Source organism: Pseudomonas sp. MRSN 12121, from assembly GCF_000931465.1.
Taxonomy (GTDB): domain Bacteria; phylum Pseudomonadota; class Gammaproteobacteria; order Pseudomonadales; family Pseudomonadaceae; genus Aquipseudomonas.
Window position 1 is genome coordinate 1131995 of the sequence record NZ_CP010892.1, and the last position, 56563, is coordinate 1188557.

The following is a 56563-nucleotide window of genomic DNA, read 5'->3' on the forward strand; positions in this document are numbered from 1 at the left end:
GAAGGAAATCAGCACCCCGGCTTCACGACCGAACTGGTTCAGCGCGTTTTCCAGGGCAGAGGGCGCGATGTGGTAGCTGCGCGCCGGGGCGTCGGCGGCCATGGCCGGCGGCAGGGCGGCCAGGCCCAGGCTGGCACCCAGGAACAATGGGCGCAGGGCGCGGGCAAGGGGCGTGAGGCGGGTGGGGTGCTGGGGCATGGGCGTCGATCCTGAGAAGGGGGCGGTCAAGGGGGGCTTTCCTTCTCTGTCACGCGAGGGCGGCAAAACAGCTCACACAAAACGAAAAATAAAACCGTAGGAGCGAAGCTTGCTCGCGATGAGGCCCGGTCAGTCGAGAAAGATGGCGACTGCTAGATCGCTATCGCGAGCAAGCTTCGCTCCTGCAGGTCGCGGGTTCAGGCGCGGGCCTGGACGGTGACCCAATAACGGGTGAAGCGCCGCACTTTCACCGGCAGGCTGATTTCCAGCAGGTCGAGGATCCGCTCGCTGTCGTCCAGTGGATAACTGCCGGAAATCAGCAGGTCGGCTACCCGCGGGTCACAGTTGAGCTGGCCGCGACGATAGCGGCCCAGTTCGTCGAGGAAATCCGCCAGGCGCATATGGGCAGCCACCAGCATGCCTTCGCTCCAGGCGCCGCTGCCGGCATCCAGCGGGCGTGGGGGGGCCCAGGCGTTACTGGTGAAATCCACTTGCCGCACCTTTTCCACCTGCAGTGGCAGCCCGACATAGTCCCAGGGGGTCAGGCTGACACTGCCCTCGAACACAGCCAGTTGGCTGCGCTGCTTGAACTGGCGCAGGTTCAGCCGTGCGCCCTGGGCCCGCAGCACGCCTTCGGCGGTGTGGACCCACAGCGCCTGCTGGCGATTGGCGCCGGTCAGCAGGATCTCCCCGGCCAGCAGGCGGATCAGCCGCTGCTGGCCGTCGAAACGCACATCCACCGCGCTGTCGGTATTGAGCTGCAACTGGCTGCCGTCCTCCAGTTGCAGGGTGCGCCGCTGGCCCACCGGGCTGCGGTAGTCGGCCATCAGCGGCGGCAGGGGATTGTGTTCGCGCAGGCCCCAGGCCGCGGCGGAACCGGCGCCGAGGATCAGCAGCAGCTTCAGCGCCTGGCGCCGGCCGGAGGACTTCGGCGCATTGAGCGCGGCGTGGGCCAGCGGCGAAGACAGGCCGCGCAGGCGCTGGTTGACCCGCTGGATATGCTCCCAGGCCCGTTGATGTTCGCTGTGGGCGTCGTGCCATTGTTGCCAGGCCCGTTGCTGGCGCGGGCTGAGCGGGCCGGCCTGCATTTCGAGCAGCCAGTGCACCGCCTGGTCGGCCACCTGGGCGCCGATTTCCGGCGGACCGGGGAGGTTGGGCTGCATAGCGGGGCTCACCGGGCGAAATAGCAGCGCAGGGCTGCCTTGTGCAGGTGGCGCTTGACCGTGGCCAGGGAGATGCCCAGTTCGCGGGCGATCTCGGCCTGCTTCAAACCGTCGACCTGGGCCAGCAGGAACGCGCGCTTCACCTGGGGCGGCAGACCGTCGAGCAGTTGGTCGAGCTCCAGCAGGGTCTGCAGGATGATTGCCTTTTCCTCTTCGGACGGCGCCAGCATTTCCGGCATCTGCGCCAGCGTTTCGAGGTAGGCCCGCTCCAGGTCCTGGCGCCGGTAGTGGTTGCACAGCAGCCGCTTGGCGATGGTGGTGAGGAACGCTCGGGGCTCGACGATCGGCGACGTTTGCCGTGCGCCGAGCACGCGGATGAAGGTGTCCTGGGCCAGGTCGGCGGCGCTGTCGGGGCAGCCGAGCCGACGCCGCAGCCAGGCGTTCAGCCAACCGTGATGGTCGTGGTAGAGGACTTCGACGGTAGAGGAGTGGGCCAAGCCGAACGCTCCGGCAACGTGCAGCGGTTTAAGAGAACAAGAATTGTTCGCATTGTAGTGGCGAGACGAGGGATTCGGCAATCGGCTCGAATCGACGCAAGATTGCGACCCGACGTCTGGCCCGAAGCGCCGGCGTCGATTGTTCGTTGACACGGCCCCCCGGCCAATCGTTATCTAGGCGCCCCGCCGCGGCAGCAAGAGGCTGGCCGGCGGGTTCGAGGTCATCAAGGAAAAGTGTTTTTCATGGGTTCAGCACATCGTTTCTACACCCGCGGGCTGGGATTGTTCCTGGCCCTGTCGCTGGCGGCTTGCGCCAGTCATCCCGGTGCCCGCTACGCCGCCGAGCTGGAGCAGGTCCTGGCCGACCCGGCGCTCCAGGGCGCCACGGTGTCGCTGACGGTGCGCGATGTCGAGAGCGGCGCGGCCTTGTATCAGCATAACCCCGACAGCCGGCTGATCCCGGCGTCCAGCCTGAAACTGTTGACCACCGCCGCCGCGCTGGACGTCCTCGGCCCCGACTATCGGTTCGCCACCGAGGTGCTGGGCGATGGCGTGCAAGAGGGCGAACGCCTGCACGGCAACCTTTATCTGCGTGGCTCCGGCGATCCGAGCATGCAGGCCGCGGATTACCGCGAACTGGCGGCGGCGCTGGCGCGCAGTGGCATCCGCCAGGTCAGCGGCGACCTGGTGCTCGACGACACCGCCTTCGACGACCAGCGGCTGGGCGTCGACTGGGCCAGCGACGATGAAAGCCTGTATTACGCCGCGCAGATCTCCGCCCTCAATATCGCCCCCAACGCTGACTTCGATGCCGGCAGCGTGCTGGTGTCGGTCAGCGCGCCGGCGCTGCCGGGAGCGCCGCTGGCGGTCAGCGTCAGCCCGGCGAACCGGCTGATGAGCCTGCGCAATCTGGGCCGCGTCGGGACGCAGGACAGCCTGCAGGTCGGTCGCGAGCACGGCAGCAACCTGCTGCTGGTCAGCGGTGCCTTGCCGCCCGGGCAGTCGCGGCGCAACTGGGTCAGCGTGTGGGAGCCGACGCGCCTGGTGGCGGACGTGTTCCAGCAAGCGCTGGCCGAGCAGGGCGTGACGCTGCAGGGCCAGGTGCGGATCGGCCAGCCCACGGCGCCGGCGGCGCGGGTCCTGGCCAGCCATGCATCGATGCCGTTGGCGGGCTTGATCACGCCGCTGCTCAAGCTGTCGAACAACAACATGTCCGAAGTGCTGCTCAAGGCCATGGGGCGCCAGACCGCCAAGGCCGGCACCGCGGCGGCCGGGGTGGCGGCCATCGACGGCTTCCTGCGGCGTCAGGGCCTGGACCCGCAAGGCTGGGTGCAGGTGGACGGCTCGGGGTTGTCGCGGCGCAACCAGATTTCCAGCCAGAGCCTCAGCGACCTGTTGCTGGTGGCGCGCAAGCAGCCCTGGTTCGCCACCTGGTACGCGGCGCTGCCGGTGGCCGGCGATGCCGCGCGCATGACCGGCGGCACCCTGCGTTATCGCCTGCTGGGCACCGCGGCGGTGGACAACCTGCATGCCAAGACCGGGTCGATGCAGGGCGTGTCGTCGCTGTCGGGCTACCTGAACGCGGCCGACGGCCGGCGGCTGGTGCTGGTGATGCTGTCGAACAACTACCGGGTCGAGGGCGCGCGGATCAAGGCCCTGGAGGATCGGGTGGCGCAGGCCTTGATGCAGTAGGGCTGGGGATCGGGGTTGCCTGATAGACCGCTATCGCGAGCAAGCTTCGCTCCTACAGGTGGCGCGACGCGGTGTATCAGCCGAGAAATGCCTGGCGATAGTCCCCGGGCGTGCCGCCCACGGCCTGGCGGAAGCGGTTGGTGAAATGGCTGGCGCTGGAGAAACCGCAGGCCAGGGCGATGTCGCCCAGGGGCAGGCGGCTGTTGCGCAGCAGGTCGCGGGCATGGCCCAGGCGGCGGGCCAGCAGGTATTGGTGGGGCGGCAGGCCGAAACTTTCGCGGAACATCCGCGCGAAGTGGTATTCCGACAGGGCGCAGCGCGCGGCCAGTTGCCCGAGGGTGATCGGCTCGGCCAGCCGGCTGTCGATGTACTCCACCAGTTGCCGGCGCTGATGCGCCGCCAATCCGCCCTTGAGGCGCAGGCCCTGGCGCTGGCCGACCTGGGTCAGCAGGGCATGGCCGAGCATTTCGTGGGCCAGGCTGCTGGTCAGCAGGCGCTCGCCGGGCTCGTCCCAGTTCAGCTGGATCAGCTGGCGAAAGCGCCGGGCCTGCTGCGGGTCGTCGAGGAAGGTGGTTTCCTGCAATTGCAGCGTGCGGGGTTCGCGGTCCAGCAGGGTCACGCAGCCCAGGGCGAACTGTTGTGGGCTGAAATACAGGTGGGCCAGGCGGATCTCGCCATTGATCACCCAGGCCGAGCGGTGCTCGGCGGGTAGCACGCACAGCTTGTCCGGGCCGCCCTTGGTCCCCGGCTGGCCACGGCGAAAGGTACCGGTGCCGCCGGCGATGTAGCACGACAGGGTGTGATGGCTCGGCGCTTCGTAGTCCTGGGCGTCGTGATGATTGCTCCACAAGGCCGCGGCCAGGCCGTCACCGAGCTCGGCACTGTGCTCCAGGCGAGCATTGGGCGAGCGGTTCAGGGCTTGAAAGACTTGCAGGGTTTCCAGTGCGGGCATGGGCTTGCTTCGATCGGGGCGGCACGGAGCGGGCGACGGCGCCCATGTTGCGCATCCTACTCCGTAGCGCTTCGGCTGCCAGCCCGGCAGCCGACAAAAGCGCAAGTTTATGCAAGCGCCCAAGGGCGTCATGGCCTGAGACTGGGTTGCCCTGCACAGGAGTCCCGCGCCATGAACCTCTCGCTTTATCTGCTCACCGTCCTGATCTGGGGCACCACCTGGATCGCCCTCAAGTGGCAACTGGGGGTGGTGGCGATTCCGGTGTCCATCGTCTATCGCTTCGCCCTGGCGGCCCTGGTGCTGTTCGTCATCCTGCTGCTCAGCCGCCGGCTGCAAGCGATGAACCGGCGCGGCCACCTGATCTGCCTGGCCCAGGGGTTGTGCCTGTTCTGTGTCAACTTCCTGTGTTTCCTGCACGCCAGCCAGTGGGTGGCCAGCGGCCTGGTGGCGGTGGTGTTCTCTACGGCGACGCTGTGGAACGCGCTGAATGCGCGGCTGTTCTTCGCCCAGAAAATCGCCCGCAACGTGGTGCTGGGCGGCGCCTTGGGCCTGGTGGGGCTGGGCCTGCTGTTCTGGCCGGAGCTGGTGGGGCATGGCGCCAGCCCGCAAACCCTGCTCGGCCTGGGGCTGGCGCTGCTGGGCACGCTGTGTTTCTCGGCGGGCAACATGCTCTCCAGCCTGCAGCAGAAAGCCGGCCTCAAGCCGCTGACCACCAACGCCTGGGGCATGGCCTATGGCGCGGCGATGCTTGCCGGGTACTGCCTGGTCAAGGGCATCCCGTTCGATATGGAGTGGAACGCGCGGTACATCGGCTCGTTGCTGTACCTGGTGATTCCGGGGTCGGTGATCGGCTTCACCGCCTACCTGACCCTGGTCGGGCGCATGGGGCCGGAGCGCGCGGCGTATTGCACGGTGCTGTTCCCGGTGGTGGCGCTGAACGTCTCGGCGTTCGCCGAAGGCTACCAATGGACCGCGCCGGCTTTGGCCGGGCTGGTGCTGGTGATGCTGGGCAATGTGCTGGTGTTCCGTAAACCCAAGCCGGTGGCGGTGCGCGATCCCCGGCTGGCCTGAGGGGGCGGCGTCGCCGGGGTTACGACGGCTGCGCCGCCGATCGCAGCCTCGCTGGCGCTCGGCAGCGGCTACAGGTGGCGCGCTTCTGTAGGAGCGAGGCTTGCCCGCGATGGCGTCCGGCCTGATTCACTGCGGGCAAGTCGGATCGCCGCCCGCTCGCTCCTACCGTCAGTGGGTTTAGCCTTTCCACACCTGCGGGTTGACCAGGTCCTGCGGGCGTTGGCCGAGCAGGGCGCTGCGCAGGTTGTCCAGGGCGCGGTTGGCCATGGCGTCGCGGGTTTCATGGGTGGCCGAGCCGATATGCGGCAGGGTCACGGCGTTTTTCAGCTGGAACAGCGGCGACTCGGCTAGGGGTTCCTTCTCGTAGACATCCAGCCCGGCGCCGAGAATCGTGCCGTTTTGCAGGGCCTCGATCAGCGCCGGTTCGTCCACCACCGGGCCACGGGAAATATTCACCAGGATCGCGCCCGGTTTCATCAGCTGCAGCTCGCGCTGGCTGATCAGGTGGCGGGTCTTGTCGCTGAGCGGCACCACCAGGCAGACGAAATCCGCTTCGGCCAGCAACTGGTCGAGGCTGCGGTATTGCGCGCCCAGCTCCTGTTCCAGCGCCGGCTTGCGGCTGTTGCCGCTGTAGATCACCGGCATGTTGAACCCCAGGCGGCCCCGGCGGGCAATGGCCGCGCCGATGTTGCCCATGCCGACTATCCCCAGGGTCTTGCCATGCACGTCGCAACCGAACAGCGCCGGGCCGACGCTGGCCTGCCATTGCCCGGCCTTGGTCCAGGCGTCCAGTTCGGCGACGCGCCGGGCGCTGCTCATCAGCAGGGCGAACGCCAGGTCGGCGGTGCTTTCGGTGAGCACGTCCGGGGTGTTGGTGAGCATGATCCCGCGTTCGTTGAAATAGCCCAGGTCGTAGTTGTCGTAGCCCACCGAGACGCTGGACACCACCTCCAGCCGGCTGGCGTTCTCCAGTTGCGCACGTCCCAGCTTGCGGCCGACGCCGATCAGGCCGTGGGCCTGGGGCAGGGCTTCGTTGAACTGCGCGGCAATGTCGCCCTGCTTGGGATTGGGCACTATCACCTCGAAGTCCTGGCGCAGGCGCTCGATCATCGGCGGGGTGATGCGGCTGAAGGCAAGTACGGTCTTTTTCATCGCGGGAAGGCTCGTCGGGCGGAAAGAATGCCAAGCAAGCTAACATTCCCGCCGGGCTTTTTGTAGCCGCCGCCACAGGCTGCGATCGGCCGATATCGCCGCAGCAGAAGGCCCTTGGGACCTTCGCGGACGGCGGCAGGGGTGTTGTGGGCAGGAGCTCAGTTGGTCAGGCGCAGGCCATTGAAGCCGCCGCTCAACTCGTAGGCGGTCAGTTCCGCCTGATGGGCGGCGAGAATTTCCGGCAGGGTGCTGCGCAGGTACTCGACCCAGGTCTTGATCTTGGCATCCAGGTACTGGCGCGACGGGTAGATGGCGTACAGGTTCAGCTCCTGGGAGCGGTACTTGGGCATCACCCGCACCAGGGTGCCGTTGCGCAGGCCTTCAATGGCCGCGTACACCGGCAGCACGCCCAGGCCCATGCCGCTGGTGATCGCGGTTTTCAGCGCGTCGGCGGAGTTCACCAGCAGCGGCGCGCCGTGGATCGTGACGCCCTCCTGGCCTTCCGGACCGTCGAACAGCCACTTGTCCAGGGCGATGACCGGGCTCACCAGGCGCAGGCAGGCATGGTTCGGCAGGTCGGCGGGCTTGCTCGGGCAGCCGTTGGCTTTCACATAGGCCGGCGAAGCGCAGACGATGCTGTAGGTGATGCCCAGGCGCTGGGACACGAACCCCGAGTCCGGCAGCTCGCTGGCCAGCACGATGGACACGTCGTAGCCCTCGTCCAGCAGGTCCGGCACGCGGTTGGCCAGGGTCAGGTCGAAGGTCACGTCCGGGTGCGACTTGCGGTAGCGGGCGATGGCATCGATCACGTAGTGCTGGCCGATCCCGGTCATGGTGTGCACTTTCAGCTGCCCGGCGGGGCGGGCGTGGGCGTCGCTGGCCTCGGCCTCGGCTTCCTCGACGTAGGCCAGGATCTGCTCGCAACGCAGCAGGTAGCGCTTGCCGGCTTCGGTCAGCGCGATGCGGCGGGTGGTGCGGTTGAGCAAGCGGGTTTGCAGATGGGCCTCCAGGTTGGAGACCGCGCGCGAAACGTTGGCCGTGGTGGTGTCGAGCTGGACAGCGGCGGCGGTGAAGCTGCCGGCTTCGGCGACACAGCTGAAGGCACGCATGTTTTGCAGAGTGTCCATGAGGTGCTCTCTGGGGAGGTGGCAAATTGTGACATGAAGTAACAGATTGTTGGCTATTCCACCAAGGGATTATCGCGCTAACGGTAATAAAGATTCACAGGAATCCCAGCTTATCGCCGTCAAGGCCGCCGCCTAGAATTGCGCCGATCCTGCAGGAACCTGCTTTCTGGCGATCCGCGCAATGCGGTGTGCCAGTGACGCCGCTTCGCGAGCGAGCTCGCTCCTGCAGGGACCCGCCTTCTCCCTTTTTCAGGAATTCGCAGCAGTGCCGCGTCGCATCAGCAGAGAGCTGAAGACTCTCAGTGTTTGGGCTTTATCGTTAGCTATCAGCGGCTGCATCGGAACCGGGGGCATTGCCCCGCAAGGCAAGGCATTACCGGCCAACACCCTGGCCACCGACGAGGCTATCCAGAGCGCCGCGCGCGAGGCCCGCTGGCCTGCCGCCCAATGGTGGCGGGCCTATGGCGATGCCCAGCTGGACCGGTGGGTCGAGTCGGCCGTGCAGGGCAGCCCGAGCATGGCCATGGCCGCCGCCCGGGTGCGCCAGGCGCGGGCCATGGCCGGGATCGCCGAGTCGGCGGAGTCGTTGCAGATCAAGGGCGATGCCACCCTCAAGCGGCACAACTGGCCCACCGATCAGTTCTATGGCCCGGGCGAGCTGGCCAACAGCACCACCTGGGACAACAACGCCGCGCTCGGCTTCAGCTACGCCCTCGACCTCTGGGGCCGGGAAAGCAACGCCACTGAGCGCGCCGTGGACCTGGCGCACATGAGCGCCGCCGAGGCGCGCCAGGCCCAGCTGGAACTGCAGAACAACGTGGTGCGTGCCTATATCCAGTTGTCGTTGCAATACGCCCAGCGCGACATAGTCCTCGCGACCCTGAAGCAACAGGAACAGATCCTCGAACTGGCGCAAAAGCGCCTGGCCGGCGGCATCGGCACCCATTTCGAGGTCAGCCAGGCGCAGACCCCGCTGCCGGAAACCCATCGCCAGCTGGACGCCCTGGACGAAGAGATCGCCCTGGGCCGCAACCAGCTCGCCGCCCTGGCCGGTAAAGGCCCGGGGGCGGGCGCGCAATTGCAGCGCCCGAGCCTGTCTCTGGCCGCGCCGCTGAAACTGCCGTCGGCGCTGCCCGCCGAGCTGCTCGGCCAGCGCCCGGACGTGGTCGCCAGCCGCTGGCAGGTGGCGGCGCAGGCGCGCGGCATCGACGTCGCCCACGCCGGCTTCTACCCCAACGTCGACCTGGTGGGCAGCCTCGGTTACATGGCCACCGGCGGCGGGGCGCTGGAGTTCCTCACCGGCAAGAAGCTCAACTACAACGTCGGCCCGGCCATCTCCTTGCCGATCTTCGACGGCGGCCGCCTGCGCGCCGAGCTGGGCGAGGCCGCGGCGGGCTATGACATCGCCGTGGCGCACTACAACCAGACCCTGGTCAATGCCCTGAAGAACATCTCCGACCAGTTGATCCGCCGCGAGTCCATGGACAAGCAGGCCGAGTTCGCCGCCGAGTCGGTGGCCTCGGCGCAGCAGACCTACGACATCGCCATGGTCGCCTTCCAGCGCGGCCTGACCGACTACCTCAATGTGCTCAACGCCCAGGGCATGCTGTTCCGCCAGCAGCAGATCCAGCAGCAGGTCCAGGCCGCGCGCCTGAGCGCCCATGCCGAACTGGTGACGGCCCTGGGCGGTGGCCTGGAGGCGGGAAGCGATGCGCCCGAGGACAGCCGGACCGTGCCGGCCAAGACCCCGGCCGTACTCGCGGTCTTCGATCACTGATTAAAAAACGCTCATCAAGAAGGTTGTCATGACGCCCTTGCCTGCTCCTTTGCGCTGGCTGTACTCCCTTGAATGGCGCCGGGGATTCTTCGACTGGGCACGCAGCGACGGCGTGACCTGGGTCTACATCTTCAAGGTCCTGGCCGCCGCGTTCCTCACCCTGTGGCTGGCCATGCGCCTGGAATTGCCGCAGCCGCGCACGGCGATGATCACCGTGTTCATCGTCATGCAGCCGCAGAGCGGCCAGGTGTTCGCCAAGAGCTTCTATCGCTTTCTCGGCACCCTGGCCGGGTCGGCGGTGATGGTGGCGCTGATCGCCCTGTTCGCCCAGAACACCGAACTGTTCCTCGGTTCGCTGGCGATCTGGGTCGGCATCTGCTCGGCCGGCGCCGCCCGTTATCGCAACTTCCGCGCCTACGGTTTCGTGCTCGCCGGCTACACCGCGGCGATGGTCGGCCTGCCGGCCCTGGCCCATCCGGAGGGGGCGTTCATGGCGGCGGTGTGGCGGGTGCTGGAAATCTCCCTGGGGATTCTCTGCTCGACCCTGGTCAGCGCCGCGATCCTGCCGCAGACCGCCAGCGCGGCGATGCGCAACGCCCTCTACCAGCGCTTCGGGGTGTTCGCCCTGTTCGTCACCGACGGCTTGCGCGGGCGCAGCCAGCGCGAGGCCTTCGAGAGCGGCAACGTGCGCTTCATCGCCGAGGCGGTGGGCCTGGAAGGCCTGCGCAGCGTCACGGTGTTCGAAGACCCACACATGCGCCGGCGCAACGGTCGCCTGAGCCGTCTGAACAGCGAGTTCATGGGCATCACCACGCGCTTCAACGCCCTGCACCAGTTGCTCGAACGCCTGCGCGAAAGCCAGGCCGAGCATGTGCTGACGGCTACCCGACCGGGGCTGAACGACCTCGCCGAGCTGCTCGACGGTTTCTCCGGCCGGGCCCTGACCAGCCCCGACGCGGCGCGCCTGGCCACCCAGCTGGCGAGCTACAAGGCCGAGCTGCCAGCACGGGTGCGCAGCATGCGCGCGCTGTTCCAGGAGCACGAACCGAGCGACGCCGAGCAGTTGGACTTCCACACGGCCTACGAGCTGCTCTATCGCTTCGTCGACGAGCTGCACAGCTATGCCCAGACCCACGCTTCCCTGGCCGAGCACAGCCACGAACGCGAGCGCTGGGACGAGCCCTTCACCCCGCAGACCAACTGGCTGGCCTCGGCCGCCTCGGGGATCCGCGCCTCGTTCATCCTGATCGTGCTCGGCAGCTACTGGGTGGCCACCGCCTGGCCCAGCGGCGCCACCATGACCCTGATCGCCGCGGCCACCGTCGGCCTCTCGGCGGCCACGCCGAACCCGAAACGCATGGCGTTCCAGATGGCCTGCGGCACCTTCATCGGCGCCCTGGTGGGCTTCGTCGAGATGTTCTTCGTGTTCCCCAGGATCGACGGTTTCCCGCTGCTGTGCGTGATGCTGGCGCCGGTGATCGTGCTGGGCTCGTTCCTCGCCTCACGGCCCAGGTACGCCGGGGTCGGCCTGGGGCTGCTGATCTTTTTCAGCACCGGCTCGGTGCCGGACAACCTGACCGTCTACAACCCCTACGCCTTTATCAACGACTACATCGCCATGGTCATGGGCATGCTGGTGTGTGCCGCCGCCGGGGCGATCATCCTGCCGCCCAACAGCCGCTGGCTGTGGCGTCGCCTGGAGCAGGACCTGCGCGGCCAGGTGGTGTACGCCATCAGCGGCAGGCTCAAGGGCCTGGCGTCGAGCTTCGAGAGCCGCACCCGCGACCTGCTGCACCAGGCCTACGGCCTGGCGGCGGGGCAACCGCAGGTGCAGCGCGAGCTGCTGCGCTGGATGTTCGTGGTGCTGGAGGTGGGGCACGCGATCATCGAGCTGCGCAAGGAGCAGGCGATCCTCCCGGTGCATCCGGCCTACGCCGAGTCCCAGCCGTGGCGCCAGGCGATCCGGGTGATGGGCCGTTCGCTGGTGCGGCTGTTCCTGCAACCGAGCCAGAGCAACCTGGAACGCGCCCTGGTCGCGGTCGACCATGCGATCGGCCGGGTCCAGGCCAGCGACGAACCCTTCGCTCCGCACTTCGACACCTCGGTGCTGCGGCGGGTGAAGAGCTACCTGCATTTCATCCGCACTTCATTGCTCGATCCGCAATCGCCGCTGGCGGCCTATGCCCAGGCCAGGCCGGTAGCACCTGTACTCCAAGGACTTGAACATGCCTCGTGAAATCGCCTTCCACGGCGTGTACATGCCGACCATGACCCTGATGTTCTTCATCGCCGCGGCCCTGGCCTGGGCCCTGGACCGGTTCATCTCGGGTTATGACCTGTATCGCTTCTTCTGGCACCCGGCGCTGCTGCGCCTGAGCCTGTTCTGCTGTCTGTTCGGCGCCATGGCGCTCACTGTCTACCGTTGAGAGTCCTTTGATGAAAAAGTTTTTCAGCCTGCTCGCGACCTTGCTGGTGCTGGCCCTGGCCCTGTGGATCGGCCGCACCCTGTGGGAGCACTATATGAACACGCCGTGGACCCGCGACGGCCGGGTGCGGGCCGACATCGTCAACGTCGCCGCCGATGTCACCGGGGAAGTGGTGGACGTGCCGGTGAAGGACAACCAGCTGGTGAAAAAGGGCGACCTGCTGATGCAGATCGACCCCGAGCATTATCAGATCGCGGTCAAGCAGGCGCAGTCGCTGGTGGCCTCGAAAAAAGCCACCTGGGAGATGCGCAAGGTCAACGCCCATCGTCGCGCCGACCTGGACAACCTGGTGATCTCCAAGGAAAACCGCGACGACGCCAGCAACATCGCCGACGCGGCCCTGGCCGACTACCAGCATGCCCAGGCGCAACTGGACGCGGCCCAGCTGAACCTGGCGCGGACCCAGGTGCGGGCGGCGGTGGACGGCTACGTGACCAACCTCAACGTGCACCGCGGCGACTATGCGCGCATCGGCGAACCGAAGATGGCGGTGGTCGACATGCATTCGTTCTGGGTCTACGGCTTCTTCGAGGAAACCAAGCTGCCCCATGTGCGCGTCGGCGATCAGGCCGAGATGCAACTGATGAGCGGCGAAGTGCTCAAGGGCCATGTGGAGAGCATTTCCCGCGGCATCTACGACCGCGACAACCCGGAAAGCCGCGAGCTGGTCGCCGACGTCAACCCGACCTTCAACTGGGTACGCCTTGCCCAGCGGGTGCCGGTGCGCATCCATATCGACGAAGTGCCGGAGGGGGTGCTGCTGGCGGCCGGCATCACCTGCACCGTAGTGGTCAACCCCGAACCCCGATAGAAGCTGGCTTGTGTAGGAGCTGGCTTGCCAGCGAAGGCGCCGGCATGGGCGATGCAAGGCTGGCGGGCCTCTTCGCCGGCAAGCCGGCTTCTACGGGGGGCGGTTATTTGTAGCTTTTCTGCATGATCGCCAGGGACTTCTTCGCGGTGGCTTCCAGGCCGTCGTTGACGTTATTGATGGCGGCCACCAGCTTCGGGTTCTGCAGGACGTCGACACCGGGGTAACGCTGCTGGGCCAGGCGCGAGACGATGATGTATTGGGTCACCGCGTAATGCAGATCGAACTTGCCGCTGTCCCGGGCCTTGGCGATGGCCGCCTTGACAAAGGCCTGGCGCTCGGCCGTCGTCATGCCCTTGAACAGGTCGGGGAGATCGAAATGGATCTCGGCCGAGAAAATGGCCACTTCCTCATCCCGTGCCTCGTCGTACATCACCTGCTTGCTGGTCACCCGCGCCTTCAGCTCGTTGAAGCGTTGCTCGCCCGCGGCCAGTTGCTCGGGGCTCATCTTGCCTTTCAAGGCATCCAGCTGGCTGGTGTCTTCGGTGTTGTCGATGATCTTCAGCCAGGCGTAGGCCTTCACCAGGTCGCCAGACTCTTCGGCGGCATCGGCCAGGCTCTGCTGCGGTTCCGGGTTGCCGTGCAGGGCCGAGCGCTCCAGCCAGCGCACGGCCAGGTGCTTGTCCTGGGCGATGCCCTTGTCGCCGAACCAGTAGGTGGCGTACATGCCGTACTCGGCGCACCAGTCGTTCTGCGACGCCGAGTAGGCGATGTAGTTGAAGGACTCGCGGTCGCGCTCGGCCTTGGGCCTGTCCTGTTCCTGATCGGTGCTGGTGGACAGGTAGCAGAAGGCCCGGGTGTAGTGCGGCGCGGCCATGGCGAAGCAGCTCTTGGCGTCCTTGAATTCCTCGGCTTCGTACAGTTTGTAACCGGCGCCGTACAGCACATCGGCGTCCATGGCCGGGTTGCAGTATTCGTTGGGCGTAACCTTGGGCAAGACACTGTCCAGCGTCAGCTTGGGCAGGGTGTCATTCAGTTCGGGGACTTTCGGCCCGTTCTTTTCGGGGGCCGTGGAGGCGCAAGCCGCCAGCAAGACAGCCAATGCCAGTGGCAGTGCGTTGAACGATTTCAATGGATATTCCCTGATCGGCGATTGAAGTGAAGGCGCGCGTGGAACCGGGCAGGGACAGGACGGGAGAGGGTGGAGCGTTAGCCATTCCGTGCTTGGGTGTCGACGCCAGCGATTCCATGCTGCATGAGCACAAGGGCTCAAGGTCGCGCATTCTACTGGGATTGAGAGGGCGTACAACCGAAACCGCAGCACCTGTTGGCCGCGGCTGAAAACCCAGGAGCGGCTGCCGCTCCGGTTATCGCTTGCGCTTGGCCAGGATGATTTTCGCCTTGGCCACGGCGTCTTCCACCTCCAGGTCATCGTCGACCAGCAAGGCATGCAGCGCCGGGTCCTGCCACAGGTCCACGGCGGGTCCGGTGCTTTGTACAAGGCGGGAAATCAAGGCGTAGATCATCAATTGGCCACGCGTGTGGAACTTCGGGTAGACGTCCTGCATGTCCACCAGCTGGGCCACGAACGCATGCCGTTGCGCAGGGGACATGCCTGCGAACACCTCCGGGTAGCTGTAGTACAGGTCCCCTGTGCCCAGGGCGATGAGGTCCTTGCGCAGCGCCTGCTCGATGTCCTTTTGGGGGGTGAGTTGGCTGAGCAGCCGAGTGTGGTATCGCTCGCCTTCGGCTAATTGTTGCGGGCTCATTTTGCGCTGCACCGCCTCGATTGTTTGGGCATCGTCCAGGATCCTGGCCCAGGCATAGGCCAGCGGGAAATTGTCCTGTTCGCTGGCCCGACGCACCATGTCCTGTTGTGAGTCCTGGTCGCCGTGCCGAGCGGCGCGCTCGAGCCAGCCCATGGCCAGTTTCTTGTTCGGTGGATGGTCCAGCTTGCCAGCGTTGTAGATGCTGTACAGGGCTGCCTCCGCGCAGGATTCATTCTTCCTGGCGGCGTAGGCGATGTAGTTGAAGGCTTCGCTTTTGGCATAGTCGTTTTGCCTGGTGCCGACAATACCGCCCAGGATGCACAGGCTCCCGGTGTCGTGGGGGGCAGCCATGATCAGGCAACTGCGGGCCATTTTTATTTCCTTGCTCGCCAGCAAGGTACGGCCTGCGCCATACAGCACCTCATCCTCATTCATCAGGCGGATGCCGAGGCCGATCAGCAATTCGCTGTCCATGTCCGGCGTGCAGTACGGGTTGGCCTCGACCTTGGGCAGGATTTGCTCGAGGCTCAGGTCCGGCAGGGAATCATTGAGTTTTTCGTCCGGTGACGAGGCATTGCAGCCCAGCAGCAGCGTGAAGATGGCCAAGGGCAGCAGGCTACGACATTTCAATGGAGAGTCCCTGAGGTGCAATCGTAAAAGGCAGGACGCCAAGAGGGCATGAGCAGGGGCGGGGTGCAGCCGTTCCGTGCTTGAGGTGCCGCTTCCGTGCGGTTCGAGTGGGGGCATTCTACGGGCATCGGCGCGGCAGACAACGGTGTCGTGCGCGCGATGGCCGGCGTTGCAGGCTCAGAGCCTGGCGCTTAAGCCGAAACGCTTCATCAGCACCTTTTCCAGCAGCCCCTTGGGCAACAGGGTGGCCAGCAGTGGCAGGGCGCGGCTGCCATTGCCGAGGCGCACCAGGCGCGGTGGCGAGTCCTGCCGCACGGCCTTGAGCAGGTGGGCGGCGAATTCGCTGGCCGGGGTCGGTTTGTCCTGGGAGGCCCTGGCCCGGGCTCGGATGCCTTCGCGCAGCGGCCACCAGGGCGATTGTTCGGTGAGCAGCTGTTCGGCTTCATGCCCGGCGTTCTTGGCGAAGCTCGAGGCGATGGCGCCGGGCTGGACCTCCATCACACGGACGCCGAACGGCGCCAGCTCCATGCGCAGCGCATCGCTCAAGGCATGCACCGCGGCTTTCGAGGCGCAGTAGGCGCCGGCAAAAGGCGTCACCAATACCCCGGACACGCTGCCGATATTCACCACCAGGCCGCGGCTGCGACGCAGTACCGGGAACAGCGCCCGGGTCACCCCGACGATGGCGAACACATTGGTTTCGAACTGGCGCTGCATGGCCTCCACACCACCGTCCAGCAATGGGCCCATGGCGCCGTAGCCGGCGTTGTTGATCAACAGATCGAGGCCGCCATGTTGCTGGTTGATCTGCTCGCCCAGAGCCGCGAGGGCCGGGCCGTCGTTGACGTCCAGTTGCACCGCGTCGAAGCCGGCGGCTTGCAGCGCTGCCACGTCCTCGGCCTTGCGGGCGGTGGGCAGGACGGTGAAGCCGGCGGCCTTGAAGGCCTCCGCCAGGGCGCGGCCGATGCCGCTGGAACAACCGGTGATCAGCGCAACGGGCATGGCGCGGTCCTTGTGCAAAAAAGAGGGTGGGGAGTCAGTCGGAGAAACTGCCCTGCAAGCGCTCGGCACGAAACTCCAGGGTTTGCGGGCGATAGCCAGGGCGCAGCGGCGGCAGCGGCAGGCAGTCTTCCCAATTGGCGCCGGCCTGCAACTCGCCGGGGCCACGGTAGCGCGGGGCGGTGTATTGGTTGTCGGCCAGGTTCACGGTGTCGCCCGGCGCGTAGGCGGCCACGCGCCAGCGCAGTTCGGTCAGTGGCACATCGTTGCCGTTGTTCATCTTCAGCAGCAGCGGACGATCCGCCGGGCAATGTTCGAGGGCGTAGCTGATGCGCAGTTCCAGGCGCGCCAGCTGCTGGGCCTCGCGATTGTCCAGCCAGACCACCCACACCGCCACCAGCCCCAGCCCGAACGCCGCCGCCAGTGAAACCGGCAAGGCCTTGGCGGGGTAGCGGACCAGCAGGATCAGCCAGGTGATGACCAGCAGAACGCCGATGAACATGGGGAAACCTCGGGAAAGAGAGCATTCATCCTACCTAAGCGTAGGCGCGCTTGGCTAACCCGGATCCCTGGGGACCACGCCGAGACGGTCCCGGAAAGATTTTGCAAAGGATTGAGGATTGTCTGTTTTTTGTACATTCGGCAGAGTCGGCCGTCTAGCCAGTTCGATAGGGAAGTTGAAATGTCTGGAAAGCCTGCCGCGCGAGTTGGAGATCCCACCGCCTGTCCTTTGCCTGGCCACGGTAGCAATCCGATTACCAGTGGTTCGTCCGATGTCCTGTTCGATTACCTGCCCGCTGCCCGGGAGGGTGACCCGACCGCTTGCGGTTCGACCTTGAGCGCCAACGTCATCCCCAATGTGCTGATCAATGGCAAGCCCGTCGCGGTACTGGGCTCGCTGGGCAGCCACGGCAATGTCGTGGTGGGCGGTTCGGGGACAATCATCATTGGCCACAGCGGCGGTGGCGCCGCTGTGGCCAGCCCGCTGCCCGCCGTGCCCGGGCTGTGCCTGAAATGCCTGTTGCTGGCCGCCCAGCGCAACCAGACCTTCGTGCCGCTGGAAACACTGGGGAGCCGCGCATGAAGCGTGTCGGCTCGCTGTTCTGGCGGCTCTCCGGGCTCGGCGAAACCTCATCCCGGCTGTTGGCGCTGATCGATGGCGCCCGCTACCTGACCTTGAACAAACGCCTGGAAGAGGCGGGTGACAGCATCCGTTTCCACTGGCTCCTGAGCGCCGGGGCGCTGGATGAAATCCGTCATGCCGGGCCGGTGCTGGTCGAGTTTCCCGGCTCCGGCCAGGGCTTGAACACAGCGTTCGGCAACTGGCTGATCAGCCGGGACCAGCAGGCGCCGATGGTGTCCTGGTTGTGGAGCGACCAGCCTTTCGAAACCTTGCGCGATTATCACCAGGGCCTGTTGTTCAGCCGGATGCCGGACGGGCGCCAGGCCTTGTTCCGTTACTACAGTCCCGAGGTCAGGCGTGCGCTGGACAAGGTGGTCTCACCCGCCCAGGTCCAGCAGCTCATGTGTCATGTCGATGACTGGCTGGTATGGCAGCCCCTGCAGAATTGCTATCTCAGCTACGGTTTTGCCGAGGCGGAGGAGCACCATGTTTGAGCTGAGCCACGAGCAGGTTGCGCAACTGGATGACATTCGCCAGAACGAGGTATTCGAGCGGTTGTTGCTGGACGTGCAGCAGGAGAACCCGCAATGGCTGGCCCGCAAGGGGCTGATGCCGGCGCTGCAGATGCTCAAGGACCTGCGTGAGCGGGCATGGGGTTTCGGCATCAGGGAGGAGGCGGTCGTCGAGCGCTTCATCCGGCATGGACTGACCTTTACCGACTTCGACCGGCAGCCGGCCTTTGTCGCCTTCATGAACAGGCCCGTGGCGGACAGCGCCGAGCGGCGATTCGAGGATTACGAGGATATCGTGGCGTTCAGGATGAACATGCAGCAGTGGCGTGAAGGGCAAGCCGCCGGGGAGGCTCGACCATGAGTGGGCTGGGCATTCTTCCAAGTACGGGGCCCATGTCTTTTCGCATGGGCCCCCGGTTGGGGCCACGTTTACCGTTCGAGCTGCCAGCACCGCCGCCCCGGTTGCCGATGCCGGCGCCGCGGCCCATGCCGATGCCGGCGCCCAGGCCGACCCAGCCCCTGCCGGCGCCCAGGCCCGTTCCCCAGCCCCTTCCTTTGCCCCAGACGCAGCCCCAGGCAAAACCCAGGGTGGATGCGCCTCCGACCACTGCCGACCGGACGCGCGAAGCCGAGCGCGACTGCCAGGCCAAGCGGGACAAGGACTGTGTGAAGTGCCCCCCCGAGCAGGGCAGCATGACGATCCCCAACAACGGCAAGGGCCACAGCATGTCTGCCCGCGCCGCCCTCTATCAGGCCTGGGTCACCGCGTTCCCGACTCCCTACGAGTGGTGGTGGAACAACACCTGGTGGGACGGTTTCGACAAACCGCGCTGCACCTTGCTGGAAGCCAAGGCCAATTACGCCTTCATGTTCATTCCGCTTATCGGCCTGCCGCGCCCCTGGGCCAATGTGGAGAAGACCCTGATCACCCCGGCCGAGAGGCACTCCCTGAAAGCCCGGCCGAGCCCGCCGGTTGCCGTGGAATGGCATTTTCTGCAACGGGTGGTTTATGAATACTGTGCCGAACAGTATGCGGAGAGGGGACTCACCAACCTGACGGCCTACTGGAACCCGATGCCGGGCACCAAGGACCATGACCAGTACATCGAGCAACGTGCAAAAGAACAGAAAGAGTGGGAAGAGTACCGCCGTGAAAACCCCGACCGTGTTTTTGAAGCCTGACTGAGGACGAGCGCTTGTTCAGAAAATTTTCATTCGTACTGCGTTTCGACAAACAGAAGATTGCCACTGTCGCGCATGAGGCGCAGTTGGAAAGAGCCGAGCGTTTTTTCCAGGGCCTGGGCGAAATCCACCCTCTGTTGCGGGACTGGTACCTGCAGGCGGGCTCCAGGGAAGAGTCGATGCGCAAGCGGATCAACGACGACTTCGATTACTTGCGTGAAGAAGCGCGGAGCAACTACGACGCGGACTTCCCCACGAAATTGCAGTTTTCCGTGTGGAATGGCCTGGACGATCCACTCAAGGGTGGCTTGGCGTTTCATTACAACGCCCACGACCTGGATTCCGTCGCCAGCATGCGCTTCGAGGATGGCGGGGCGCTGGTGGCGGCTATTCCTGATGTGAAATCGGTAGCGATCAAGGTTATTCAACTGGCCGTCGATCTGTGGCCCGAGCTCGACTGGTGCGTGCTGGCGCCCAAAGACCAGTATCTGCGTACCAAGGTGTTCAAGGACCGGCAGACCATCGGCTGGATCGGCTTTTGCCCACATGTGTTGCGGGCCGGCGACTTTCCGGGGGCCGACCAGCTTATCGACATTCCAAAACGCGGCACGCTGGTCGTGAGTTGTCCACAGGCGATGGATGAGGGCAAGCGGACCGATGTCCAGCGAGTGGCCGAGATCGATATCAAGCTGGTGGAACTGGGGTACTTGCCACTGTTCGTGAACTAGCCCAGGGACCTCGCCCGGGCACGAAAAATTCCGTCGTTCAGCCGGCTGCGACTAGGAACCATAGCCGGCTGGACGGGACTCCGCTCAGTACATTCCTACCTGCCACGTCAGTGCCTGGTCAGTTTCAATAGCGCATAGATGATCGAGCCCCAGACCAGAAGCACGACATCCATCCAGTTCCTGATGCTCAGCAGGCGTTGCAGGTGGGGAGGGAAGTTGTCGATGTCTTCCGCGGAAAGAAAGCCTCTGCGAACCGCTGGGCCAGGCCAAAGCATCGATCCTCGAACGGCGGCGAGCATTACACGATGCGTGAACCATCCTTCGTGGGGAAGGCTGTCGGTCCAGCGATAAAAGTGCTGGCTCCGCTGTAGGGCCTCCAGCATCTCTCTTAAGTAACGTCGACTCAGGTAGTAGCTGAACGAGAGGTTTATTACGCCCAGTAGAAGTGGGCTGGCGACCAGCATGAGACCTAACCATGAGTACCAAAAACTTTTTCCCATCATGACCGGGTTGTTTCGTAACGTTTTCTGTTCTCTCTCAGCTCTTCACCCGAATAGCTGTTTTGATGCTTGCCTACTAATGAGATAGACAAAGATCCATGGGCAATCAGTTATCCAGTTTCAAAAACGTGTAGATAATCGCCGTCCATACGATCACAACGCCATCTAGGGTGTTTTTGACAGTCAGGAAGCGTTTCAGTCGTGGAGGAAAGTTGTGTACATCCTTGGCACAAAGGAAACCTCTGCGAATTCCTGCATTAGGGAAGAGCATCATTCCTCGAACGCTGACAAACATCAGGAGATGTTCGAACCATCCTTGGTATTGCAACCTCTCAGTCCATCGATGAAAGTAAGAACTCTCCTGTAAGGCCTCCAGCATTTCCCGCAAGTAGCGACGACTTAAGTAATAACTGAATGCAAGGCTTACAAGAGCTAGCAGAATTGGGCAAAGGAGCAGAGCAAGAGCGATCCAGGAATACCAGAACTTCTCATCTACCATGGTTGCGCTCTCTCATAAATAATTTCACCAACCCTCTCTCCAAGCACATCACCGGAGTCTGTTCCTAGTGACGTGCCGACACCTACCAAGGCGGCAACACATAACACTCCACCAATTGCGGTAGAGGCTCCTAGCGCTGCACAAATAAACCTGCTTCCTGCCAATCCGGTTTCAGTACCAAGTATTCCTCCAACGGTTGACCCCGCAAACTTTCCCGTCTCGCTAAACATAACCCTCCTGCAACGCTCATCCCCCGAACCCGCCCGGCACACTTCCTGAACTTTCAGCGCCGACGAAACCCCACCAAGCGCAATGCCAATATACCCGCCCGCCTGCATGTACTTCGCCGCACGGCTGACGGCGTTCACGTGGGTGGCGTAGCCCGGGATCTGTCCGGGGGCGCCGGCTCTGTTCCAGTGGTGCACCAGGCTGCGGCTGGAAATGCCCAGGGCGGTCTTCAGCTTGGGGTGGTCGCCCAGGGTGGTGTAGCCGCGCAGGCGGGTGGAGTTCAGCAGTTGCGCGTCCAGTTGCGCCAGCAGGCGCCGGCGGCGCATGAGGAAATCGGGGGACTTGAGGTGGCCGTGCTGGCGGTAGCTGTCCTGGTGCAGGCGTTCCATGTCTTGCAGGGTCTCCCGCAGTTTGTCCAGGTGTTTGCCCAGCACCGAGGTGCCGATGCCCAGCCAGGTCGAGGCCTGGCTGCTGAAGCCGACGATCTCGGCCTGGTGGCGAACCATGAAGTCGGCGGCTTCGGGCGTCAGGGGTTCGAGGGCGGCCCTGACTTGCTCGGCGGCGAGCATGAGCTGCGCTTCCTCGTAGGTGCAGGCGGGGTTGGCCGGATCGCTGAGCACGATCAGGCTGCCGGCCTTGACCGTCTCGCCAAGGCCCGGATTGAGCGACAGGTATTTGGCCAGGACGCCCGGCGAGGGGCTGTCGAAGAGGCGGCGTTGCAGTTCGGCCAGCGGCAGGCTCTGCGGCACGATATGGAAACCGGGGGCGATCGGCGTCGCGGGTTGGGTCGGGCTTGGTTTCTCCGGCGCGTCGTGGCCTTGAGCTGTGGTCAGGATCGCCCTGTGCTTCGGCCGTGCTCCCGGCAGGGGCGGGTTGGGGTTGGCCGGGTGCAGCACGCGAGGCATCGGCGTCGGTTCGCCACGGGAGTCGGTGGTGTATTTGTTACCGGGCGGGGGCGCGGGCATCGCTGTGTTCGCTGTGTGTCTGGGCCTGGCGAAACACTAAAGAGCGGCATGGGTGAAGTCGTTGGGAGCTATCTGAAACGCCCGCTGGCGCTTTCGAAATGTCGTGTAGGAATGGCTGAACGCAGCTTCTGTAGCCGCTGTCGAGCGTTAGCGAGGCTGCGATCGACCCCGCAGGGGGCGCAGGGATCTCGAAACCGCAGGAGGACCTTCGGTCCTATCGCAGCCTCGCTAACGCTCGGCAGCGGCTACAGGGCGTTTGGAGTGGGGAGAGGAGGTGCGCATAAAAGAAGCCCCCGCCCAACCGGCTGCGGATAGGGGACGCAGTCGGCTGGACGGGGGCTTCTCGTTCCGCGGGTTACTGGGCGATGGTTTTCACCGAGACGCCGCGTTCCACAGGAGTGGAGCGGCCGTAGATGTCTTCGAAGCGTTCGATGTCGTCTTCGCCCAGATAGCTGCCCGATTGCACTTCGATGATCTCCAGCGGGATCTTGCCCGGGTTGCGCAGGCGGTGCACCGAAGCGATCGGGATGTAGGTGGACTGGTTCTCGGTGAGCAGGAACACGTTCTCGTCACAGGTGACTTCGGCGGTGCCGCTGACCACGATCCAGTGTTCGGCGCGGTGGTGGTGCATCTGCAGGGACAGGCACGCGCCCGGCTTGACCGAGATGTGCTTGACCTGGAAGCGCCCGCCCATGTCCACCGAGTCGTAGGAGCCCCACGGGCGGTAGACCTCGCAGTGGTTCTGGGTTTCGCTGCGCCCTTGCTCGTTGAGGGTGTTGACCAGCTGTTTGACGCCTTGGACCTTGTCCTTGTGGGCGATCATCATGGCGTCCTTGGTTTCCACCACGACGATGTTTTCCAGGCCGATCACCGACACCAGCTTGCCGTTGCCATGGATCATGCAGTTGCGGCTGTCCTGGATCACCACGTCGCCCTTGCTGACGTTGCCGTCGGCGTCTTTCTCATGCACGTCCCACAGCGACGACCAGCAGCCCACGTCGCTCCAGCCGGCGCTCAGCGGCACCACGCAGGCGCGCTGGGTCTTTTCCATCACCGCGTAGTCGATGGAGTTGTCCGGGCAGCAGGCGAAGGTGGCGTCGTCGAAGGTCACGGTGTCGGCGTCCTGGGCGCTGCGCTCCAGGGTCAGCAGGCAGGTGTCGTAGATGTCCGGATCGTGCTTCTTCAGTTCTTCGAGGAAGCGGCTGGCGCGGAACAGGAACATGCCGCTGTTCCAGAAGTAACCGCCGGCCTCGACGAACTCGCTGGCACGCTTGACGTCGGGTTTCTCGACGAAGTGCGAGACGCGGCTCACGCCTTCCGGCAGCAGCGCATCGTTGGTCGACTTGATGTAGCCATAACCGGTTTCCGGCTTGGTCGCCGGCACGCCGAACAGCACCATCTCGCCACGTTCGGCGGCCACGGTGGCCAGGGCCAGGGCGCGTTGCAGGGCTTTCTGGTCTTCCAGCACGTGGTCGGCCGGCAGCACCAGCATCAGCTCGTCGCGACCTTCGTTGACCAGCATCATCGCGGTCAGGGCCACGGCCGGCGCGGTGTTGCGTCCGAAAGGCTCCATCAGGATGCGCTGGGCTTCGAGTTTGCGCGCCGCCAGCTGCTCGTTGACGATGAAGCGGTGATCCTTGTTGCAGACCACGATCGGCGTGTCCATGCCTTCGAACACCAGGCGCTCGAGGGTTTGCTGGAACAGCGTGTGTTCGCCGGTCAGGGCGAGGAATTGTTTAGGGAACTGCTTGCGCGAAAGCGGCCAAAGACGTGAGCCGCTACCACCTGACAAGATCACCGGAATCATGTTGTTACTCCTTCAAATATCGTATGGGTCAGAGCTACTGCGTTCTGTCGTTTCACTCTCTTGTTTTTGTTGCGTATCCGGCTTGACCAACCGTTTCTCCGTGGGGGCCAGGCTTGTCGGCGAGGGCGTTCTCAAGGGCCTCATCGCCGGCAAGCCTGGCTCCTACAGGGGAGCGTCAAGCCGGAGAGTTCATGTCAGCGGGTCGACACCGGGCGCTTGACCCAGACGGGCGACAGGCTGCTGCCATTGCCGGTGACGTAGAGCACCGCGGCCTCGCCGCGCTCCAGGGCGACGGGCTTGAGGTCGCTGACTTTCTTCTCGCCCTCGTACAGCGCGAAGCTGACTTTCACCGGGTTGATTTCCCGTTCGCCACGGCCCTTGGCGGCCACCGACTGGACCACATCGGTCTTGCCGTCGGCGGTCTTCAGGGTCAGGGCCTTGTCGCTCAGGTTCTGCACGCGGACCAGGGACTTCTGCTTGTTCTTGAACGGCGGTTCCTCGATCAGTTGCGGCTGGCCGCTGGCGTTGTTGACCAGGGTGTAATAGTGGTCGGCGGCGAGCTTCACCGGCACGCTCTGGCTGCCGACCTTGGCGGTGTAGTCGCCGCCGGGCATGAAGCTGAAGTCGCTGCTGGCCAGCGGCGCGACGTCGTTGAGGTTGGTGCTGCCGACGGTGGCGCTGACTTCCTGGTTGCTGGCGTTGTAGATGCGCACGAAGGACGAGCCTTTCGGCGCGGTGGGGCCGTAGAGGGCGGCGTCGCCGCCGGCGAAGGCGGGCAGGGACAGGACGCTCATGCCGGCAGCCAGTGTGATTGCCTTGGCGAGACGACGCGGAGTGATAGTGAAAGTCATGGTGTACCTCTCTTTCAGTTTTGCGCCCGATCGGGCGTCTCGGATTTGTTGTTGATGGCTAGGTTCTGTTGGCGCGCGCCGGCTTGTTTGAGCTCTGCGACCCACTGCGGGTCGGCGTCGCCGATTTCGTTGTTGACCGGCAGATATCGTTCGGGAAATTCCCAGATCAGCACCTGGGGCGGGCTGTTCTTGAAGGCGTCGCTTTTCAGGTAGCTGAGCATCGGCAGGATCGGGCCGTGGCCGTCCTCGGCATAGCTGACGACATCGCTGTGCAGCGCCTGCTTGAGCGCGCCGACGAAGTTCCAGCTGGGGTTGGCGCTGTAGCTGGTGCCCACCAGGGCCACCGGCACTTCGTTGTCGGCGAACAGCGCGTCGTCGGCGGCCGGCTGGTCGTCGGCGGCGCGGGTCACGCGTTTCTGCAGGGCTTCCTTGGCCGGCATCAGGTTCTCGAATAGCGGGTCCAGGGGCAGGAACAGGCGCAGGTCGCCCTTGTGCACCACGGTCTGCTCGGCTTCGGTGACGAAGCGTTGCGGCTGGCCCATCAGCGGCGCCTTGTCGGCAATCGCCCGGGCCAGCTGATTGGCGGCGATTTCGGCGCCGGCCGGGGTCCAGTGGGTGTCGGTGCGCAGGAATACTTGCTGGCCGTTCTGCTTGGCCTGTTGCAGGGGCCCGAGCAGGTCGGGGGCGAGGATCTTGTCGGCCGCCACGCGGGCATGGAAATCCTGGTAGAGGTTGGCGTGGATACGGGCCGGCTGGACGTCGCCCAGATGTTCCGGGTACAGCCGCACCTTGGCCGGCACGATCGCCATCACCAGTTTCACGCCTCGCTCCTTGAGGGTCTGGCGCACGCCTTCGACCAGCGCGTAGTTGCCTTGCAGGTTGAGTTCTTCGTTGACCACCGGATGGAACTCTTCGTCGCTGTACAGCCACTGGTCGCGGCCGAGCACCACGCCCGGACGGCCTTCGTTGAACAGTTTGAAGTCCAGGGCGGCCCACAGGTTGGTGCCCAGGCGCTTGATCGGGAACTCGTCGTCGTAGTGGGTTTCCACGGCCTTGGCCCAGCGGCCGTTGAGCACGGTGGCGTCGTTGCTGGTGCTGAAGCCGAAGAAGCTGCGCACCGACCACAGGCCCAGGGCCAACAGCAGCACCAGGAACAGGGCGATGTAGAGGATGCGTAATGAGCGGGTCATGGTCAGATCCCTCAGAACTGGAAGTAAAGGAACGGCGAGAAGCTTTGCGCCGAGAGTTTGAGAATCGAGGCGATGAACAGCAGCAGTACCAGGGCGCGCATGGCGTAGCGCGGCCAGTCGGCGACCCAGTAGGCCGGCTGGACCTGGGCTTCGACGCCCACGGTGTAGCCCGGCTGGTGGATGCTGCCCGGGGCATCGCCCGGCACCGCCTTGATCAGGCCGGGTTGGGCGGTCGCCGGGCCGTCGGCCGAGGTCGCGGCCTCAGGCTTGCGCTTGACCGGCGCCGGGTTGCGGTACAGGTCGCGCAGGCCGAAGAACGCCAGGGTGGCGTAGGCCACGACCAGGGTCGCCACTTGCAGGCCGGTGAGGCTGGCGCGGTTGAGTTCCGACAGCGACCAGTCGCCGAAGCTGAACATGGCGCCGTACATGCGCCCGGCCACGTGCAGGTTCTCGGCGCGGAAGATCACCCAGCCCATCACCACCAGCAGGAAGGTCAGCGCCCAGCGGATCGGGTTCAGGCTGCGCGGAGTGGTGTTGATGCCCAGGGCTTTCTCGATCGCCAGCCACATGCCGTGCCACGCGCCCCAGACGATGTAGGTGAAGTTCGCGCCGTGCCACAGGCCGCCCAGCAGCATGGTCAGGAACAGGTTGCGGTAGGTGATCAGGGTGCCTTTGCGGTTGCCGCCCAGGGTGATGTACAGGTAGTCGCGCAGCCAGGTGGAAAGGCTGATGTGCCAGCGCCGCCAGAACTCGGTGATCGACTGGCTGATGTAGGGCTGCTTGAAGTTCTCCATGAAGCGGAAGCCCATCATCAACCCCAGGCCGATGGCCATGTCGCTGTAGCCGGAGAAGTCGAAGTACAGCTGCGCGGTGTAGGCCAGGGCGCCGAGCCAGGCGTCGCCCGTGGTCGGGTTCTGCAGGGCGAAGCAATGGTCGGCGACCACCGCCAGGGTGTCGGCGATGAACACTTTCTTGATGAAGCCCTGCATGAAGCGCGTGCAGCCTTCGGAGAACTTGTCCAGGGTGTGGGTGCGGTTGTTGAACTGGTCGGCCAGGTCGCGAAAGCGCAGCACGGGGCCGGCGATCAGGTGCGGGAAGATCGCCACGAACGCCGCGAAGTCGATCAGGTTGCGGGTCGCCGGGGTGTCGCCGCGGTAGACGTCGATGATGTAGCTGATGGACTCGAAGATGTAGAACGAGATCCCGATCGGCAGCAGCACGTGGGTCAGGATGAAGGGTTCCAGGCCCATGGAGGTCATGATCGCGTTGATGCTGTCCACGCCGAAATTGGCGTACTTGAAGTAGCCGAGGATGCACAGGTCCACTGCCACGCCGAGCAGCAGCCAGCGCTGGGCCGGCTTGGTGCGCACGCCGGCGGCGCCGACTTTCAGGCCGATCCAGTAGTTCCACAGGGTGACGCCGGCGAACAGCGCCAGGAAGTCCACCCGCCACCAGGCGTAGAACACGTAGCTGGCGATCAGCAGCAGCAGGTTGCGGTAGCGTTGCCCGCTCAGGTAGTACAAGCCGAGAAAGATCGGCAAGAACAGGAACAGGAACACATTGGATGAGAAAACCATCCCGATCTCTCCATGTTTGACCAACAGTTAAGGGCCGCAGCCCCCCCAAACCCCCCCGTGAAAAACCGGGGCGGCGTATTGCATTCATCTCCCTGTAGCCGCTGCCGAGCGCTAGCGAGGCTGCGATCGACCCCGAAGGGGGCGGCGCTCTCTAGGGCCTCGGAAGGCTCTTCGAGCCTTGGCGCAGCCTCGCTAAAGCTCGGCAGCGGCTACAGGTATTGCGTCTTCTGTAGGAGCGGCCGGTCGACGCTCGATTGCCCGCGATAGAGGCGCCTCGGTCCAACTGCCTGTCCGCGTCATCGTTCATCGCGGGCAAGCCTCGCTCCTACAGGTTTTGTGTATGGCCTAAGAGCCTTTCTTGCCCTTGTCGAAGGCCGGGTCGTAGACCTTGGTCAGGTCGCCGCCCAGGCGGAAGGTCTTGAACGGCTGCATCTTGTGCTTGCGCTCCAGTACGTCCGGGGCGCAGGTGTAGAGGCTGCAGAAAGGTTCGAGCCAGGCGAATTTCGAGTCGACCTTGAGGTCGGTCATGTCCTGTTCCTTGCCGTTCTTTTCTTCGAACTGCTCGGGGTCCTTCACCCCGGCCAGGACCCGCTCGCCGAGGCGTTTCAGCGCGCCGTTGTTTTCCTGGCGCAGGTCGACGCCGTTGACCTGGGCGAAGCTGGCGATCATCGCCAGCGGCGGCAGGGCGTAGTTGTGATAGGCCAGGGCGCGTTGCTGGCGCTTGAGCTCGTTGGGCAGGAAACCGTCGGCATCGACCTGGTTGGCGCCGACCTTGTATTCCTTCACGGCCCAGTCGAACAGGTCGCGGCGGTTGGTCGCCACGGCGGTGGCCATCACCGACCAGGCGGCCCAGTAGGAATGGTTGTTGGTCTTGTCCAGCGGCAGGTTGTCCCAGTCGCTGACCACCTGGTCGGCCATCTTGCTGAACCAGGTCTCGATCTGTTGCGCTTCCTTCTGGTGGGTGTCCAGCGGGTGCGAGTCGGAGAACTTCAGGCGCAGGTAGGCCGAGGCCATGCTGCCCAAGGCCCATTTGCGCATCGACTTGCCGGTGTGGTTGAAGTCCCGGGACATCAAGGCGTCCGCCTGGGCCCAGGCCGTCAGCCAGCCCAGGGTGCAGTCCAGCTGCTCCGGGCGGCCGTCGCGCATGAACTGCATCACCCGCTTGCTGGTGCCGCGCTCGATCTTGGTGATGTCGGCGGTGCTGTCGCGAAAGGCCTTTTCCGACTGCACGTTGAGGGTGGCGCGGGCCTTGTCCGAACCTTCGTACTTGCTGCGAAACTGCAGCGAGCCGGTATATGGCGCGGGCATGGCGTCGCAGCCTTCGCTGCTGTCGCCGCTCTTGAATTTATCCACCGCCGCGTAATAGCCCTGCGGCGGACGCAGGGGCGCCGCGGCCTGGGTGGCGCCGGCGATCAGTGCCAGGCTCAGCAGGCTCGGTGCCAGTAACTGTTTCAGCGTTGTGCTTTGCATGGGAACCTCATTGCCCGATTTGCGCGGTGCGTTGGCCGGCGCTCGGGAATACGTTGCGTGTGCAAATTTTCGCTTCGACTTTTTGCGCCGCGGCGCCTGCTTCCGTCGGGCCCTGGACTTCGACCGCCAGCAGGTTCTGCGAGGCCCAGTCTTCGTCGGTGCGCAGTTCAAAGGCGAAACGTCCGTCGGTGTCGGAGGTCGTCGGCTTGTCGATCTTGATGTCCTCGTGGCGCCCGTTCATGTACCAGAGGGTGGCTTGCAGGGTTTTCACCGAAGGATCGGCGAAGCGGATATCGACCTGGTGGCTGCTGTTGCGCAGGTCCATGTTCTTGCTGTTGACCATCAGCTCGTTCTTGCCCGGCTTGAGGGTGGTGCTGGCGCTCATCTGCGCCGGCTTGCCTTCGCAGCCGTTGTCGAGCAGGGCCATCATCTGCCGGTAGATGGTTTCCTGATCCAGGCGGTACAGCGGCGAGAACTCCCAGATCAGGATCTTCGGTGGCTTGGTCTGGAATTCCTCGCTGCCCAGGTACTGCAGCATGGAGCCCTCGAAGCCGCCGCCGGGAAAGGCGACGTTGAGAATGTCGGCGCCGATCTCTTGCTGCAGGAAGCCGGCGAAGTTGTAGTTCTTGCCGCTGTGGCTGGTGCCCACCAGGGTGATTTGCGGGTTGCCGGAATCGCCGAACAGGTCGCCGTCGCCGGCTTCGCCCTTGGGCTCGGTGGTGAACTGGTCCATGTACTGGATCGCGTAGCTGGTGCCGCACAACTGGCCGGCCATGTTGTGCAGGGTGCCGGTCTTGCCCATGCGCCCGGACTTGTGGGTCTCGAACTCACGCTTGGGAATGTCGGCGAAGGCCGGCAGCTGCTTGACCTTCTGCGCCACGATCTTCGCCGTGCGCTGGGCGCCGTACGGGGTCCAGTGCTGGTCGCCGCGGAAGTAGAAGTCGTGGGCAGGCAGGGTTTCCGGCACCTGCTCGTTGGTCAGCGGCGACAGGTCCGGCACCACGTAGCCCATGCGGGCGAAGCGGCCGAGCATGGCCTGGTAGTTCTTCAGCGCCTTGTCGTAGTCGAAGCTGGCCTTTTCCTGCGGGTTGAGCTTGTTGCGGTTCACCAGGCCGCGGGTCGGCTGGTAGACGATCACCAGCTCCACGCCCTTGCTCTTGAAGGCTTCGTGCAGCTGTTGCAGGCGGCGATAGCCTTGCGGCGTGGTGTCGAATTCGGTGCGCAGGTCTTCCTGGGTACGGAACAGCCAGTCGCCCTGGGCTTGCACCAGGGTGGTGAAGTTCTGCTGGTAGCGGGTGGTGTAGTTCTTCGCGTCGTGGGCCGCCGGGCACAGGTTGCAGCAAGGCTCGGCGGTGAACTTCGGCGCGCTGGCGCCGGTGCCGGCCTCATCGGCGCGGGCGCTGGCGCCGGCGGCGAGCATGCCCGCGGTGAGGGCCGAGAGGCTCAGGAACTTGATCAGGTGTGGGCGCATGACAATCATCCTCAATCACGCATTTCGGTCTGGCGTTCGACAGGGTCGATCAGCACGGCTTTGCGCTGGCGTACCAGCAGGTCAAGAATTTCGTCCTGGCGCTCGCCCAGGACCCCCGAGAAGCTGATACCGCTGCTCTTGGTCGGGGCGAGCATGGACACGCGATACAGCTCGACGCTCAACGGCGAGTCGATGGACATCGGGCCGCTGCCGTTGGCCGCCAGCTCGCCGCCGACCACGATCAGCGACACCTGGGCGTCGAACGGGTCGAGCTTGATGTCGCGGTCGGTGTCGGTGAGGTCCTTGATGTGGCCGTAGACCCCGGTCAGGCCGTTGGCCATGGCGACGTTCTCGTACAGGCGGATGTTCACGCTGTTACGGATGCGGATGCCGTGGCGCCGGTTGCTGATCACCTTGTTGCCCCACAGCAGGTTGTCGGCACTCTCGTAGAGGGTGATGCCGTCGGTGTGGTTGCGGTAGATCTCGTTGTCGGCGATCACGTTGTTCACGCTGTTACGGTCGATCACCAGGCCCGAGAGTTTGTTGTCGTAGCTGCGGTTGTTGAAGATGAAGCTGTCGTTCACTTCCCGGGAAATGATGATCCCGTGCTTCTTCTTGGTCCCGTAGACGGTGTTGTCGGCGATGATCAGCCGGTGCGAGCGGTCGTGGGGGTCGATGCCGTAGACGATGTTGTCCCGGTAGGTGTTGCCCTTGACCACGAAGTCGCGGGTCTCGTAGCAGTAGAAGCCGTACCACATGTCCGAGAATTCCGAGCCGATGATCCAGCCGGTCGGTTCGGGGCGCTTGAGCACCTTGGCCATGTTCGGCGTGTACTGGGAAATACTCACGCCGTAGGACTTACTGTTGGCGTAGCCGAAGCTGGCCATCTTGCTGTTGACGATATAGGTCTCGGTGCCCCCCCAGGCCAGCAGGAACGGACGGAATTCCTTGGGCGACTTGAAGGTCGCCGGGCCGTTGTCCTTTTCGCGCCAGCCGGTGACCTGGGTATCGCGCACGAACAGCTGGCCGTCGTTGATCAGGAACGAGCCGCCTTCCTGGGACAGGCGCAGTTCCCGGGTCTGGCCGTCGATGTCGAGGATACCCTTGCGTCCGACCACGATCGGCAAGCGTGCCAGGTACACCCCGGGCGAGGTTTCGCTGATGTACTGCCGGGGCAGCTTCTTCACCAGTTCCTTGAGGTTGATGTAGCCGTCGTCGATGAAGATCGCCTGGGGGATGCCATGCTGGCGCACCACCCATTCGGCCATCTTGTTGTCGCCGCCGATGAAGTCCTTCAGGGCGTCTTCCTGCATCATGCGGCGCACGCTGATCTTGCCCGGCTTGCTGCGCACGATCTTCGCCGCCGCCGCTTCGGCGGTGACGCCGGAGAGGTCGGGCAGCTTGGGCTTGGCCAGCTTCAACTGCTCGGTCGGCGCACTGCTGACGGTATAGGTCTTGGCCTGTTGCAGCTCCTTGGCCACGATCGGTTGTTTGCCGGGCGTGGCGGCCGGGGCCGGTTCGAGGCTGGCGAAGGCGGCGCCGCTGGCCAGCAGCAGGGCGCTGGCCAACAGGCTGAGCGAGGCGCTTCGCGCCGGGCTGTTCATCGGGCTGTTCATCTCGGGCACTCCCTTGGCGGCTCGCATCAGAAGCGCCAGATCACGTCGACGAAGGCGCGATGCATGTACGAGTCGACGTTCTTGCCGTAGGCGTCGCCTGGCTTGAACACGCCGCCACGGAAACGCACCAGCGCCGAAGGCTCGTCGATCGACTGGCTGAGCGCGGCCGGCAGCAGGCCTTGCTTGAAGTACTTGGTGACCACCAGGTCCATTTCCTGGCCGAGGTCTTTCTCGCCGTCGCGCAGGGGCAGCGACGAGCTGGAGAGCAGGGCGCCGGTGGCGTCGTCGTAGTTGTTCTCGACGGCGTTGATGCCGTTGCTGCCCACCGGCTTGTTGCCGTCCACGCGCCAGAACTTGTGGTAGATCAGGCTGGCGTCGTATTCGTCGTTGAGCATCCAGGAGCCGAACAGGGTGGCGGTCTGCATGTTGTTCATCTCGCCGCGGAAGGCCTCGCCGAAACGGTGCACCCGCGAACGGGTCCCGGTGTAGTTCGAGCGGTTGCTTTGCAGGCCGTTCTGTTCGTAGTCGCCGCTGGCGCGGGCATAGGCCGCGCCGACCTGCCATTTCGGGTCCAGGCGCAGGCGCACGCCGAGGTCGGTGGCCCAGCCGTCGAGGTTCTCGCCGTTCTTGGCCTGGGCCGGGCGGCTGCCGTCGGCGTTCAGCGCGTTGACCCGGTCGCGGTCGCCGCGCATGCCGGTGATGCTCGCCCAGTAGTTGACGGTGTTGGTATTGCGCCAGTTGTAGGCGTCGCTGTTGGCTTCCAGGCCGAGCCAGGTCAGGTCGCCGTTCTGGCGCTTGTCCAGGGAATCGGTGGCTTCGCCGGGCACCGGATAGTCGAGCTTGCCGTCGTCGTGGGTATGGTGGGCGCGGATGCCGGCCCACTGGCCCGGGGTCCACTGGTAGGCCACGTCGCCGTAGACGTGCAGGCGGTCCTTGTCTTCCGGAGACAGCTCCTTGAGGTCGGTGCGGTATTCGCTGAAACGCTCGGCGACGCCGACGTTGGCGCGCAGCAGGGTGGTGTCGAAGGTCCAGTTCAGGGCCTCGATGTTGGTGTCGCGCCACTGGCCGTCGTCGTTGCGCAGGCGCTGGCGGCCGAACTTCAACTGCTCGCCCGGGTACGGGGTGAGGCCGCTGTAGCCGATCCAGAACTCGCGCATCGCCAGGTAATTCTTCTTGCTCTTGCGGTCGCTGTTGTTGCTGCTTTCGGTGCTGGCGCCATCGGACTGCTGCAGGGTGTCGGTCTCGATGATGTCGGTGGAGGTCACCGCCTGGCCCATGGCGTAGGCGCTCCAGTTGCCGCTTTCGCCGTAGACCCACGGACGCAGGTCGAGGCCGACGCCGTTGACGTCGCCACCGCCCAGGGTGCCCAGGTCACGATCGTCTTCGGACTGGCCGGTGATCTTCACTTCCAGGCCGAAGTTCTTGGTGTCGGTGACGGCGGCCAGCGTCGGCTGGGACCAGACCAGTGCAAAGCCCAGGGCCATCCCCAGCTTCGACAGATTGAAGCTGATCCCTGTAGCCGCTGCCGCAGGCTGCGATCGGCTGCGCAGCAGGCGCAAAACCTGCGCGCGCGGTGTGGCTGACAGATCTCGGTCGCCTGGATTGCGAGCGCTGCGCGCTCGATCGCAGCCTCGCCAAGGCTCGGCAGCGGCTACAGGGGCGGCGTCGTCACGAACGATATCGGCCTGGGGAATAGGTTTGAGTTTCATAGGGATTCCTCACCGTCTTCTTCCTGCAGCGCGTGCAGTTCCAGCGTGTTCTGGCTCAGCGCGCCACGCACGGCCTGTTCCTGTTGCAGCAGGCGCTGGGCCTCGGCGCGCTGGCCGGGTGGTAGCTGGGCTTCGAGTTGTTGCGCGAGCTCGTTGGCTTGCGGGGTGTCCTGGGTCTTGGCCAGTTGGCTGAAGACATAGGCGTTGAGCGGATCGGGCTTGGTGCCCTTGCCCTGGGAGAACAGCTGGGCAATGGCGAAGTCGGCGCTGTTCTGGCCGTTGCGCGCGGCGGTCAGCAGGTGGTCCAGGGCCTTTTGCGGATAGACCTGGCCCAGGTAGCCGCGGCGGTAGATCTGGCCGAGGTAGTAATCGGCGGCCACTTCCTTGCCCTGGGCCTTCTTGAAGTGTTCCTCGGCGACCTTGGCGTCGGCCGGGACCATCTTGCCTTCGTAATACAGCTTGCCCAGCAGCAGCTCAGCGCGCGGCTGGTCGGCGGCCCGGCCGTTGTCCAGGTACTCCATCATCTTGTCGAGGTCGCCCAGCTCGGGGAAGTCGTAGAGCAACTGCGCCAGGGTCACCCACGACGCCGGATACGCCGGGGCGATCGGCTCCAGCAGGGCCTGGGCGGTTTTCTCGTCGGTCTGGCCCAGGCTCGCGTCGCCCAGCACCCGGGCCACGCTATCGACCCGTTGCGCGCTGATCGCGCCGCGGCTGTAGCCGTTCTGCAGTTGCTTGATCAGGGCTGCCTGTTGCTCCGGCTGGGCGCGTTTCTGATAGACCGTGGCCAGTTCGACGTAGCAGATGTCGGTGACGTTGAGCGCCGCCTTGCAGATGCTTTCCACCTCGGCCAGGTGCTGGTCGTAGGTGCCCTGGGTGCGGTACAGCAGCACCTGGGCCAGGCCGGCCTCCGGGTAGCCGGCGGCGCGCCACTGGCTGATCTGCTTCTGTGCGTCGATGTTCGGGAAACTCTGCGGGTATTGCAGGTAGAGCATCGCCAGCGGGATCAGGGTGTTGCCTTCACCGTTGGCGAAGGCTTTTTTCAGCAGGCCTTCGGCTTCATGGTGTTCGGCCTCGGTGGAGCCGGGCTTGGCCACCAGCAGGCGGCCCAGGCGGGCCTGGGCGCGTGGCGAGGTGTCGGCCGCGGCGCGGTAGGTGGCCTCGGCTTCGCGGATTTTCGCCGGGTCGCGGGTTTCCATCTGGATGTCGGCCAGGCCGACCTGGGCCTCGCTGTAGCCCAGGTCCGCCAGTTGCCGGTAGTTCTGCTCGGCGAGCACGGTGTCGCCGCGCTTCAGCGCTTCGTTGGCCAGGCGCTGGTCGGGCAGGTCGGCGCAACCGGCCAGGCTCACGGCCAGGGCCAGCGAGCACAGGGCCAGCGCGCGGCGGCCCTGGGAAGGGGCGCGGCAGGCGTCGAGAGAAAGGCTAGTCACAGGCATGTCCTCCGCTTAGAGACCGGCAGCCATGGCTTTGTCGATCAGCCAGTTCACGGACGGGCCGCGGTCGCTGGCGACTTCCACCGGGCGCCCGGCGAAGGTGCTGCTCAGCGGGGTGTCGGGCTTGATCTGCACGCGGATGTCCGAGGACAGGTCGTTGCTGTTGAGGCTGGTGCTGCTGACGATGGTGCCGCTGCGCACCTCGTCTTCGCCGGCGATCTGGAAGCTGACCTTGGTGCCCGGGCGCACATCGGCGAACTGGCGGTAGGAGAAGCGCGCCTCGATGTTGGCCTGGCTGTTACGTGGCACCAGCTGGAAGATCACGTCCCCTTTGCTGGCGTACTGGCCGTCGGCAACCATCTGCTGGGCCACGGTGCAATCGCACGGCGAGGTCAGGGTGCCGGTCATCTGCTTGCCGAACAGCTCCTCGACCTTGGCCGGTTGCAGCTGGTCTTCGTTCAGGTGGCCCTTGAGCACATCGAGCATGCTGGTGCTGAAGGTCGCCAGCGGCGCGCCCTTGGCCGCCACGCCGTCGGTCTGTACCAGGCTCTGCACGGTGCCGTCGCGGGGCATGGTGACGTTCATCCCCGTCGCCGCCACCAGGCCGGCCTGGGCATGGCTGACGAAGTACATGCCGTACACCGACTTGAGGATGAAGCCGAAGGCCGCCAGGCCAATGACGAAGATCCCGGCGCTGAAGGTCACCGCGCGCAGGCGGCCCAGGGCGCTCATGCCATGGCCGGCATCCTTGGTCTTGCGGGCCTTGGTGAAGTTGTCGCGCTGCAGGGTGGCCAGCACGTCGCCCATGGTCACGATGTCGCCGGCCAGGTGCGAGGTGATCAGCTGGCGCAGGGTCGAGATGTCCTGCGGCTCGAGGTTCTGGAACTGGCAGCCGACCCGGCCGCTCTGGCGATCCGCGGAGCGCACTTGCAGTTCCACGTCCATGGCCAGCCCGAGGTTGTCGATGACGAACTGCAGGCGGCCCTTGTGCACGTCGCCGACCTTGATCGGCAACTGGCCGGCGTTGAAGCTCAGGCCGCCGGCGGAAAGGTCGAGGACCCGCGCTTCGACCGGCGTCCGGTCCGGGCCGAAAAAACGCAGCTTGGCGGGGATTTTCACCCGGGCGTGCTGGCGCTGGGCTTCGGATTCATGCACTACGTTGACGTTCACTGCGGTGTTCATAAGGGCGATTTCCTAGTTAATTCAGGCAAGGCGGGTCAGACCATCAGCAGCAGCGCGGCGACGAAAATGCTGCCGGCGGAGAAGGTCATGGTCCGAGACGACCAGGTGTTGAACCAACGCTGAAAGCTGGCAAGGTCACGGGACAGGGCCGTCGGTTGGCGCGTCCAGGACTGTTGGTCGAGGCGGAAGAACACGTAGATCTTCACCAGCGCGCCGACGATCTGGTTGTAATAGAGAATCAGCGGGTAGGCCGGGCCGATCCGGTGCCCCGAGCAGGACAGCAGCAGGGTCAGCAGCAGGCGGGTGATGCCGATCCACAGCAGGTACACCAGGATGAAGGCGGTGCCGTACTTGAAGCTGGCGAGCAGGGCCACGGTCAGGCCCAGCAGGGACGTCCACATCGACACGCGCTGGTCGAACAGCACCACGCTGGTGAACAGCCCCAGGCGCTTGAGGCCCAGGCCCAGGGCCCGGGAGTTCTGCCGCAGGTTGTTGCCGTACCAGCGGAACATCAGCTTGCGGCTGGCCTTGATGAAGCTCTTCTCCGGCGGGTGCTCCACGGTGTTGATCGCCGCGTCCGGCACGTAGAAGGTGTCGTAGCCCAGGCGCATCAGGCTGAACCAGCTGGACTTGTCGTCGCCGGTGAGGAATTTGAAGCGGCCCAGGCGCCAGTGTTGCAGCGAGTCGCTTTCCACGTCGGCGATGAAGTCCGGGTTGGTGACCACGGTGGCGCGGAACACCGACATGCGCCCGGTCATGGTCAGCACGCGCTTGGACAGGGCCATGGAGCACATGTTGATGTGCCGCTGGGCGAAGCGCAGCTTGTGCCATTCGCTCATGATGTAGCCGCCGCGCACTTCGCAGAATTCATTGGTGGTCAGGCCGCCGACATTGCCGAACAGCTGGAACCAGGGCACGGTCTTGCGCACCACGCCTTCGCCGAGCACGGTGTCGCCGTCGATCACTGCCACCACCGCGCGGTCGTCGGGCAGGTGGCGCGAGATGGCGCGGAAGCCGAAGGCCAGGCCGTCGCGCTTGCCGGTGCCGGGAATGCGCACGAAGTCGAGCTTGACGTGGGCCGGCGGGTTCATGCGGGCCCAGAGGCTTTTCACCAGCAGCTCGTCGGACATCTCCACGATCGAGCAGACCACGGTGGTCGGGAAGCCGCAGTCGATGGCTTCGCGGATCACCGAGCTGTAGACCTGGGCAGTGGTCAGGGCGTCGATCCGGAAGCTGGTGACCATCAGGTACACGTGCGACGGATCGGCGGCCTTGCCCAGCTTGCGCACCTTGCGGCGCAGGTGCGGGTAGACCACGTAGAGAAACAGCATGCCGCGCACGAAATGCGTGGCACCCATCGAGTAGCGCCAGATGCCCACGGCGCCAATCAGGAAAATGAAGTCCTTCGATTCGGAGTCGAAGGTGGACGCGGGCAACGCCAGGGCGAGACCCATCAGTAAACTCAAGAAAAACAGCCAACCTGCGGCCTGGAGTAGGCCGTGCTTTAGCCTGTGCATAATCTGCATCCGTCTCGATCTCGGGCGAGCCTGTGGGGTGGCCCGATGGGGTTAAGGCAGGCGGAAAAAGCCGGGATGGCGTTGGCGCCCTGGCGGACGCCATCGCCAGCAAGCTGGCTCCTACCGGTGCGATGCGATCCTGGTAGGAGCGAGCCTGCTCGCGATCAACCGCGCAGCGGTTGTCGTGCTTCCCGAATCTGCCGGCTTACCAGCAGATGCCTTCGGTCCGGCCACTCGCGCTGGTGGCCTTGGACATGAACCCGACCAGGTCGATGACCTGCTTGCCATGCGGCACTTCCTCGACCAGGGCGCGGAACTTCTCGTCGCGGTTGCCGAGGATGATCACGTCGGAGTTGTCGATCACCGAGTCGAAGTCCGAGTTGAGCAGGGACGAGACGTGGGGGATCTTGGACTCGATGTAGTCCTTGTTGGCGCCATGCACGCGGGCGTACTCGACGTTGCTGTCGTAGATGCGCAGGTCGAAACCCTTGCCGATCAGCATTTCCGCCAGTTCCACCAGCGGGCTTTCGCGCAGGTCGTCGGTGCCGGCCTTGAAGCTCAGGCCGAGCAGGGCGACCTTGCGCTTTTCGTGGCTGGAGACGATGTCGAAGGCGTTCTGCACCTGGGATTCGTTGCTGCGCATCAGCGAGTTGAGCAGCGGAGCCTCGACGTCCAGCGAGCCGGCGCGGAAGGTCAGGGCGCGCACGTCCTTGGGCAGGCACGAGCCGCCGAAGGCGAAGCCCGGGCGCAGGTAGTACTGGGACAGGTTGAGGGTCTTGTCCTGGCAGACCACGTCCATCACTTCGCGGCCATCGACGCCGACCGCCTTGGCGATATTGCCGATCTCGTTGGCGAAGGTGACCTTGGTGGCATGCCACACGTTGCAGGTGTACTTGATCATCTCGGCGACGGCGATGTCCTTGCGGATGATCGGCGCGTCGAGCTCCTCGTACAGCGATTGCAGGACGTCGCCCGAAGCCTTGTCGAACTCGCCGATCACGGTCATTGGCGGGAAGTCGTAGTCCTTGATCGCGGTGCTTTCACGCAGGAACTCGGGGTTGACCGCGACGCCGAAGTCGACGCCAGCCTTTTTGCCGGAGCAGTCTTCGAGGATCGGGATCACCACGTTGGCCACGGTGCCCGGCAACACGGTACTGCGCACCACGATGGTGTGGCGGGAGGTCTTGTCGCGCAGGACAAAACCGATCTCGCGGCATACCGCTTCGATGTAGTTGAGTTCCAGGTCGCCGTTCTTCTTGCTGGGCGTGCCGACACAGATCATCGACAGGTCGGTGTCACGGATTGCTTCGGCGAAGTTGGTCGTGCCACGCAGGCGACCGGTTTGAATTCCTTGCGCCAGAAGTTCACCCAGGCCCGGTTCGACAATCGGCGATTTGCCCGCGTTGATCATGTCGATCTTGTCCTTGGCTACATCCACGCCGACGACCTCATGGCCCCGTGCAGACAGGCAACCGGCACATACCGCGCCCACGTAACCCAAACCGAATATGCTGATGCGCATCGCATTTACCTCTGTGTTATTCACGCCATTAGATGGCCGGAGTTAATGTTTGCCAGCTGTAATTACGCACTCGGAAGTTCAACGCGCAGGCGTTGTAGTGCCGTGTGCAGGCAGACTAAGTTCCGAGTGTCTAAATAAATGCACTCAAGTTGTGCGCAATGTGGCCTTGTTATAAGGGCTTACCCTTGAATGTTGCCGACCTTCCTGCTGGAAGGCTGGCCCGAGGTTGGCGATAAACCTGATAAACAAGGGCAAGCCCATGATAATCAGAGAGTTATACGCTCCCGGAAGCACGTTTAAGGCGGGCTAAGCCATGGCCTTGTAGGGGATAGTAATGGCGCATATCTCCTGTGCGTTGAATCTAAGTTCAAGTCCATGACCAGTAGGTCAGGACAATATGACAACTTCGCTATGCATCTTTGGATCCGTTGTAAGTCATCTCGTACACGCTCGGCGAGAATCGTTACCGGTGGTATGAGCGGTGGTTCAGGACATAGTTCCAGGCCGCTCATCCTGTTTTCTGAAATCTCTTGAAATATTGCAAAAGATGGCACTGCTTTCATATTGATAGCACTTACCATTTCGGCCTTTAGTTATGGGGAGTTAAAGCGCGGGGATATTTTTATGCCACTACCGACAAAAAATTTGCGTGCCACTACTGAAAAAAGTGGCCTCTGTCGAGTGAAAGAAAAGTTATAAATTCAGAAGGAAATATTTTTGACGCCAAATGTTTGGCGGTTTGGCGGGGGATAAACGAGAAAGCGACCGCTCGTCGATGCACGGCCTATCAAAGCCGTGCATCGACCGCATGGATCATTCTGGGGCGTGATCGCGCAGGAACACCAGATTGTCGGATTTCGACTGTTCGGCGCTGTAGCGATAACCCTGGGCGTCGAATTGCTTGAGCGCCTCCGGGTCGTTGATGCGTTGCTCGATGACGAAGCGGCTCATCATGCCCCGGGCTTTCTTGGCGTAGAAGCTGATGATCTTGTACTGGCCGTTCTTCAGGTCCTTGAACTCGGTGTTGATGATCCGCGCGTCCAGGGCGGTGCGCTTGACCGCCGAGAAGTACTCGTTGGAGGCCAGGTTGAGCAGCAGGTTGTCGCCCTGTTCGGCCAGGGCCTCGTTGAGCCATTCGCTGATGCGCGTGCCCCAGAACGCATACAGGTCCTTGCCCCGGGCGTTGGCCAGCTTGGTGCCCATTTCCAGGCGGTACGGTTGCATCAGGTCCAGCGGGCGCAGCAGGCCGTACAGGCCGGAGAGCATGCGCAGGTGTTGCTGGGCATAGTCGAAATCGGTTTCCTTGAGGGTCTCGGCATTCAGGCCGGTGTACACGTCGCCCTTGAAGGCCAGCAGCGCCTGCTTGGCGTTGGCCGGGGTGAAGGCCGGGGTCCAGCTGCCGAAACGCGCGGCGTTGAGGCCGCCGATCTTGTCGGAGACGTGCATCAGTTCGCTGATCTGCGCCGGGCTCAGCTCGCGCAATTGCAGGATCAGCTCCTGGGAGTGATCCAGGTACTGCGGCTGGGTAAAGCGTTGCGTGACTGGCGGGGTCTCGAAATCGAGGGTCTTGGCGGGTGAAATCACCATCAGCATGAAGTCGTCTCCTGTAAGCGTCGGGGGATTCTAGGGGCTTGGGCGGTTTGACTCCACCTATGAAGGCAATAGGCGCCGCCGCCGGTCGATGCTCGATGGCGCTGCGACGAACCCGCTTTTGTAGGAGCGAAGCTTGCTCGCGATGGCCGTCAACGATGAAGCGGGTCACCTGACACTCCGCGCTGCCCTCAGGTTCATCGCGAGCAAGCTTCGCTCCTACAGAGGGGAGGGATTGGAATAGGGGCGGGATCGTGGCATCGGCTATAGTGCCGCGCGGGTCTGGTTATGGAGACATCCCTTTGCGCAGCGCTTTTTTTCTTTCTATCTGGCTGTTGAGTTTCGGCGCCCTGGCGGCGCCGGCCGAGGTGGCGACCCTGGATCGCAGCACCTGGCCGGAACAGCTCGGCAGCCCGACCCTGTTCGACGTGGCATCGCGGGCGGAGATCCTCACCTTCGCCCGTGCCCTGCTGGTCAGCGAGGCCTGGGACGAAGGCTCGCTGAAACAGCGCCTGGGCCTGCGCAACATCAACATGGCGTCGATCGATGCCGTGCGCCAGCGCCTGTGGCGGCAGTTGCTGGCCAACTACAACTTCGCCCAGCAGAGCTGCGACCAGGATGCGTCCTTCTGTTTCCTGGTGGAGGACATGGACACCCTGCGCGAGCAGGCCGGCAAGTTCCAGCTTGGCGACGACTCCTATTACGCGCGCTGGGCCGAACCGAGCCGTGCCTTCCATGAGCAGTACCTGGACGAGCTGCTGCGCAAGGCCGCGCTGTTTCCCCAGACCGCCAGCGAGATCGAACGGTTTGGCGACTACGAGCGCAACGGCGACGAGCTCAACGACCGGTTGTTCCTGCTGACCTTCGACAGTGCCGCCAATCTGCTTCCGGACAACACGCCCTGGCTGACGGAGTACCTGCGCAAGTCGAACATGAACGGCACCTTCTTCGTCCTCGGCAGCGAACTGCAGAGCCGTCTGGAACAGGCTTCGGTGGCCAGCCTGCAGGCGTTGTATTCGCGGCAGTGCGTGGGCGTCCAGGGCTGGGAATACCGCTCCCACAGCCATTGGCAGGCGTGGCAGGACTCGATCGAGCGCAGCGTCGAGCTGGCCAAGGGCAAGCTGCCGGAAAACTACGTGCCGCTGTTTCGTCCGCCCTACGGCCAGCGCCGCGCCGACGCCCGGCCCTTCTTCAATACGCAGGGGTTGCAGGTGGCACTCTGGGACATCGATCCGCAGGACGGCGCCGGCAAGCTCAAGGGCGAGCAGAGCGGCCAGCGGGTGCTGACCCTGATGCTGTTGTGGCGCCACGGCGTGATCAATTTCAACGCTCGGCAGGACGCGGTGAAGACGGCCTTGCCCTGGTTGCTGGCGCAAACGGCACAGAGTGGAATCGGTTGGGAAGACTGTCAGGACGCGTTTCGTTAGGCGCGACGAAAGGTCCGTATTGGCGGAGCGGGCGGGTTTTTTGCCGATTTTGGCCAGGAATTCGATGCAAGCGGACTTCCGACTTTAACGGTGCCGCAACGGCGCGCCAAGGGCTATTCGTCACTCTGCAAAATAAACTTAAAAAAAGCGTCAAAGTGCTTTTTCCTGTCACAGGTTTTGGAGTATTACGAAGTCAGACCGCCGAAACCTGCAACACAGGTGGCGTCTCCCAAGACTCCTTTTGTGTGCACTTCACTCGAACCCCTGCGGGTGAATCCGGCGGTCAATTCGAGGCGCAGCACCGCCATGGTATTGCGTCGACTGGCTCCCACATAAGGTGACCGAGTATGGATGACCACGGACGTAGCCCTTCCTCCAACCAGCCAATCCTTTATGTACTCGATACCAATGTATTGATTCACGATCCGAATGCCCTGCTGAATTTCGAAGAACATCATGTCGCGATCCCGATGATCGTCCTGGAGGAACTCGACAAGCTCAAGAGCGGTCACCACAGCGTCGCGGCGGAATGCCGGCAGGCCATTCGCCTGATCGACAAGACCCTGGGCGAAGCCTCGCCGGAAGATGTCGAGCTGGGTGTGCCCATCCAGCGGGGCAAGAGCGGTCCCAAGGGCCTGCTGTCGATCCTGATGAGCAAGCGCTCGGAACCCAACAGCCTGCTGCCGGAAAACCTCAACGACAACATCATCATCAATCAGTTGATCGACCTGCATGCGCGCGACAAGACGCTGCGCGTGGTGCTGGTGACCAAAGACATCAACATGCGCCTCAAGGCGCGCGCCTGCGGGATCGCCGCCGAGGACTACAGCACCGACCAACTGGTCGACGACGTGGCCCTGCTGCCCAACGGCTTCCACAACATGACCGGCTCCTTCTGGGACCGCGTGAGCAAGGTGGAGACCCGCCAGGACCACGGCCGCACCTGGCACCAGGTGCAGCTCACCGACAACCTGCCGGCGGTGCACATCAACGAGTTCATCATCGACGAGCAGGGTTTCGTCGGCTGGATCAAGGAGATCAACGCCGATGTGCTGCTGATCCTCGACCTGCATCAGGAGCCCCTGTTGCACCAGGAAGCCTGGGGCCTGAAACCGCGCGATATCTATCAGGGCCTGGCGCTGTTCGCCTTGCTCGACCCGGATATCCATCTGGTCAACCTGTCCGGCGCGGCCGGTTCGGGCAAGACCATCCTGGCCCTGGCCGCGGCCATCGAGCAGACCATGGTCAGCAAGCGCTACCGGCGCATCATCGCCACCCGCAGCGTGCAGGGGCTGGACCAGGAGATCGGCTTCCTGCCGGGCACCGAGGCGGAAAAGATGGAGCCGTGGCTCGGCGCTATCACCGACAACCTCGAAGCCTTGCACATGGATGACGAAAGTACCCATGGCAGCGTCGACTACATCCTCAGCAAGGTGCCGCTGCAGTTCAAATCCCTGAACTACATTCGTGGCCGCAGCTTCCAGCAGAGCCTGATCCTGATCGACGAGTGCCAGAACCTCACCCCGCACCAGATGAAAACCATCATCACCCGTGCCGGCGCCGGTTCCAAAGTGGTGTGCCTGGGCAACCTGGCACAGATCGATACTCCTTACCTGTCCGCGACCAGCTCCGGGCTGACCTACCTCACCGAACGCTTCAAGGACTTCCCCAACGGGGTGCACATCACCCTGCAGGGCGTGCCGCGCTCGATCCTGGCCGAATACGCCGAATCCCACCTGTAACCCTCACGAGAACGGGCGGCCGCAAGGCCGCCCGTTTTTTTGTGCCCGCCCCAATCTGTCTCCTGTAGGAGCGAGGCTTGCCCGCGATCCAGGCAACGCGGTGCCGCAGGGTAAGCGCGGTGATGCCATCGCGGGCAAGCCTCGCTCCTACGGGATCGGGGGATGCGGATAATCAAGCGTGCGGGAAATTGACCCCCGGGTTTACAATCGGCTGTCCTGATCAGGAGTAAGGCTGTGCTGACTCATCTCGATTCCCAAGGTCGCGCCAATATGGTCGACGTCACCGACAAAGCCGTGACGTCCCGTGAGGCCACGGCCGAAGCGCGGGTGCGCATGCTCCCGCAGACCCTGCAAATGATCGTCAGCGGCGGTCATCCCAAGGGCGACGTGTTCGCCGTGGCGCGCATCGCCGGTATCCAGGCGGCGAAAAAGACCAGCGACCTGATTCCCCTGTGCCATCCGCTGATGCTCACCAGCGTCAAGGTCGAGCTCAGCGCCGAAGGCGAGGACGCGGTGCGCATCGTCGCCCGTTGCAAGCTGGCCGGGCAGACCGGAGTGGAAATGGAAGCGCTGACCGCCGCCAGCGTCGCCGCCCTGACTATCTATGACATGTGCAAGGCCGTGGACCGCGGCATGACCATCGAAGGCGTGCGCCTGCTGGAGAAGCTGGGCGGCAAGAGCGGCCATTACCAGGCGGGTGAAGCATGAACCTGACCGTGAGGTTCTTCGCCCGCTACCGCGAGGCGCTGGGTGTGGATTCGCTGCGGGTCGAAGGCGAGTTCGCCACGGTCGACGACGTGCGCGCCTTGCTGGCCCGGCGCGAGGGCGCCGAGGTGCTCAGCGAACAGAACCTGATGTGCGCCCGCAACGAAGAGCTGTGCCAGCTCGACGAGCCGGTGAGCGATGGCGACGAGGTGGCGTTTTTCCCCACCGTGACCGGAGGCTGAGATGGCGATTCGGGTGCAAGCCAGTGCCTTCGATCCGGGGGCGGAAGTCAACGCGATGCATGCGGCGAATGTCGGCGTCGGCGCGGTGGTGAGTTTTGTCGGCTACGTGCGGGATTTCAACGACGGCCTGGACGTCGCCGGGATGTTTCTCGAGCACTACCCGGGCATGACCGAAAAGGCCCTGGGCAAGATCGCCGCGGAGGCCGAGCAGCGCTGGCCACTGCTCAAGCTGGAAGTCTTGCATCGCATCGGCGCGCTGGAACCGGGCGAGCCGATCGTGTTTGTCGGCGCCGCCAGCGCCCACCGCCAGGCAGCGTTCGACGCCTGTGCCTTTGTGATGGATTATCTGAAGACCCGCGCGCCGTTCTGGAAGAAGGAAAGCACCGCCGACGGCCCGCGCTGGGTGGAAGGCCGCGACAGCGACCATGCGGCGGCGGATCGGTGGAAAGTTTGAACTCCTGATCCATCTGTATGGACCGCAAGTCCGTCATCGCGGGCAAGTCGGATCGCCGCCCGCTCGCTCCTACAGTCGGCACCGTTTGTAGGAGCGAGGCTTGCCCGCGATGGGCCCTCAGCTACACCCTCGATTTCCCTGTTTCTCTCTCGATTTGCTATCTCGACCAAAGGCGGTTCGAAGCGCGTCCGCTCCATTGACGCTATGTACATAAAAGTCCAGTATGGATTTACAAGTACAAACACAGCGCCACCCGTTTCGCTCCTTTCTTCTGTCTTGCCAAACCAACAACAACCCGCGAGAGAACGAACATGAAGAAACTCCCCCTCATCAGTGCCCTGGCCTTGAGCCTGCTGGCGTGCAGCAGCCTGTTCGCCGCCGAGAAAACCCTGCGCATCGGCATCGAGGCGGCTTATCCGCCGTTCGCCTCGAAAACCGACAAGGGCGAGATCGTCGGTTTCGACTACGACATCGGCAATGCCTTGTGCGCACAGATGCAGGTCAAGTGCGTATGGGTCGAGGGTGAATTCGACGGCCTGATTCCTTCGTTGAAGGTGAAGAAGATCGACCTGGCGCTGTCGTCGATGACCATCAACGAAGACCGCAAGAAGTCGGTCGACTTCACCCACAAGTATTACTTCACCTCCTCGCGGCTGGTGATGAAGGAAGGCGCGACGGTCGATGACCAGTACGCCAGCCTCAAGGGCAAGAATGTCGGGGTGCAGCGGGCGACCACCACCGACCGCTACGCCACCGAGGTGTTCGAGCCCAAGGGCATCAACGTCAAGCGCTACAGCAACAACGAAGAGATCTACATGGACCTGGCGGCCGGGCGCCTCGATGCGATCTTCGCCGACACCATTCCGCTGAACGACTTCCTGTCGATGCCGCGAGGCAAGGGCTATGCGTTTGTCGGGCCGGAGCTGAAGGACCCGAAATACGTGGGCGAGGGTGCCGGGATCGCGGTGCGCAAGGGCAATACCGAGCTGGTCGGCCAGCTGAATGCCGCCATCGATGGCATTCGCGCCAGCGGCGAGTATCAGAAGATTTCCGAGAAGTACTTCAAGTCCGATATCTACGGCGATTGATATCGTGCGGCGTTCGTGAGGACGCCATCGCGGGCAAGTCGGATCGCCGCCCGCTCGCTCCTACAGACGGTGTTGACCGTAGGAGCGAGGCTTGCCCGCGATGCTTTTCAGGGGCCTTCAGCCCTTCAATTCCTTCAGGTGCTTGTACACCGTCGCCCGTCCCATGTTCAGCACGTTGGCCACGTAGTTGGCGGCGCTTTTGCCCTTGAATGCGCCTTCGGCGTGCAGCGCCAGCACCAGTTCGCGCTTGTGTTCGCGGGTCAGCAGGTTCAGGCCCAGCTGGCGTTCGCGCAGCCAGTTGTGCAGGAAGGTGTTGATGCGCTCCTGCCAGTCGTCGCGAAACAGCGAGTCCGGTTGCGGGATCAGCTTGCTCGGCGAGAGGAACAGGTCCAGCGCCGCCTTGGCGTTCTCGAATAGTGAAATGTTCAGGTTGATGCACAGCACCGCCAACGGCTGGCCTTTGCCATCGCGCAACACGGTGCTGAGGCTGCGGATCTTCTGGCCGTCCCAGTTGAGCTTTTCATAAGGCCCGATGTTCCGTTCGTTGGCATCCTCGCCGAGCATGTCGTCCAGGGCCGCGTCGTCGCCCACCTCGCGCTTGGAGATGTTGTTGGCGATGTAGTCGATTTTCTGTGTGCGCAGATCGTGGAGCACCACCTCGGCATGGGGGAAGAACAGCGTGGCGATGGCATCGGCAATCGCCCGGAAGTTGTCCAGGGCAGGGTCCTGCGCGGGTGCGGTCATGGGGGATCTCCAGGCGGTGTCAGCGCCCTGCGGGGCAGGGCGCTGCGAGTGTGCCGCAATAGTCCGGGCGCGTCACCTGAGCGCGGTCAGCCGAGGCGGGCGGGGGAGAGCATGGCGGCGTCCAGGCCAAAGCGGGTCAAGGCTTGCGGCAGGGCTTCGCCGCGGATCAGGGCGGCGCTGGCCTGGCCCATGGCTGGCGAGGTCTGGATGCCGTAGCCGCCTTGCGCGGCGACCCAGAACAGGCCCGGCACCCGGGTGTCGAAGCCGGCCAGCAGGTCGCCGTCCTTGACGAAACTGCGCAGGCCGGCCCAGGTGCGGGTCGGGCGGCGGATGGTCAGGGTGGTGGCTTCTTCGATCTGGTAGATGCCCATGGCGATGTCCAGCTCTTCCGGTTGCACGTCGTGGGGTTCCACCGGGTCGGCGTTGGCCGGCGAGCCGAGGAACATGCCGGCGTCGGGCTTCATGTAGAAGGATTCGTCCAGGCTCACCAGCATCGGCCAGTGATGGATATCCACGCCTTCGGGGCCGGCGAAGATAAAGGCCGCGCGGCGTTTCGGCTGCAGGCCCAGGGGCTGGGCGCCGGCCATGACGCCGACCTGGTCGGCCCAGGCGCCGGCGGCGTTGATCAGGATCGGCGCGCTGAAGGTCTGGCCGGCGGTGCGCACCAGCCATTGGCCCTGTTCGTCGCGTTCGAGCCCCAGCACTTCGCAGTCGGTGCGCACTTCGCCCTGGTTGCGCCGGATGCCACGCAGGTAGCCCTGGTGCAGGGCATCGGTGTCGATGTCGCTGGCGCTCGGGTCGTAGAGCGCGCCATGGACTTTCTCGCGGCGCAGGATCGGCAGGCGCGCGCAGGCTTCGTCGGCGCTCAGCAACTGCATCTCCGGCACCGTGGCCTTGGCGCTCAGGTACTGGTTGTTCAGCTCGGTGGGGTCGCCGGTGAAGTCCACGGTCATTTCGCCGCGCGGGGTCAGCAGCGGGTGTTCGCAGAAGCCTTCAGGCGGGGCGTCGAAGAAGTCGCGGCTGGCCAGGGTCAGCGCGCGTACCTGCGCCGTGCCATAGGCCGCGGTATAGAGCGCGGCGGAGCGGCCGGTGGAGTGGTAGGCCGGGTGGGATTCGCGTTCCAGCACCAGTACCCGGCCGTGGCGCGACAGCCAGTAGCCGGTGGATGCCCCGGCGATCCCGCCGCCAATGATGATGAAGTCTGCCTGGGTCATTCGAGCCTCCGTAAAAAGGGGATAACGCGCCTCTGTAGGAGCGAGGCTTGCCCGCGATCGATCTTGAGCCTGTCACCGTGGTTCGCTCGGGACCGCCCATTGCGAGCAAGCTTCGCTCCTACAGGTGTTCCATCGGTTTTCAGTGGGTGCACTGCAAGTGGTACAGGGCATTGGCCAGGGCGATGTCTTCCAGGCCCAGGCCGATGGAGCGGAAGAACACATGGCGTTCTCCGTTCGGCCGTTCGGCGTGGCCGCTGAGCAGCTCGGGCAAATCGCCGAGGATCGCGCTTTTGTCCCAGCCGTGCTGCTGGCTGGCGATCAGCATCTCGCCGGCCGAGCCTGGGGTGGTCTGGCGATAGTCGCAGTACACCTGCATGTCGTTCAGCGCCGCGGGCGGCACTTCATGGGCGCGCGGGGCGTTGGTGCTGATGGAGGTGATCAGCGCCGGTTTGCCCAGGGTGCGCGGGTCGATCACCGGGCCGGCGGACGAGGTGCAGAGCATGATCACATCGGCCTGCTCCAGGGCCTCGTCGAGCTGCGCGGCGATCTGCAGGCGCGGGTCCAGGGCCTTCAGCCGGGCGATGTCCGCGGCGGGCTTGCCGGCCAGGCTGGGGGAATACAGACGGATCGACTGCCACTCGCGCAGGCCCTTGACGTAATGCAGGTGAGCCTGGGCCACCGGGCCGCTGCCGACGATCGCCAGGTGCCGGGCCTCGGGCGCGGCCAGCGCATCGACGGCCACGGCGGTGGTGGCCGCGGTGCGGGCGGTGGTCAGTTCGCCGGCATCGCACAGCAGCAGGGGCTGGCCGCTGTCCATGGACATCAGCAGGGTCCAGGCAGTCACCAGCGGGCCTTGCGCGCGGACGATGTAGGGCGAGGTCTTGACCCCGTAGACCCGTTCTTCGGCCAGCACGCCCAGGTAGTTGATGAAATCCCCGGCACCCTGGGGAAACTCCACCAGCTGCTGCGCCGGTTGCACGGCGAGCCCGGCGGCCAGGTCGTGGAACAGCTTGCGCAGGACTTGCGGCACATCGACCTGGGCCAGCAATTCGCGGGCTTGAGCCTGGGTCATCACGGAAGGCGTGCTGGACATGCGGGAACCCTCAGGAAATAAACTAATTTGTCCATTATGGACTTTTAGTTTTGGTGGGCAATATCCAGGCGAAAAAAAACGCAGCCTGTGGTCGGGCTGCGTTTTTATGGACGGGCTTGTATCCGTAGGAGTGAGGCTTGCCCGCGAGGCGTCATGCCTGACACTGTGCGTTATCGTTCATCGCGAGCAAGCTTCGCTCCTACAACGCCGCCGTTCAGGCCTTCGGGCGCTTGCGCTCCACGGGGCGCAACAGCTCGGTCGGCGGCATCTCGCAACTGATCTTGCGCCCCAGCAGCGCTTCGATCGACGGCAGCTGATAGGAGTCATCCTCGCCGGCGAAGCTGATGGACACGCCATCGGCGCCCGCCCGGCCGGTACGACCGATCCGGTGCACGTAGTCGTCCGGCACTTCCGGCAGGGTGAAGTTGATCACGTGGCTGATGCCGTCGATGTGGATGCCGCGACCGGCGACATCGGTGGCCACCAGCACGCGAATCTTGCCTTCGCGGAAACCTTCCAGGGTCTTGATGCGCTTGTGCTGAGGCACGTCGCCGGACAGCTGGGCGGCGTTCACGCCATCGCGCACCAGGCGTTCCTCGATGCGCCGCACCTCATCCTTGCGGTTGGCGAAGACCATCACCCGTTCCCAGCCGTTGTCGTTGACCAGGTTGTACAGCAGCTTGTACTTGTCGGCGCTGGCCACCGCATAGATGTGCTGTTCGACGTTGGCGTTGGCCACGTTCTCGGCTTCGATCTCGACGATGGCCGGGTCGGTGGTCCACTGCTTGGCCAGGTTCATCACGTCGTCGGTGAAGGTGGCGGAGAACAGAAGGGTCTGGCGTTCGCTTTTCGGCGGGGTCTGGCGAATGATCTGGCGTACTTGTGGGATGAAACCCATGTCGAGCATGCGGTCGGCTTCGTCCAGCACCATCACTTCGACCATGTCCAGGTGCACGTCGCCGCGCTGGTTGAAGTCCAGCAGGCGGCCTGGCGTGGCGACCAGGATGTCGCAATGGCGGGCTTCGAGCTGCTTGAGCTGCTTGTCGAAGTCCATGCCGCCGACAAAGGTCATCACGTTGAGGCCGGTGTATTTGGTCAGCGCCGCGGCGTCCTTGGCGATCTGCACCACCAGCTCGCGGGTCGGGGCAATGATCAGCGCCCGCGGCTCGCCCATGTAGCGCTCTTTCGGCGGCGGGGTCTGCAGCAGCTGGGTGATGATCGAGATCAGAAACGCGGCGGTCTTGCCGGTACCGGTCTGGGCGCGGCCGATGGCGTCTTTGCCGGCCAGGGTGAAGCCCAGGACCTGCGCCTGGATCGGCGTGCAGTAGGGGAAACCCAGGTCGTGGATCGCGTGCATCAGCTCCGGGGCGAGCTTGAAGTCATGGAAGCGGGTCTTGCCTTCCTGGGGGTCGACGACGAAATCTTCCAGTTTCCAGGTGCTCACCGGCGGCTTCGGCGCGCGCGGGCGGCGCGGCTGCTCGGCCTTGGGCTTGTCGCCGCGCGGGGCGCTCTGCGTGGCCGGGGCGGCAGGGGGCGTCGGTTCTTTCCGGGGGGCGGTGGCAGGCGCGGTCCGTTCCGGCTGATGGCCGTCGGTGCGGCTGCTGGGACTGGAGGAAGAAGGGCTGGGGCCTGGCGCGAGCTGCTCAGCCTCGCTTTTACCGAAGATTTTCTTGAGTGCTTTGAGCACGGTCATCTCATCAATTGGTTAAGGAATGTACGCCGGGCAGTGTAATGCAAGAAACGGGCGCGGCGTAGTGGCTTGCTCAACGGGCTACGCAAGTTGTCGATTTCAGCGCAAACGCTCGCCGAGCCAGGCGCCGATATCGCGAATTTCCTCGGGTAACACTTCATGCCCCATTGGGTATTCCTGCCATGTCACGGTGACACCATGGTGTTTCAGGTACTCGTAGGCGGTGCGGCCCATGGCGTTCTGTACCACTTCGTCGTACTGCCCATGCAGGCACAGGGTCGGAATCCGCTGCTGGCTGGCCGACAGTTCGAGTTCCTCGCTGAAGGTCGGGGCATAGGTGGAGAGGGCCAGCACGCCGCCCAGCGCCCCTTGCCATTTGACGAAGGCGGTGTGCAGCACCACCGCGCCGCCCTGGGAAAAACCGGCGAGGAAAATCCGCGAAGGGTCTATTCCGCTGGCGCGCTGTTCTTCGATCAGGTCGCTCAGGCGCTTGGCCGATTCGTCCAGCTGTTCGCGGTTGATCGCGCGCGCCGGGCTCATCGCCAGGATGTCGTACCAGCTGGGCATGGCATAACCGCCATTGATGGTCACGGCGCGCGTCGGTGCCTGGGGCAGGACGAAGCGGGTGGTCAGCAGGCTTTCCTGCAGGGCTTCGGCGACCGGCAGGAAGTCGTAGCGGTCGGCGCCCAGGCCGTGAAGCCAGATCACACAGGCGTCGGCGGGCTTGCTGGGCTGAAGAATCAGGGGCTCGGTCATGGTTGCTCCAAATATGTGCGGGCGCGCCCAAACGGTGCGTGGTCGAGGTGCGCGCTCGGTTGATCAGTGAAGAAGATGTCGCAAGGCTGCAAGTTTTGCTCTTGACCGCGTTCCAGAGGGCCTCGGCCGGCACTCTGGTACGGGCTTTGCTATAGCCGTCCGGTGAAGTAATTGCGCTCACCCTGGCGGTAACACTATCAGGCTACCGATGGGTGTGGGATAGCAAGGATCCGATGATGGACGTTCGCCAATGGCCGCTACGGGCTTAGCGAACACGCAAGGGCTACCGCCCGTTCGGTCGCTTGGCGGGATATGGGTTTTCTCGTAAATGGATTTTCTCCTACTAGACTCATAGCTAAAGTCTTACGCCGCTTGACCCCAAAAAAAGCCAACACGGGTCAACAGCGCCTCATAAGGGTGCGGCAGGACTCAAGCTCCGACACAACAAGAGCAAGACTGGAGGTTGAAATGAAGATGTTGAAATCCACCCTGGCTGTCGTCACGGCCGCTGCGGTATTGGGCATGAGCGGCTTCGCACAGGCGGGTGCGACCCTGGATGCGGTGCAGAAGAAAGGCTTCGTGCAGTGCGGCGTGAGTGACGGCCTGCCGGGCTTCTCGGTGCCGGACGCCACCGGCAAGATCCTCGGTATCGACGCCGACGTCTGCCGCGCTGTGGCCGCCGCGGTCTTCGGCGACGCGACCAAAGTGAAATTCAGCCAGTTGAACGCCAAGGAACGCTTCACCGCCCTGCAGTCGGGCGAAATCGACATCCTGTCGCGCAACACCACCATGACCAGTTCCCGTGACGCGGGTATGGGCCTGAAATTCCCGGGCTTCATCACCTACTACGACGGCGTGGGCTTCCTGGCCAACAACAAGCTGGGCGTCAAGAGCGCCAAGGAACTGGACGGCGCCACCATCTGCATCCAGGCGGGCACCACCACTGAACTGAACGTGTCCGACTACTTCCGCGCCAACGGCCTGAAGTACACCCCGATCACCTTCGACACCTCCGACGAAAGCGCCAAGTCGCTGGAGTCCGGCCGTTGCGACGTGCTGACCTCCGACAAGTCCCAGCTGTTCGCTCAGCGCAGCAAGTTGGCTTCGCCGAAGGACTACGTGGTGCTGCCGGAAACCATCTCCAAGGAGCCTCTGGGCCCGGTCGTGCGCAACGGCGACGACGAGTGGCTGGCGATCGTGCGTTGGGTCGGCTACGCGCTGCTCAACACCGAAGAGGCCGGCATCACTTCGAAAAACGTGCTGGAAGAAGCCAAGTCCACCAAGAACCCGGACGTCGCCCGCCTGCTGGGTGCCGACGGCGAGTACGGCAAGGACCTGAAGCTGCCTAAGGATTGGGTCGTCAAGATCGTTTCCCAGGTCGGCAACTACGGTGAGATCTTCGAGAAAAACCTCGGCAAGAGCACTCCGCTGGAAATCGACCGTGGCCTGAATGCGCTGTGGAACGCCGGCGGCATTCAGTACGCACCACCGGTGCGCTAATGGTTCTGTCACCCGGCGGGCCAACCGCCGGGTGACGTTCTGTTCCAGTTTTTTCCGGGGCACTTCATGCAAAATTCAATCGGCGCACCAAAGCAGAGGCTCAGCCTCAGCGATCCGCGAGTGCGTGCGTGGCTGTTTCAGATCATCACTGTCGTGGCGGTGGTCTCGATGGGCTGGTACCTGTTCGACAACACCCAGACCAACCTTCAACACCGGGGCATCACGTCCGGTTTCGACTTTCTCGAGCGCAGCGCCGGCTTCGGCATCGCTCAGCACCTGATCGCCTATACCGAAGCGGACAGTTACGCCCGGGTGTTCGTGATCGGCCTGCTCAACACCCTGCTGGTGACCTTCATCGGCGTGATCCTGGCGACCCTGCTGGGCTTCATCATCGGTGTGGCGCGGCTGTCGCCGAACTGGATCATCAGCAAACTGGCGACCGTGTATGTGGAAACCTTCCGCAACATCCCGCCGCTGCTGCAGATCCTGTTCTGGTACTTCGCGGTGTTCCTGACCATGCCGGGGCCGCGCAACAGCCATAACTTCGGCGACACCTTCTTCATCAGCAGTCGCGGCCTGAACATGCCGGCGGCGCAGATCGCCGATGGCTTCTGGCCGTTCGCGGTCAGCATCGTGGTGGCCATCGTCGCCATCGTGTTCATGAGCCGCTGGGCTACCAAGCGCTTCGAGGAAACCGGCGAGCCGTTCCACAAGTTCTGGGTCGGCCTGGCCCTGTTCCTGGTGATCCCGGCCGTGTGCGCACTGGTCTTCGGCTCGCCGCTGCACTGGGAGATGCCGCAGCTCAAGGGCTTCAACTTCGTCGGCGGCTGGGTGCTGATTCCGGAACTGCTGGCCCTGACCCTGGCCCTGACCGTCTATACCGCGGCCTTCATCGCCGAGATCGTGCGTTCGGGGATCAAGTCGGTGAGCCACGGACAGACCGAGGCGGCCCGCTCCCTGGGCCTGCGCAACGGTCCGACCCTGCGCAAGGTGATCATCCCGCAAGCCTTGCGCGTGATCATTCCACCGCTGACCAGCCAATACCTGAACCTGGCGAAGAACTCGTCCCTGGCGGCCGGTATCGGCTACCCGGAAATGGTTTCGCTGTTCGCCGGCACGGTGCTCAACCAGACCGGACAGGCCATCGAGGTCATTGCCATCACCATGAGCGTGTACCTGGCGATCAGTATCAGCATTTCCCTGCTGATGAACTGGTACAACAAGCGCATTGCGCTGATCGAGCGGTGAGGAAACGCGCATGAGCACTCATATCTTCAAACCCGACATGCCCCCACCGAGCAGCAGCATCGGCGTCGTGGCCTGGATGCGGGCCAACATGTTCTCCAACTGGCTCAACACCCTGTTGACGCTGTTCGCCTTCTACCTGATCTGGCTGGTCGTGCCGCCGCTGTTGCAGTGGGCGATCCTCGACGCCAACTGGGTCGGCACAAGCCGCGCCGACTGCACGAAGGAGGGCGCCTGCTGGGTGTTCATCCAGCAGCGCTTCGGCCAGTTCATGTACGGCTATTACCCGACCGAACTGCGTTGGCGCGTGGACCTGACCGTGTGGCTGGCGGTGATCGGCGTGGCGCCGCTGTTCATCTCGCGCTTCCCGCGCAAGGCGATCTACGGCCTGGGTTTCCTGGTGCTGTACCCGATCGTTGCCTACTTCCTGCTGCACGGCGGCCTGTTTGGCATGGCCAACGTTGCCACCAGCCAGTGGGGCGGCCTGATGCTGACCCTGGTGATCGCCACCGTCGGCATCGCCGGCGCCTTGCCCCTGGGCATCGTGCTGGCCCTGGGACGGCGCTCGAACCTGCCGGCGATCCGGGTGGTCTGCGTGACCTTCATCGAGTTCTGGCGCGGCGTGCCGCTGATCACCGTGCTGTTCATGTCTTCGGTGATGTTGCCGCTGTTCCTGCCCGAAGGCATGAACTTCGACAAGCTGCTGCGGGCGCTGATCGGCGTGATCCTGTTCCAGTCGGCCTATGTCGCCGAAGTGGTGCGCGGCGGTCTGCAGGCGATCCCCAAAGGCCAGTACGAAGCCGCGGCCGCGATGGGCCTGGGCTACTGGCGCGCCATGGGCCTGGTGATCCTGCCGCAAGCCCTGAAGCTGGTGATTCCCGGCATCGTCAACACCTTCATCGCCCTGTTCAAGGACACCAGCCTGGTGATCATCATCGGCCTGTTCGACCTGCTCAACAGCGTCAAGCAAGCCGCCGCCGACCCGAAGTGGCTGGGCATGGCCACCGAAGGCTATGTCTTCGCGGCCCTGGTGTTCTGGATTTTCTGTTTTGGCATGTCGCGCTATTCCATGCATCTGGAACGCAAGCTCGACACCGGCCACAAGCGCTAAGTCGCTACCTAATTTAGGAAGTTTTCCGATGAGCGAAGCAATCAAGAAGCCTGTGGGCCCTGAAGGCATTATTCAGATGCAGGGCGTGAACAAGTGGTACGGCCAGTTCCATGTGTTGAAGGACATCAACCTCAACGTCCGGCAGGGCGAGCGCATCGTGCTGTGCGGGCCTTCGGGCTCGGGCAAGTCGACCACCATCCGCTGCCTGAACCGCCTGGAAGAACACCAGCAGGGGCGCATCGTGGTCGATGGCGTGGAGCTGACCAACGACCTCAAGCAGATCGAAGCGATCCGCCGCGAAGTCGGCATGGTGTTCCAGCACTTCAACCTGTTCCCGCACCTGACCATCCTGCAGAACTGCACCCTGGCGCCGATGTGGGTACGCAAGATGCCCAAGCGCAAGGCCGAGGAAATCGCCATGCATTACCTGGAGCGCGTGCGCATTCCGGAGCAGGCGAACAAGTACCCCGGCCAGCTCTCCGGCGGCCAGCAGCAGCGCGTGGCGATCGCCCGGGCGCTGTGCATGAAGCCCAAGATCATGCTGTTCGACGAGCCGACCTCG

General features: G+C 64.1%; 52 protein-coding genes (2 of these 52 cut by a window edge). 21 read left to right on the forward strand and 31 right to left on the reverse strand.

Translation table 11 applies throughout. The features are described from left to right. The 3 genes from fecA to TO66_RS05055 all read right to left on the reverse strand — a co-directional run. A protein-coding gene (fecA, locus tag TO66_RS05045; RefSeq protein ID WP_044461291.1) for a TonB-dependent Fe(3+) dicitrate receptor FecA crosses the window boundary here: on the reverse strand, positions 1-198 show its start. Its footprint begins 2163 nt before the window's first position; only the first 198 of its 2361 coding nucleotides appear in the window; the start codon lies at positions 196-198; the stop codon falls past the left edge of the window. 197 nt (positions 199-395) lie between these two features. Beyond that, entirely contained in the window at positions 396-1361 is a 966-nt protein-coding gene (locus TO66_RS05050; protein WP_044461292.1) for a FecR domain-containing protein, read from the reverse strand. An 8-nt stretch (positions 1362-1369) separates the two neighbouring features. Further along, positions 1370-1858, reverse strand: a complete 489-nt coding sequence (locus TO66_RS05055) for a sigma-70 family RNA polymerase sigma factor (RefSeq protein WP_044461293.1) — start codon at positions 1856-1858, stop codon at positions 1370-1372. A gap of 243 nt (positions 1859-2101) precedes the next feature. On the opposite strand from TO66_RS05055, the gene dacB reads away from it, so the two are divergent. Beyond that, a complete protein-coding gene (gene dacB, locus TO66_RS05060) occupies positions 2102-3550 on the forward strand; it encodes a D-alanyl-D-alanine carboxypeptidase/D-alanyl-D-alanine-endopeptidase (RefSeq protein WP_044461294.1) in 1449 nt (482 codons plus the stop codon). Positions 3551-3626: 76 nt separating this feature from the next. Here the strand turns inward: dacB and TO66_RS05065 are convergent, their stop codons facing one another. Continuing rightward, positions 3627-4502, reverse strand: coding sequence for a helix-turn-helix domain-containing protein (locus tag TO66_RS05065; RefSeq protein WP_044461295.1), 876 nt, complete (start codon positions 4500-4502; stop codon positions 3627-3629). Positions 4503-4673: 171 nt separating this feature from the next. Between TO66_RS05065 and TO66_RS05070 the strand changes: the two genes are divergently transcribed. Further along, positions 4674-5573, forward strand: coding sequence for a DMT family transporter (locus TO66_RS05070; protein ID WP_044461296.1), 900 nt, complete (start codon positions 4674-4676; stop codon positions 5571-5573). A gap of 177 nt (positions 5574-5750) precedes the next feature. Here TO66_RS05070 and TO66_RS05075 read toward each other — a convergent pair whose 3' ends face one another. Beyond that, positions 5751-6725 (reverse strand): D-glycerate dehydrogenase, encoded by a 975-nt coding sequence (locus TO66_RS05075; RefSeq protein WP_044461297.1) that lies wholly within the window; start codon positions 6723-6725, stop codon positions 5751-5753. Between the two features lie 158 nt (positions 6726-6883). Then, complete coding sequence (locus TO66_RS05080; protein ID WP_044461298.1) at positions 6884-7852, reverse strand: LysR family transcriptional regulator; 969 nt, start codon at positions 7850-7852, stop codon at positions 6884-6886. 265 nt (positions 7853-8117) lie between these two features. Between TO66_RS05080 and TO66_RS05085 the strand changes: the two genes are divergently transcribed. Genes TO66_RS05085 through TO66_RS05100 form a run of 4 tightly spaced genes read left to right on the forward strand, consistent with a single transcriptional unit; the run spans position 8118 to position 12926 of the window. Then, entirely contained in the window at positions 8118-9629 is a 1512-nt protein-coding gene (locus TO66_RS05085) for an efflux transporter outer membrane subunit (protein ID WP_044461299.1), read from the forward strand. Positions 9630-9657: 28 nt separating this feature from the next. After that, the gene (locus TO66_RS05090; RefSeq protein WP_044461300.1) at positions 9658-11865 is read left to right on the forward strand and encodes an FUSC family protein; all 2208 of its coding nucleotides are present in this window, start codon (positions 9658-9660) and stop codon (positions 11863-11865) included. Further along, a complete protein-coding gene (locus TO66_RS05095; protein WP_007930063.1) occupies positions 11855-12055 on the forward strand; it encodes a DUF1656 domain-containing protein in 201 nt (66 codons plus the stop codon). Before TO66_RS05090 ends, TO66_RS05095 begins: the two co-directional genes overlap by 11 nt. A gap of 10 nt (positions 12056-12065) precedes the next feature. Then, on the forward strand, positions 12066-12926 hold the full coding sequence (locus TO66_RS05100) for an HlyD family secretion protein (RefSeq protein WP_044461301.1): 861 nt from the start codon (positions 12066-12068) through the stop codon (positions 12924-12926). Between the two features lie 103 nt (positions 12927-13029). Here TO66_RS05100 and TO66_RS05105 read toward each other — a convergent pair whose 3' ends face one another. The 4 genes from TO66_RS05105 to TO66_RS05120 form a co-directional block, all read right to left on the reverse strand. After that, the gene (locus TO66_RS05105) at positions 13030-14055 is read right to left on the reverse strand and encodes a lipoprotein (RefSeq protein ID WP_044461302.1); all 1026 of its coding nucleotides are present in this window, start codon (positions 14053-14055) and stop codon (positions 13030-13032) included. Between the two features lie 235 nt (positions 14056-14290). Further along, positions 14291-15322, reverse strand: a complete 1032-nt coding sequence (locus tag TO66_RS05110; protein WP_044461303.1) for a hypothetical protein — start codon at positions 15320-15322, stop codon at positions 14291-14293. Between the two features lie 177 nt (positions 15323-15499). Beyond that, a complete protein-coding gene (locus tag TO66_RS05115) occupies positions 15500-16324 on the reverse strand; it encodes an SDR family oxidoreductase (RefSeq protein WP_044461304.1) in 825 nt (274 codons plus the stop codon). A 34-nt stretch (positions 16325-16358) separates the two neighbouring features. Continuing rightward, positions 16359-16823 carry a hypothetical protein gene (locus TO66_RS05120; protein ID WP_044461305.1) on the reverse strand — a complete coding sequence of 155 codons (465 nt, stop codon included), beginning with the start codon at positions 16821-16823 and terminating at the stop codon, positions 16359-16361. Positions 16824-17003: 180 nt separating this feature from the next. On the opposite strand from TO66_RS05120, the gene TO66_RS05125 reads away from it, so the two are divergent. The 5 genes from TO66_RS05125 (at position 17004) to TO66_RS05145 (ending at position 19866) form a co-directional block, all read left to right on the forward strand. Further along, positions 17004-17405 carry a PAAR domain-containing protein gene (locus TO66_RS05125; protein WP_044461306.1) on the forward strand — a complete coding sequence of 134 codons (402 nt, stop codon included), beginning with the start codon at positions 17004-17006 and terminating at the stop codon, positions 17403-17405. Then, on the forward strand, positions 17402-17938 hold the full coding sequence (locus TO66_RS05130; protein WP_044461307.1) for a DUF4123 domain-containing protein: 537 nt from the start codon (positions 17402-17404) through the stop codon (positions 17936-17938). Before TO66_RS05125 ends, TO66_RS05130 begins: the two co-directional genes overlap by 4 nt. Next, the gene (locus TO66_RS05135) at positions 17931-18317 is read left to right on the forward strand and encodes a hypothetical protein (protein ID WP_044461308.1); all 387 of its coding nucleotides are present in this window, start codon (positions 17931-17933) and stop codon (positions 18315-18317) included. The genes TO66_RS05130 and TO66_RS05135 overlap by 8 nt, the downstream gene beginning before the upstream one ends. A gap of 332 nt (positions 18318-18649) precedes the next feature. Beyond that, on the forward strand, positions 18650-19138 hold the full coding sequence (locus TO66_RS34110; RefSeq protein WP_310732173.1) for a Tox-REase-5 domain-containing protein: 489 nt from the start codon (positions 18650-18652) through the stop codon (positions 19136-19138). Positions 19139-19152: 14 nt separating this feature from the next. Beyond that, positions 19153-19866, forward strand: a complete 714-nt coding sequence (locus TO66_RS05145) for an Imm52 family immunity protein (protein ID WP_044461309.1) — start codon at positions 19153-19155, stop codon at positions 19864-19866. A gap of 107 nt (positions 19867-19973) precedes the next feature. Here TO66_RS05145 and TO66_RS05150 read toward each other — a convergent pair whose 3' ends face one another. The 16 genes from TO66_RS05150 to yaaA all read right to left on the reverse strand — a co-directional run bounded on the left by TO66_RS05150 (position 19974) and on the right by yaaA (position 40993). Beyond that, positions 19974-20369 carry a hypothetical protein gene (locus tag TO66_RS05150; protein WP_044461310.1) on the reverse strand — a complete coding sequence of 132 codons (396 nt, stop codon included), beginning with the start codon at positions 20367-20369 and terminating at the stop codon, positions 19974-19976. Positions 20370-20472: 103 nt separating this feature from the next. Continuing rightward, positions 20473-20865, reverse strand: coding sequence for a hypothetical protein (locus TO66_RS05155; protein WP_044461311.1), 393 nt, complete (start codon positions 20863-20865; stop codon positions 20473-20475). Continuing rightward, positions 20859-21998 carry a hypothetical protein gene (locus TO66_RS05160; RefSeq protein WP_256242634.1) on the reverse strand — a complete coding sequence of 380 codons (1140 nt, stop codon included), beginning with the start codon at positions 21996-21998 and terminating at the stop codon, positions 20859-20861. The genes TO66_RS05155 and TO66_RS05160 overlap by 7 nt, the downstream gene beginning before the upstream one ends. A gap of 415 nt (positions 21999-22413) precedes the next feature. Continuing rightward, complete coding sequence (locus TO66_RS05165; RefSeq protein WP_044461312.1) at positions 22414-23865, reverse strand: mannose-1-phosphate guanylyltransferase/mannose-6-phosphate isomerase; 1452 nt, start codon at positions 23863-23865, stop codon at positions 22414-22416. Positions 23866-24059: 194 nt separating this feature from the next. After that, the gene (locus TO66_RS05170) at positions 24060-24716 is read right to left on the reverse strand and encodes an alginate O-acetyltransferase AlgF (protein ID WP_044461313.1); all 657 of its coding nucleotides are present in this window, start codon (positions 24714-24716) and stop codon (positions 24060-24062) included. Between the two features lie 14 nt (positions 24717-24730). Next, on the reverse strand, positions 24731-25906 hold the full coding sequence (locus TO66_RS05175; protein WP_044461314.1) for an alginate O-acetyltransferase: 1176 nt from the start codon (positions 25904-25906) through the stop codon (positions 24731-24733). An 11-nt stretch (positions 25907-25917) separates the two neighbouring features. Then, positions 25918-27483, reverse strand: a complete 1566-nt coding sequence (locus tag TO66_RS05180; RefSeq protein WP_044461315.1) for an MBOAT family protein — start codon at positions 27481-27483, stop codon at positions 25918-25920. Positions 27484-27828: 345 nt separating this feature from the next. Continuing rightward, entirely contained in the window at positions 27829-28953 is a 1125-nt protein-coding gene (locus TO66_RS05185) for a mannuronate-specific alginate lyase (RefSeq protein ID WP_044461316.1), read from the reverse strand. A gap of 7 nt (positions 28954-28960) precedes the next feature. Beyond that, complete coding sequence (locus TO66_RS05190; protein WP_044465954.1) at positions 28961-30424, reverse strand: alginate O-acetyltransferase; 1464 nt, start codon at positions 30422-30424, stop codon at positions 28961-28963. Positions 30425-30435: 11 nt separating this feature from the next. After that, on the reverse strand, positions 30436-32040 hold the full coding sequence (algG, locus tag TO66_RS05195) for a mannuronan 5-epimerase AlgG (RefSeq protein WP_044461317.1): 1605 nt from the start codon (positions 32038-32040) through the stop codon (positions 30436-30438). Between the two features lie 26 nt (positions 32041-32066). Next, on the reverse strand, positions 32067-33524 hold the full coding sequence (locus TO66_RS05200; protein ID WP_044461318.1) for an alginate export family protein: 1458 nt from the start codon (positions 33522-33524) through the stop codon (positions 32067-32069). Between the two features lie 221 nt (positions 33525-33745). Then, positions 33746-35182: an alginate biosynthesis TPR repeat lipoprotein AlgK gene (gene algK / locus TO66_RS05205; RefSeq protein ID WP_082061043.1), complete on the reverse strand. Its 1437-nt coding sequence runs from the start codon at positions 35180-35182 to the stop codon at positions 33746-33748. A 9-nt stretch (positions 35183-35191) separates the two neighbouring features. Next, positions 35192-36361 carry an alginate biosynthesis protein Alg44 gene (locus TO66_RS05210; RefSeq protein ID WP_044461319.1) on the reverse strand — a complete coding sequence of 390 codons (1170 nt, stop codon included), beginning with the start codon at positions 36359-36361 and terminating at the stop codon, positions 35192-35194. Between the two features lie 35 nt (positions 36362-36396). Further along, complete coding sequence (gene alg8, locus TO66_RS05215) at positions 36397-37878, reverse strand: mannuronan synthase (protein WP_409077165.1); 1482 nt, start codon at positions 37876-37878, stop codon at positions 36397-36399. A gap of 205 nt (positions 37879-38083) precedes the next feature. Next, positions 38084-39400 carry a nucleotide sugar dehydrogenase gene (locus TO66_RS05220; protein ID WP_044461321.1) on the reverse strand — a complete coding sequence of 439 codons (1317 nt, stop codon included), beginning with the start codon at positions 39398-39400 and terminating at the stop codon, positions 38084-38086. Between the two features lie 813 nt (positions 39401-40213). After that, a complete protein-coding gene (yaaA, locus tag TO66_RS05225; RefSeq protein ID WP_044461322.1) occupies positions 40214-40993 on the reverse strand; it encodes a peroxide stress protein YaaA in 780 nt (259 codons plus the stop codon). Positions 40994-41292: 299 nt separating this feature from the next. On the opposite strand from yaaA, the gene TO66_RS05230 reads away from it, so the two are divergent. From TO66_RS05230 to TO66_RS05255, 6 genes are all read left to right on the forward strand, one after another. Continuing rightward, positions 41293-42417, forward strand: a complete 1125-nt coding sequence (locus TO66_RS05230) for a polysaccharide deacetylase family protein (RefSeq protein ID WP_044461323.1) — start codon at positions 41293-41295, stop codon at positions 42415-42417. A 347-nt stretch (positions 42418-42764) separates the two neighbouring features. Further along, on the forward strand, positions 42765-44159 hold the full coding sequence (locus TO66_RS05235) for a PhoH family protein (protein WP_044461324.1): 1395 nt from the start codon (positions 42765-42767) through the stop codon (positions 44157-44159). Positions 44160-44393: 234 nt separating this feature from the next. Then, positions 44394-44867: a cyclic pyranopterin monophosphate synthase MoaC gene (gene moaC / locus TO66_RS05240; protein ID WP_044461325.1), complete on the forward strand. Its 474-nt coding sequence runs from the start codon at positions 44394-44396 to the stop codon at positions 44865-44867. Next, the gene (gene moaD, locus TO66_RS05245; RefSeq protein ID WP_044461326.1) at positions 44864-45106 is read left to right on the forward strand and encodes a molybdopterin converting factor subunit 1; all 243 of its coding nucleotides are present in this window, start codon (positions 44864-44866) and stop codon (positions 45104-45106) included. Before moaC ends, moaD begins: the two co-directional genes overlap by 4 nt. Position 45107: 1 nt before the next feature. Further along, positions 45108-45560, forward strand: a complete 453-nt coding sequence (moaE, locus tag TO66_RS05250; RefSeq protein WP_044461327.1) for a molybdopterin synthase catalytic subunit MoaE — start codon at positions 45108-45110, stop codon at positions 45558-45560. A 311-nt stretch (positions 45561-45871) separates the two neighbouring features. Continuing rightward, the gene (locus TO66_RS05255) at positions 45872-46648 is read left to right on the forward strand and encodes an ABC transporter substrate-binding protein (protein WP_044461328.1); all 777 of its coding nucleotides are present in this window, start codon (positions 45872-45874) and stop codon (positions 46646-46648) included. Between the two features lie 117 nt (positions 46649-46765). Here the strand turns inward: TO66_RS05255 and TO66_RS05260 are convergent, their stop codons facing one another. The 5 genes from TO66_RS05260 to TO66_RS05280 form a co-directional block, all read right to left on the reverse strand. Then, complete coding sequence (locus TO66_RS05260; protein WP_044461329.1) at positions 46766-47392, reverse strand: transcriptional regulator; 627 nt, start codon at positions 47390-47392, stop codon at positions 46766-46768. 86 nt (positions 47393-47478) lie between these two features. After that, positions 47479-48606: an FAD-binding oxidoreductase gene (locus TO66_RS05265; protein WP_044461330.1), complete on the reverse strand. Its 1128-nt coding sequence runs from the start codon at positions 48604-48606 to the stop codon at positions 47479-47481. 139 nt (positions 48607-48745) lie between these two features. Next, positions 48746-49699, reverse strand: coding sequence for an ornithine cyclodeaminase family protein (locus TO66_RS05270; RefSeq protein ID WP_044461331.1), 954 nt, complete (start codon positions 49697-49699; stop codon positions 48746-48748). Between the two features lie 214 nt (positions 49700-49913). Beyond that, positions 49914-51392 (reverse strand): ATP-dependent RNA helicase RhlB, encoded by a 1479-nt coding sequence (gene rhlB / locus TO66_RS05275; protein WP_044461332.1) that lies wholly within the window; start codon positions 51390-51392, stop codon positions 49914-49916. 96 nt (positions 51393-51488) lie between these two features. Further along, positions 51489-52145 carry an alpha/beta hydrolase gene (locus TO66_RS05280; RefSeq protein WP_044461333.1) on the reverse strand — a complete coding sequence of 219 codons (657 nt, stop codon included), beginning with the start codon at positions 52143-52145 and terminating at the stop codon, positions 51489-51491. Between the two features lie 468 nt (positions 52146-52613). Here TO66_RS05280 and TO66_RS05285 point away from each other — a divergent pair, with 468 nt between their 5' ends. From TO66_RS05285 to TO66_RS05300, 4 genes are all read left to right on the forward strand, one after another. After that, complete coding sequence (locus tag TO66_RS05285; RefSeq protein WP_044461334.1) at positions 52614-53645, forward strand: amino acid ABC transporter substrate-binding protein; 1032 nt, start codon at positions 52614-52616, stop codon at positions 53643-53645. A 66-nt stretch (positions 53646-53711) separates the two neighbouring features. After that, on the forward strand, positions 53712-54893 hold the full coding sequence (locus tag TO66_RS05290; protein ID WP_044461335.1) for an amino acid ABC transporter permease: 1182 nt from the start codon (positions 53712-53714) through the stop codon (positions 54891-54893). 10 nt (positions 54894-54903) lie between these two features. Next, positions 54904-56001: an amino acid ABC transporter permease gene (locus TO66_RS05295; protein ID WP_044461336.1), complete on the forward strand. Its 1098-nt coding sequence runs from the start codon at positions 54904-54906 to the stop codon at positions 55999-56001. A gap of 28 nt (positions 56002-56029) precedes the next feature. After that, positions 56030-56563 carry the 5' portion of an amino acid ABC transporter ATP-binding protein gene (locus TO66_RS05300; protein ID WP_044461337.1) on the forward strand. The gene runs 231 nt beyond the window's last position, so only the first 534 of its 765 coding nucleotides appear in the window; the start codon lies at positions 56030-56032; its stop codon lies off the right edge, out of view.

Coding starts and splice junctions, on each gene's coding strand:
- TO66_RS05050 (WP_044461292.1), bottom strand. CDS start 1,361: ATGCAGCCCAACCTCCCCGGTCCGCCGGAAATCGGCGCCCAGGTGGCC.
- dacB (WP_044461294.1), top strand. CDS start 2,102: ATGGGTTCAGCACATCGTTTCTACACCCGCGGGCTGGGATTGTTCCTG.
- TO66_RS05065 (WP_044461295.1), bottom strand. CDS start 4,502: ATGCCCGCACTGGAAACCCTGCAAGTCTTTCAAGCCCTGAACCGCTCG.
- TO66_RS05070 (WP_044461296.1), top strand. CDS start 4,674: ATGAACCTCTCGCTTTATCTGCTCACCGTCCTGATCTGGGGCACCACC.
- TO66_RS05075 (WP_044461297.1), bottom strand. CDS start 6,725: ATGAAAAAGACCGTACTTGCCTTCAGCCGCATCACCCCGCCGATGATC.
- TO66_RS05080 (WP_044461298.1), bottom strand. CDS start 7,852: ATGGACACTCTGCAAAACATGCGTGCCTTCAGCTGTGTCGCCGAAGCC.
- TO66_RS05090 (WP_044461300.1), top strand. CDS start 9,658: ATGACGCCCTTGCCTGCTCCTTTGCGCTGGCTGTACTCCCTTGAATGG.
- TO66_RS05095 (WP_007930063.1), top strand. CDS start 11,855: ATGCCTCGTGAAATCGCCTTCCACGGCGTGTACATGCCGACCATGACC.
- TO66_RS05100 (WP_044461301.1), top strand. CDS start 12,066: ATGAAAAAGTTTTTCAGCCTGCTCGCGACCTTGCTGGTGCTGGCCCTG.
- TO66_RS05115 (WP_044461304.1), bottom strand. CDS start 16,324: ATGCCCGTTGCGCTGATCACCGGTTGTTCCAGCGGCATCGGCCGCGCC.
- TO66_RS05120 (WP_044461305.1), bottom strand. CDS start 16,823: ATGTTCATCGGCGTTCTGCTGGTCATCACCTGGCTGATCCTGCTGGTC.
- TO66_RS05125 (WP_044461306.1), top strand. CDS start 17,004: ATGTCTGGAAAGCCTGCCGCGCGAGTTGGAGATCCCACCGCCTGTCCT.
- TO66_RS05130 (WP_044461307.1), top strand. CDS start 17,402: ATGAAGCGTGTCGGCTCGCTGTTCTGGCGGCTCTCCGGGCTCGGCGAA.
- TO66_RS05135 (WP_044461308.1), top strand. CDS start 17,931: ATGTTTGAGCTGAGCCACGAGCAGGTTGCGCAACTGGATGACATTCGC.
- TO66_RS34110 (WP_310732173.1), top strand. CDS start 18,650: ATGACGATCCCCAACAACGGCAAGGGCCACAGCATGTCTGCCCGCGCC.
- TO66_RS05150 (WP_044461310.1), bottom strand. CDS start 20,369: ATGATGGGAAAAAGTTTTTGGTACTCATGGTTAGGTCTCATGCTGGTC.
- TO66_RS05155 (WP_044461311.1), bottom strand. CDS start 20,865: ATGGTAGATGAGAAGTTCTGGTATTCCTGGATCGCTCTTGCTCTGCTC.
- TO66_RS05160 (WP_256242634.1), bottom strand. CDS start 21,998: ATGCCTCGCGTGCTGCACCCGGCCAACCCCAACCCGCCCCTGCCGGGA.
- TO66_RS05165 (WP_044461312.1), bottom strand. CDS start 23,865: ATGATTCCGGTGATCTTGTCAGGTGGTAGCGGCTCACGTCTTTGGCCG.
- TO66_RS05170 (WP_044461313.1), bottom strand. CDS start 24,716: ATGACTTTCACTATCACTCCGCGTCGTCTCGCCAAGGCAATCACACTG.
- TO66_RS05175 (WP_044461314.1), bottom strand. CDS start 25,906: ATGACCCGCTCATTACGCATCCTCTACATCGCCCTGTTCCTGGTGCTG.
- TO66_RS05180 (WP_044461315.1), bottom strand. CDS start 27,483: ATGGTTTTCTCATCCAATGTGTTCCTGTTCCTGTTCTTGCCGATCTTT.
- TO66_RS05185 (WP_044461316.1), bottom strand. CDS start 28,953: ATGCAAAGCACAACGCTGAAACAGTTACTGGCACCGAGCCTGCTGAGC.
- TO66_RS05190 (WP_044465954.1), bottom strand. CDS start 30,424: ATGCGCCCACACCTGATCAAGTTCCTGAGCCTCTCGGCCCTCACCGCG.
- algG (WP_044461317.1), bottom strand. CDS start 32,040: ATGAACAGCCCGATGAACAGCCCGGCGCGAAGCGCCTCGCTCAGCCTG.
- TO66_RS05200 (WP_044461318.1), bottom strand. CDS start 33,524: ATGGCCCTGGGCTTTGCACTGGTCTGGTCCCAGCCGACGCTGGCCGCC.
- algK (WP_082061043.1), bottom strand. CDS start 35,182: ATGCCTGTGACTAGCCTTTCTCTCGACGCCTGCCGCGCCCCTTCCCAG.
- TO66_RS05210 (WP_044461319.1), bottom strand. CDS start 36,361: ATGAACACCGCAGTGAACGTCAACGTAGTGCATGAATCCGAAGCCCAG.
- alg8 (WP_409077165.1), bottom strand. CDS start 37,878: ATGCACAGGCTAAAGCACGGCCTACTCCAGGCCGCAGGTTGGCTGTTT.
- TO66_RS05220 (WP_044461321.1), bottom strand. CDS start 39,400: ATGCGCATCAGCATATTCGGTTTGGGTTACGTGGGCGCGGTATGTGCC.
- yaaA (WP_044461322.1), bottom strand. CDS start 40,993: ATGCTGATGGTGATTTCACCCGCCAAGACCCTCGATTTCGAGACCCCG.
- TO66_RS05235 (WP_044461324.1), top strand. CDS start 42,765: ATGGATGACCACGGACGTAGCCCTTCCTCCAACCAGCCAATCCTTTAT.
- moaD (WP_044461326.1), top strand. CDS start 44,864: ATGAACCTGACCGTGAGGTTCTTCGCCCGCTACCGCGAGGCGCTGGGT.
- moaE (WP_044461327.1), top strand. CDS start 45,108: ATGGCGATTCGGGTGCAAGCCAGTGCCTTCGATCCGGGGGCGGAAGTC.
- TO66_RS05255 (WP_044461328.1), top strand. CDS start 45,872: ATGAAGAAACTCCCCCTCATCAGTGCCCTGGCCTTGAGCCTGCTGGCG.
- TO66_RS05260 (WP_044461329.1), bottom strand. CDS start 47,392: ATGACCGCACCCGCGCAGGACCCTGCCCTGGACAACTTCCGGGCGATT.
- TO66_RS05265 (WP_044461330.1), bottom strand. CDS start 48,606: ATGACCCAGGCAGACTTCATCATCATTGGCGGCGGGATCGCCGGGGCA.
- TO66_RS05270 (WP_044461331.1), bottom strand. CDS start 49,699: ATGTCCAGCACGCCTTCCGTGATGACCCAGGCTCAAGCCCGCGAATTG.
- rhlB (WP_044461332.1), bottom strand. CDS start 51,392: ATGACCGTGCTCAAAGCACTCAAGAAAATCTTCGGTAAAAGCGAGGCT.
- TO66_RS05280 (WP_044461333.1), bottom strand. CDS start 52,145: ATGACCGAGCCCCTGATTCTTCAGCCCAGCAAGCCCGCCGACGCCTGT.
- TO66_RS05285 (WP_044461334.1), top strand. CDS start 52,614: ATGAAGATGTTGAAATCCACCCTGGCTGTCGTCACGGCCGCTGCGGTA.
- TO66_RS05290 (WP_044461335.1), top strand. CDS start 53,712: ATGCAAAATTCAATCGGCGCACCAAAGCAGAGGCTCAGCCTCAGCGAT.
- TO66_RS05295 (WP_044461336.1), top strand. CDS start 54,904: ATGAGCACTCATATCTTCAAACCCGACATGCCCCCACCGAGCAGCAGC.